This window comes from Phytopseudomonas seleniipraecipitans, from assembly GCF_900102335.1.
In the GTDB taxonomy this organism is placed as follows: Bacteria; Pseudomonadota; Gammaproteobacteria; order Pseudomonadales; family Pseudomonadaceae; genus Aquipseudomonas; species Aquipseudomonas seleniipraecipitans.
Genome location: NZ_FNBM01000002.1, coordinates 221,970 through 278,592, shown reverse-complemented (window position 1 = coordinate 278,592; position 56,623 = coordinate 221,970). Strand labels below are relative to the sequence as shown.

The 56,623-nt window shown below is 61.0% G+C and carries 51 protein-coding genes (1 of these 51 running past the window's edge); 32 read left to right on the top strand and 19 right to left on the bottom strand.

The annotated features are described in order from the left end of the window. Positions 1-149 precede the first annotated feature (149 nt). The 5 genes from lnt to miaB all read right to left on the bottom strand — a co-directional run bounded on the left by lnt (position 150) and on the right by miaB (position 5,527). A complete protein-coding gene (gene lnt / locus BLS60_RS06115; protein ID WP_092365915.1) occupies positions 150-1,667 on the bottom strand; it encodes an apolipoprotein N-acyltransferase in 1,518 nt (505 codons plus the stop codon). A 55-nt stretch (positions 1,668-1,722) separates the two neighbouring features. Next, entirely contained in the window at positions 1,723-2,559 is an 837-nt protein-coding gene (locus BLS60_RS06110) for an HlyC/CorC family transporter (protein ID WP_070882205.1), read from the bottom strand. A gap of 25 nt (positions 2,560-2,584) precedes the next feature. Next, complete coding sequence (ybeY, locus tag BLS60_RS06105) at positions 2,585-3,043, bottom strand: rRNA maturation RNase YbeY (RefSeq protein WP_092365912.1); 459 nt, start codon at positions 3,041-3,043, stop codon at positions 2,585-2,587. Then, positions 3,040-4,059 (bottom strand): PhoH family protein, encoded by a 1,020-nt coding sequence (locus tag BLS60_RS06100; RefSeq protein ID WP_070882207.1) that lies wholly within the window; start codon positions 4,057-4,059, stop codon positions 3,040-3,042. Before BLS60_RS06100 ends, ybeY begins: the two co-directional genes overlap by 4 nt. Before the next feature lie 133 nt (positions 4,060-4,192). Next, on the bottom strand, positions 4,193-5,527 hold the full coding sequence (gene miaB / locus BLS60_RS06095; protein ID WP_070882208.1) for a tRNA (N6-isopentenyl adenosine(37)-C2)-methylthiotransferase MiaB: 1,335 nt from the start codon (positions 5,525-5,527) through the stop codon (positions 4,193-4,195). A 220-nt stretch (positions 5,528-5,747) separates the two neighbouring features. Here miaB and BLS60_RS06090 point away from each other — a divergent pair, with 220 nt between their 5' ends. Beyond that, positions 5,748-6,071, top strand: coding sequence for a DUF1820 family protein (locus BLS60_RS06090; protein ID WP_070882209.1), 324 nt, complete (start codon positions 5,748-5,750; stop codon positions 6,069-6,071). Positions 6,072-6,113: 42 nt separating this feature from the next. On the opposite strand, the gene BLS60_RS06085 is transcribed toward BLS60_RS06090, so the two are convergent. The 4 genes from BLS60_RS06085 to BLS60_RS06070 form a co-directional block, all read right to left on the bottom strand. Next, complete coding sequence (locus BLS60_RS06085) at positions 6,114-6,662, bottom strand: tetratricopeptide repeat protein (RefSeq protein WP_070882210.1); 549 nt, start codon at positions 6,660-6,662, stop codon at positions 6,114-6,116. Between the two features lie 236 nt (positions 6,663-6,898). Further along, positions 6,899-8,188, bottom strand: coding sequence for a glutamate-1-semialdehyde 2,1-aminomutase (hemL, locus tag BLS60_RS06080; RefSeq protein ID WP_092365909.1), 1,290 nt, complete (start codon positions 8,186-8,188; stop codon positions 6,899-6,901). Between the two features lie 26 nt (positions 8,189-8,214). Beyond that, the gene (thiE, locus tag BLS60_RS06075) at positions 8,215-8,856 is read right to left on the bottom strand and encodes a thiamine phosphate synthase (protein ID WP_092365906.1); all 642 of its coding nucleotides are present in this window, start codon (positions 8,854-8,856) and stop codon (positions 8,215-8,217) included. Next, a complete protein-coding gene (locus BLS60_RS06070) occupies positions 8,856-9,689 on the bottom strand; it encodes a bifunctional hydroxymethylpyrimidine kinase/phosphomethylpyrimidine kinase (RefSeq protein WP_092365904.1) in 834 nt (277 codons plus the stop codon). Before BLS60_RS06070 ends, thiE begins: the two co-directional genes overlap by 1 nt. 596 nt (positions 9,690-10,285) lie before the next feature. Here BLS60_RS06070 and BLS60_RS06065 point away from each other — a divergent pair. Beyond that, positions 10,286-11,149 carry an ABC transporter substrate-binding protein gene (locus BLS60_RS06065; protein WP_092365901.1) on the top strand — a complete coding sequence of 288 codons (864 nt, stop codon included), beginning with the start codon at positions 10,286-10,288 and terminating at the stop codon, positions 11,147-11,149. A 152-nt stretch (positions 11,150-11,301) separates the two neighbouring features. Further along, positions 11,302-13,713, top strand: a complete 2,412-nt coding sequence (locus tag BLS60_RS06060) for a hybrid sensor histidine kinase/response regulator (protein WP_092365898.1) — start codon at positions 11,302-11,304, stop codon at positions 13,711-13,713. Positions 13,714-13,732: 19 nt separating this feature from the next. On the opposite strand, the gene BLS60_RS06055 is transcribed toward BLS60_RS06060, so the two are convergent. From BLS60_RS06055 to BLS60_RS06040, 4 genes are all read right to left on the bottom strand, one after another. Further along, the gene (locus tag BLS60_RS06055; protein WP_092366545.1) at positions 13,733-14,551 is read right to left on the bottom strand and encodes an MBL fold metallo-hydrolase; all 819 of its coding nucleotides are present in this window, start codon (positions 14,549-14,551) and stop codon (positions 13,733-13,735) included. 67 nt (positions 14,552-14,618) lie between these two features. Then, a complete protein-coding gene (locus tag BLS60_RS06050) occupies positions 14,619-15,371 on the bottom strand; it encodes an OBAP family protein (protein WP_092365895.1) in 753 nt (250 codons plus the stop codon). A gap of 54 nt (positions 15,372-15,425) precedes the next feature. Then, positions 15,426-15,935: a DUF4142 domain-containing protein gene (locus tag BLS60_RS06045; RefSeq protein ID WP_092365892.1), complete on the bottom strand. Its 510-nt coding sequence runs from the start codon at positions 15,933-15,935 to the stop codon at positions 15,426-15,428. A 269-nt stretch (positions 15,936-16,204) separates the two neighbouring features. Then, positions 16,205-16,375: a con-10 family general stress protein gene (locus BLS60_RS06040; protein WP_070882218.1), complete on the bottom strand. Its 171-nt coding sequence runs from the start codon at positions 16,373-16,375 to the stop codon at positions 16,205-16,207. A gap of 393 nt (positions 16,376-16,768) precedes the next feature. Here BLS60_RS06040 and BLS60_RS06035 point away from each other — a divergent pair, with 393 nt between their 5' ends. Next, positions 16,769-16,981, top strand: a complete 213-nt coding sequence (locus BLS60_RS06035; RefSeq protein WP_092365889.1) for a hypothetical protein — start codon at positions 16,769-16,771, stop codon at positions 16,979-16,981. A 64-nt stretch (positions 16,982-17,045) separates the two neighbouring features. Here the strand turns inward: BLS60_RS06035 and BLS60_RS06030 are convergent, their stop codons facing one another. Continuing rightward, a complete protein-coding gene (locus BLS60_RS06030) occupies positions 17,046-17,555 on the bottom strand; it encodes a ferritin-like domain-containing protein (RefSeq protein WP_092365886.1) in 510 nt (169 codons plus the stop codon). A gap of 297 nt (positions 17,556-17,852) precedes the next feature. Here BLS60_RS06030 and BLS60_RS06025 point away from each other — a divergent pair, with 297 nt between their 5' ends. The 3 genes from BLS60_RS06025 (at position 17,853) to BLS60_RS06015 (ending at position 21,442) form a co-directional block, all read left to right on the top strand. Continuing rightward, positions 17,853-18,734, top strand: coding sequence for a manganese catalase family protein (locus tag BLS60_RS06025; RefSeq protein WP_070882221.1), 882 nt, complete (start codon positions 17,853-17,855; stop codon positions 18,732-18,734). A gap of 357 nt (positions 18,735-19,091) precedes the next feature. Further along, the gene (locus BLS60_RS06020) at positions 19,092-20,465 is read left to right on the top strand and encodes an iron-containing redox enzyme family protein (RefSeq protein WP_092365883.1); all 1,374 of its coding nucleotides are present in this window, start codon (positions 19,092-19,094) and stop codon (positions 20,463-20,465) included. A gap of 14 nt (positions 20,466-20,479) precedes the next feature. Continuing rightward, on the top strand, positions 20,480-21,442 hold the full coding sequence (locus BLS60_RS06015) for a methyltransferase (protein WP_092366542.1): 963 nt from the start codon (positions 20,480-20,482) through the stop codon (positions 21,440-21,442). 51 nt (positions 21,443-21,493) lie between these two features. Here BLS60_RS06015 and dapC read toward each other — a convergent pair whose 3' ends face one another. Then, positions 21,494-22,690 carry a succinyldiaminopimelate transaminase gene (gene dapC, locus BLS60_RS06010; RefSeq protein ID WP_092365880.1) on the bottom strand — a complete coding sequence of 399 codons (1,197 nt, stop codon included), beginning with the start codon at positions 22,688-22,690 and terminating at the stop codon, positions 21,494-21,496. Between the two features lie 200 nt (positions 22,691-22,890). On the opposite strand from dapC, the gene BLS60_RS21970 reads away from it, so the two are divergent. Beyond that, the gene (locus BLS60_RS21970) at positions 22,891-24,783 is read left to right on the top strand and encodes a methyl-accepting chemotaxis protein (protein ID WP_092365877.1); all 1,893 of its coding nucleotides are present in this window, start codon (positions 22,891-22,893) and stop codon (positions 24,781-24,783) included. A 119-nt stretch (positions 24,784-24,902) separates the two neighbouring features. Here the strand turns inward: BLS60_RS21970 and BLS60_RS06000 are convergent, their stop codons facing one another. Together BLS60_RS06000 and map are read right to left on the bottom strand one after the other, a co-directional pair. Next, positions 24,903-27,599, bottom strand: coding sequence for a [protein-PII] uridylyltransferase (locus BLS60_RS06000; RefSeq protein WP_092365874.1), 2,697 nt, complete (start codon positions 27,597-27,599; stop codon positions 24,903-24,905). A gap of 38 nt (positions 27,600-27,637) precedes the next feature. After that, positions 27,638-28,438 (bottom strand): type I methionyl aminopeptidase, encoded by an 801-nt coding sequence (map, locus tag BLS60_RS05995; RefSeq protein ID WP_092365871.1) that lies wholly within the window; start codon positions 28,436-28,438, stop codon positions 27,638-27,640. A 262-nt stretch (positions 28,439-28,700) separates the two neighbouring features. Between map and rpsB the strand changes: the two genes are divergently transcribed. The 23 genes from rpsB to ispD all read left to right on the top strand — a co-directional run bounded on the left by rpsB (position 28,701) and on the right by ispD (position 54,623). Continuing rightward, entirely contained in the window at positions 28,701-29,444 is a 744-nt protein-coding gene (rpsB, locus tag BLS60_RS05990) for a 30S ribosomal protein S2 (RefSeq protein WP_070882227.1), read from the top strand. Between the two features lie 128 nt (positions 29,445-29,572). Continuing rightward, positions 29,573-30,436, top strand: coding sequence for a translation elongation factor Ts (gene tsf / locus BLS60_RS05985; protein ID WP_070882228.1), 864 nt, complete (start codon positions 29,573-29,575; stop codon positions 30,434-30,436). Between the two features lie 191 nt (positions 30,437-30,627). Beyond that, entirely contained in the window at positions 30,628-31,371 is a 744-nt protein-coding gene (pyrH, locus tag BLS60_RS05980) for a UMP kinase (RefSeq protein ID WP_070882229.1), read from the top strand. Beyond that, a complete protein-coding gene (gene frr, locus BLS60_RS05975; protein ID WP_070882230.1) occupies positions 31,368-31,925 on the top strand; it encodes a ribosome recycling factor in 558 nt (185 codons plus the stop codon). Before pyrH ends, frr begins: the two co-directional genes overlap by 4 nt. A gap of 16 nt (positions 31,926-31,941) precedes the next feature. Beyond that, complete coding sequence (uppS, locus tag BLS60_RS05970) at positions 31,942-32,706, top strand: polyprenyl diphosphate synthase (RefSeq protein ID WP_092365868.1); 765 nt, start codon at positions 31,942-31,944, stop codon at positions 32,704-32,706. Further along, entirely contained in the window at positions 32,706-33,521 is an 816-nt protein-coding gene (locus tag BLS60_RS05965; protein WP_092365865.1) for a phosphatidate cytidylyltransferase, read from the top strand. The genes uppS and BLS60_RS05965 overlap by 1 nt, the downstream gene beginning before the upstream one ends. Continuing rightward, positions 33,518-34,711: a 1-deoxy-D-xylulose-5-phosphate reductoisomerase gene (gene ispC / locus BLS60_RS05960; protein WP_092365862.1), complete on the top strand. Its 1,194-nt coding sequence runs from the start codon at positions 33,518-33,520 to the stop codon at positions 34,709-34,711. The genes BLS60_RS05965 and ispC overlap by 4 nt, the downstream gene beginning before the upstream one ends. Beyond that, positions 34,708-36,060 (top strand): RIP metalloprotease RseP, encoded by a 1,353-nt coding sequence (rseP, locus tag BLS60_RS05955; protein ID WP_092365858.1) that lies wholly within the window; start codon positions 34,708-34,710, stop codon positions 36,058-36,060. Before ispC ends, rseP begins: the two co-directional genes overlap by 4 nt. Positions 36,061-36,132: 72 nt before the next feature. After that, a complete protein-coding gene (bamA, locus tag BLS60_RS05950; RefSeq protein ID WP_092365855.1) occupies positions 36,133-38,493 on the top strand; it encodes an outer membrane protein assembly factor BamA in 2,361 nt (786 codons plus the stop codon). A gap of 48 nt (positions 38,494-38,541) precedes the next feature. Then, the gene (locus BLS60_RS05945; RefSeq protein ID WP_070882236.1) at positions 38,542-39,045 is read left to right on the top strand and encodes an OmpH/Skp family outer membrane protein; all 504 of its coding nucleotides are present in this window, start codon (positions 38,542-38,544) and stop codon (positions 39,043-39,045) included. Further along, on the top strand, positions 39,045-40,106 hold the full coding sequence (lpxD, locus tag BLS60_RS05940; RefSeq protein ID WP_092365852.1) for a UDP-3-O-(3-hydroxymyristoyl)glucosamine N-acyltransferase: 1,062 nt from the start codon (positions 39,045-39,047) through the stop codon (positions 40,104-40,106). Before BLS60_RS05945 ends, lpxD begins: the two co-directional genes overlap by 1 nt. Positions 40,107-40,155: 49 nt before the next feature. Continuing rightward, positions 40,156-40,596, top strand: coding sequence for a 3-hydroxyacyl-ACP dehydratase FabZ (gene fabZ, locus BLS60_RS05935; protein ID WP_042555181.1), 441 nt, complete (start codon positions 40,156-40,158; stop codon positions 40,594-40,596). Further along, entirely contained in the window at positions 40,593-41,369 is a 777-nt protein-coding gene (gene lpxA, locus BLS60_RS05930; protein ID WP_070882237.1) for an acyl-ACP--UDP-N-acetylglucosamine O-acyltransferase, read from the top strand. The genes fabZ and lpxA overlap by 4 nt, the downstream gene beginning before the upstream one ends. Before the next feature lie 3 nt (positions 41,370-41,372). Further along, positions 41,373-42,506 (top strand): lipid-A-disaccharide synthase, encoded by a 1,134-nt coding sequence (gene lpxB / locus BLS60_RS05925; RefSeq protein WP_092365849.1) that lies wholly within the window; start codon positions 41,373-41,375, stop codon positions 42,504-42,506. Further along, positions 42,506-43,114, top strand: coding sequence for a ribonuclease HII (gene rnhB / locus BLS60_RS05920; RefSeq protein WP_092365846.1), 609 nt, complete (start codon positions 42,506-42,508; stop codon positions 43,112-43,114). Before lpxB ends, rnhB begins: the two co-directional genes overlap by 1 nt. Positions 43,115-43,190: 76 nt before the next feature. Further along, positions 43,191-46,730, top strand: a complete 3,540-nt coding sequence (gene dnaE / locus BLS60_RS05915; RefSeq protein WP_092365843.1) for a DNA polymerase III subunit alpha — start codon at positions 43,191-43,193, stop codon at positions 46,728-46,730. A gap of 242 nt (positions 46,731-46,972) precedes the next feature. Then, on the top strand, positions 46,973-47,923 hold the full coding sequence (locus BLS60_RS05910) for an acetyl-CoA carboxylase carboxyltransferase subunit alpha (protein ID WP_070882240.1): 951 nt from the start codon (positions 46,973-46,975) through the stop codon (positions 47,921-47,923). A 79-nt stretch (positions 47,924-48,002) separates the two neighbouring features. Further along, positions 48,003-49,298, top strand: a complete 1,296-nt coding sequence (tilS, locus tag BLS60_RS05905) for a tRNA lysidine(34) synthetase TilS (RefSeq protein ID WP_092365840.1) — start codon at positions 48,003-48,005, stop codon at positions 49,296-49,298. 270 nt (positions 49,299-49,568) lie between these two features. Further along, the gene (locus tag BLS60_RS05900) at positions 49,569-51,200 is read left to right on the top strand and encodes a CTP synthase (RefSeq protein ID WP_070882336.1); all 1,632 of its coding nucleotides are present in this window, start codon (positions 49,569-49,571) and stop codon (positions 51,198-51,200) included. Positions 51,201-51,203: 3 nt separating this feature from the next. Further along, positions 51,204-52,049 (top strand): 3-deoxy-8-phosphooctulonate synthase, encoded by an 846-nt coding sequence (kdsA, locus tag BLS60_RS05895; protein ID WP_070882242.1) that lies wholly within the window; start codon positions 51,204-51,206, stop codon positions 52,047-52,049. Between the two features lie 141 nt (positions 52,050-52,190). Next, positions 52,191-53,480, top strand: coding sequence for a phosphopyruvate hydratase (gene eno, locus BLS60_RS05890; protein WP_070882243.1), 1,290 nt, complete (start codon positions 52,191-52,193; stop codon positions 53,478-53,480). Between the two features lie 157 nt (positions 53,481-53,637). Beyond that, positions 53,638-53,916 carry a cell division protein FtsB gene (ftsB, locus tag BLS60_RS05885; protein WP_070882244.1) on the top strand — a complete coding sequence of 93 codons (279 nt, stop codon included), beginning with the start codon at positions 53,638-53,640 and terminating at the stop codon, positions 53,914-53,916. After that, positions 53,913-54,623, top strand: a complete 711-nt coding sequence (gene ispD, locus BLS60_RS05880) for a 2-C-methyl-D-erythritol 4-phosphate cytidylyltransferase (protein WP_092365837.1) — start codon at positions 53,913-53,915, stop codon at positions 54,621-54,623. Before ftsB ends, ispD begins: the two co-directional genes overlap by 4 nt. 126 nt (positions 54,624-54,749) lie before the next feature. Here the strand turns inward: ispD and BLS60_RS05875 are convergent, their stop codons facing one another. Together BLS60_RS05875 and BLS60_RS05870 are read right to left on the bottom strand one after the other, a co-directional pair. Further along, a complete protein-coding gene (locus tag BLS60_RS05875; protein WP_070882246.1) occupies positions 54,750-55,073 on the bottom strand; it encodes an HPF/RaiA family ribosome-associated protein in 324 nt (107 codons plus the stop codon). A 130-nt stretch (positions 55,074-55,203) separates the two neighbouring features. Continuing rightward, positions 55,204-56,091 carry a LysR substrate-binding domain-containing protein gene (locus tag BLS60_RS05870; protein ID WP_092365834.1) on the bottom strand — a complete coding sequence of 296 codons (888 nt, stop codon included), beginning with the start codon at positions 56,089-56,091 and terminating at the stop codon, positions 55,204-55,206. 134 nt (positions 56,092-56,225) lie between these two features. Here BLS60_RS05870 and BLS60_RS05865 point away from each other — a divergent pair, with 134 nt between their 5' ends. Further along, positions 56,226-56,623, top strand: the start of a protein-coding gene (locus BLS60_RS05865) for an S-(hydroxymethyl)glutathione dehydrogenase/class III alcohol dehydrogenase (protein WP_092365831.1). 715 nt of this gene lie beyond the right edge of the window; 398 of the gene's 1,113 nt are visible here — the first part of the coding sequence; its start codon is at positions 56,226-56,228; its stop codon lies off the right edge, out of view.

Genomic DNA, 56,623 nt, shown 5'->3' with positions numbered 1-56,623 from the left:
ATTCGCCGCTGGAGCGCGATTCAAAGGCAAATCGGGCTCGCAGCCATCATTGGCGCAGTTCGCTGCGGGTTGCTTAGACCGCGCCGGTGAGCCATGACCACGCTGCACTGCGTATCCATGTGTTCAGCCAGCGCTCGATTGCCTCGGTGTTACGCCGCGTCTTGGCGACGGCGAATCAGTGCCCAGATTGCCAGCAGGCTGCAGAGGGCGATCAGCGGCCAGGAACGCCATTGCAGGTAGGGCGTCAGGTGCTGCATTGGCTGCACTTCACCGTACAGGGTGCCTTGTTCGAATTGCGGCAGGCGTTCGGTGATCTGGCCGAACGGGTCGATCAGCACGGTCACGCCGTTATTGGTCGCGCGAATCATCCAGCGGCCGGCTTCCAGCGCGCGCATCTGCGCCATTTGCAGGTGTTGCAGCGGCCCGATAGAGGTGCCGAACCACGTGTCGTTGCTCACCGTTAGCAGCAGGTCGCTGCGGGCGGCCATTTCGGCGGCGAATTCCGGATACACCACTTCGTAGCAGATGAACGTGGCGATGCGATGACCCTTGGCTTCCAGCAGGGGTTGGTCGTGGTCGCCGCGGGCGAAGTCAGACATTGGCAAGTCGAAGAAGGCGATCAGACCGCGCAGCACTTCCTGCAGCGGTACGTACTCGCCGAACGGCACCAGGCGCTGTTTTAGGTAATCGCCGCTGCCCTGACCCACCACGCTGACGCCGTTGTAGTAGCGCAGCTCGCCGTGCTCGTTGGGCTGGCGAATCGGTACGCCGGTAATCAGCGCGCTCTGGCGGTCACTGGCGAAGCGGTCCATGACACTGAGATAGCCGATTGCCTGTTCCTTGAGCACCGGCACCGCGGTTTCCGGCCACACCAGGATGTCCACCGGCTTGCTGGCGAAACTCATGTCGCGGTACAGCGCCAGCTGCGCATTGAGCTGCGCCGGGTCCCATTTGAGGTTCTGCTCGACGTTGCCCTGGATCGCGGCGACGCTCAGTGGGTCGCCGGCCGGCGCGGTCCAGGCATGACCTTTGAGCAGGCCGCCGATCAGCCAGGGTGCGATCAGCAGCGCGAGTGCGGCGCCAAATTGCGGCTTGTTGCGGTAGAGGCGCGGCAGATTGACCAACAGCGCGGCGCTGAGTGCCAAGGCGAAAGACAGCAGCCACACGCCGCCGACTGGCGCCAGGCCGGCCATCGGGCCGTCCAGTTGGCTGTAGCCTGCATACAGCCAGGGGAAGCCGGTAAGAAACCAGCCGCGGAACGCTTCTTGGGCCACCCACAACGCAGCGAACGCCAGTGCATCGCTAACCGGTGCTGCATCGCGACGCAGCCACAGCGCCCACAGCCACGCAGTCAGGGCGAAGAACAGGCCAAGTCCGGCGACGAAACCCAGGGTCAGAAAAGCGGCCAGCGGCGGCGAGGCTGCACCGTAATCGTGGATGCTCACATACACCCAGCTGGTACCGGAGGCGAACAGACCGAAGCCGTACCACCAGCCGCGCCACGCAGCCTGGCGCGGCGTCAGCTCGCGCAGGCCCCGGTAGAGCAGGGCAATCGATACCAAGACCAGCGGCCAGATGCCATACGGCGCCAGCGCCAGCGTGGTCAACGCGCCTGCCAGCAGGGCGATCAGGTTGCCGGGCCAGCCGGGGCGGAACAGTCGATTCATCGGGATGCTCGAAAAGAAGGAAAGCAGGCGCCCCAGGTTGCGGGGCGCTGTCACATCAGCGGGCCAGCGGCGTCAGGCGCAGCAGGTGCACGCGGCGGCTGTCGGCGTTGAGCACGCGGAAGCGGAACTCACCGATTACCGTCACTTCGTTGCGCTTGGGCAGATGGCCGAAGGCGCTCATCACCAGGCCGCCGACGGTGTCGAATTCATCGTCGGAGAAGTCGCTGGTAAACGCTTCATTGAAGTGTTCGATAGGGGTCAGCGCCTTGACCAGGAAGTCGCCGCTGGGCAGCGGTTTGATGTAGCTGTCTTCCTCGACATCGTGCTCGTCTTCGATGTCGCCGACGATCTGTTCGAGCACGTCCTCGATGGTCACCAGGCCGGCCACACCGCCGTATTCGTCGATTACCACGGCCATGTGATTGTGGTTGGCGCGGAACTCGCGCAGCAGCACATTGAGGCGCTTGGACTCGGGCACGAAGGTGGCCGGGCGGAGCATGTCGCGGATGTTGAAGTCGGGCTGGTCGGCCAGCAACAGCGGCAGCAGGTCCTTGGCGAGCAGGATGCCGAGCACATCGTCAAGGGTCTCGCCGATCACCGGATAACGCGAGTGCGCGGCCTCGATGATCACCGGGAGGAATTCTTTGGGGGATTGGCTGGCCTTGATCGTCACCACCTGGGAGCGCGGCACCATGATGTCGCGAACTTGCAGGTCGGCGACCTGGATGGCGCCCTCGACGATGGCCAGGGCCTCGCTGTCGAGCAGTTTGTTCTGATGCGCATCGCGCAGGACTTCCAGCAGTTCCTGACGGTTCTTCGGCTCATGAGCAAAAGCCTGGGTCAGCTTGTTCAGCCAGGACTTTTGCTCGTTGCTCGATCGGTCTTCGCTCATGGGGTTTTACTCGGGATCCTTTGCTCTATTCGTCGCCGGCATACGGGTCGGGATGACCCAGCTCGGCGAGCAATAATCGTTCCAGCGCTTCCATCTCCTCGGCTTCCTCATCGTCGATGTGGTCGTAACCGAGCAGGTGCAGACAGCCGTGTATCACCAGATGCGCCCAGTGCGCTTCCAGTGCCTTGCCTTGTTCGATGGCTTCACGCTCGACCACCGGGACGCAAATCACCAGGTCGCCGAGCAGCGGAATATCCAGCAAATCATCAGGCACATCAGCGGGGAAGGACAATACGTTGGTCGCGTAATCCTTGTGGCGCCAGGTGTGGTTGAGTTCGCGGCCTTCGGCCTCGTCGACCAGGCGGATGGTCAGCTCCGAGTCTGCCGTGCGCTGGCGCAGGGCCAGCTCACACCAGGCCTGGAATGCGCCCAGGGCAGGCAGGTGGTCGCCCGTGCTGGCGACCTGCAGATCCAGTTCGATCATTTTTCGGATCTGGCACCAGGGTCGTTATCCGCCGGCTGGCGGTCGAAAGGCTGGCGCTCGGCCTCGAAGCGCTCGTAGGCCTCGACGATGCGCTGCACCAGCGGATGGCGCACCACATCCTTAGGTTTGAAGTGGGTGAAGCTGATGCCGGGTACGCCCTTGAGCACGTCGATCACGTGGGTCAAACCGCTCTTGGTACCGCGCGGCAGGTCGACCTGGGTGATGTCACCGGTAATCACTGCGGTGGAGCCGAAACCGATCCGCGTCAGGAACATCTTCATCTGTTCCATCGTGGTGTTCTGGCTCTCATCGAGAATGATGAAGCTGTTGTTCAGCGTGCGACCGCGCATATAAGCCAGCGGCGCAACCTCGATCACCTGCTTCTCGATCAGCTTGGCCACCTGTTCGAAACCGAGCATTTCGTAGAGCGCGTCATACAGCGGGCGCAGGTACGGGTCGATTTTCTGTGACAGGTCGCCAGGCAGGAAGCCGAGCTTCTCGCCCGCCTCGACCGCCGGGCGCACCAGCAGGATGCGGCGGATCTGCTCGCGCTCCAGGGCATCCACTGCGGCGGCTACCGCGAGGTAGGTCTTGCCGGTACCGGCCGGGCCAATGCCGAAGTTGATGTCGTGGTCGAGAATCGCCTTGACGTACAACTGCTGGTTGGCGCCGCGCGGGCGAATCATGCCCTTGCGAGTACGCAGGGCGATGTTGGCGTGGACGCTGGGCGCGTTGAGTTCCTCGATACCGGACTCCTGCAGGAACAGATGCACCATGTCCGGCGACAGCTCGGTGCTGTCGGTTTCGCGGTACAGGCGTCGCAGCAGGTTTTCACCCGAGGTGGTTTGCCCAGGCTCGCCAAGCAGTTCGAATTGATTGCCGCGATTGCGGATCTCGATGCCCAGGCGTGATTCGATCAAGCGCAGGTGCTCGTCGAACTGCCCGCTGAGGTTGGCGAAGCGCTTGGCTTCAAAGGGCTCGAGGGTGAAGCGATGAGGTGCTAGGGAAGTATTCAAGGTCGTTTTTTGGCCGCCAGTCGGCTGAGTGGAAGGCAGAGAATAGCGCTAGCCGACGCCGGGGGAAAGCGCGGCCGACGACCGCGCTGCGCTTGTGGCCGTTCTCGCACGGTGGTCGGCCTGGCTAAATAGCTTAATGGCGTTCGACCAAGGTGCCTCGCAACGAGTGGGGCATCGCTTCGTCGATGTGCACGTCGACGAACTGGCCGATCAGTCGCGGGTTGTCGCACGGGAAGTTGACGAAGCGGTTGTTCTCGGTCTTGCCCTGCAGCTTGCCGGGGTCCTTTTTCGAGAAGTCGCTGACCAGAATGCGCTGCACGGTGCCGACCATGCGCCGGCTGTTTTCGAAGCCCTGCTGGTTGAGGCGATGCTGCAGAATCTGCAGACGCTGCTTCTTCACCTCTTCCGGGGTGTCGTCGGCCAGGTCGGCCGCTGGCGTACCGGGGCGCGAGCTGTATACGAAGGAGTAGGAGAAGTCGAAACCGACATCCTCGACCAGCTTCATGGTCTGCTCGAAGTCTTTTTCGGTCTCGCCGGGGAAGCCGATGATGAAGTCCGAACTGATGACGATATCCGGCACTGCAGCGCGCAGCTTGCGGATGCGCGACTTGTATTCCAGCGCGGTGTGGTTGCGCTTCATTGCCGCAAGAATGCGATCTGAGCCCGATTGCACCGGCAGGTGGAGAAATTTCACCAGCTCTGGGATTTCGGCGTGAGCCTTGATCAGTGCGTCGGAAAACTCCAGCGGGTGGCTGGTGATGTAGCGGATACGGTCGATACCGTCGATGGCGGCCACCAGATACAGCAGCTCGGCGAAATCGGCGATGCCGCCATCACGCGTTTCACCGCGGTAGCCGTTTACGTTCTGGCCGAGCAGGGTCAGTTCGCGCACGCCGTTTTCGGCCAGGTGAATGATTTCACCCAGCACGTCGTCCAGCGGGCGGCTGACTTCCTCGCCGCGCGTGTAGGGCACCACGCAGAAGGTGCAGTACTTGCTGCAACCTTCCATGACCGAGACCATGGCGCTGGGGCCGTCGACCCGAGGCTCGGGCAGGCGGTCGAACTTCTCGATCTCGGGGAAGGAAATATCCACCTGAGCGATTTTGGTGCTGCGCGCGGCGTCGATCATTTCCGGCAGGCGGTGCAAGGTTTGCGGCCCGAATACCACGTCAACGTAGGGCGCGCGGTCGCGAATTGCCGCGCCTTCCTGGCTGGCCACGCAGCCGCCGACGCCGATCACCAGGTCCGGATTTTCCAATTTCAGTTCACGCCAGCGGCCGAGCTGGGAGAACACCTTGTCCTGCGCCCTTTCACGGATCGAGCAGGTGTTTAGCAGGATGACGTCGGCGTCTTCCGGGCGATCGGTCACTTCCAGAGCCTGATGCTCGCCCAGCAGGTCGACCATGCGCGAGCTGTCGTACTCGTTCATCTGGCAACCGTGGGTTTCGATATAGAGCTTCTTGGTCATGGCACTGCCTGGAATGAGTGAAAGGTTTTTCAGGAAAGCATCAACATCCCATCAGCGAGTGCCCTGCGGGCGCGTGGCGATGGTCGGTCTTGAAAAATGACCGCGCATTATAGGGGGCTTGGCCGAGTGAGGCCACAGGCGATGGACAAGGTGCGGCGTTGCGCTCAACAGGCGTGCTAAGATTCGCGCCCTTTTATTGACTGCCAGCCAATCGTTACCCATGAGCAAGCGTGAACCGATCTACAAGGTGATTTTCCTCAACCAGGGCCAGGTGTACGAGATGTACGCCAAGCAGATCTTCCAGAGCGATCTGTGGGGCTTTCTGGAGATCGAGGAATTCGTCTTTGGCGAGCGTACCCAGGTGGTGGTCGATCCCAGCGAAGAAAAACTCAAGGCCCAGTTCGATGGTGTGGTGCGCAGCTTCGTGCCCATGCATTCGATCGTGCGCATCGACGAGGTCGAGCGCTTGGGCACGCCGAAGATCAGCGAGGCCAAGGGCGGCGGCAATATCATGCCGTTCCCCATGCCGATGCCGGATAAATAAGCTGCTGCGAGCGCGAAGGTGATAGCGCGCCGCTGAACGCGATTACTTCAGGGGAGCGAAGGGCGACAGGCCGTCAGCGGCCTGCAGTTCCTGCAGGTAGTTGCGGAAGATCTGCCCCAGCACCTGGGTGGCGACCTCCAGCTCGGCTCTGGGCATTTGCAGCGACACTTCGTCGGCGCTGTCCATGGCCTCGTCGGAGCCGTTGACGGCGGCCATCTTCAGCACGATATAGGCCTGCACGTTGTTTGCAGCCACACCCTCGCCACGAAAGAACATCATGCCCAGATGATATTGCGCCTGCGCATGGCCTTGCAGCGAGGCGCGTTCGAACCAGCTCAATGCCTGGGGCAGATCGCGCTCGGTGGCTCGCCCTTCGTAATAGAACTCGCCCAGCTCGTATTGCGCCTGCGGATCGCCGCCTTCGGCACCCTGGTGACAGGCCTGCAGGGCGTCGGGGAGGTCTTCGGGGGCGACGTTCAGCGAACAGCTGCCGGTGGCCGGGATCAGCAATGAGTTTCCGTCCGCCAGTGCAAGCAATGGCAGCAGGAGCAACAGGCAGCCCAGAGACAGGGTGCGGCCGGTGCGCTTCATGGAGATCCGAATACCTCGAGGTGCTGACAGGTGGGTGGCGGGCGGAACAAATGCGTCCGCCATCACATTATGAAATAAGCCGCACCGTTCTTACAAAGTGTTTGCCGCTTTTCTGCCCCAACGCGGCGCAACGGCGCCACCATCACGCGTGGCCGCGCCCTGCAAATGCCCCCAACAAGCGGCTCAGGCTACCGTAGCAGCCTGTAAACCATCAGCGGTGCGCCATAGCACCTACCTTATACCCGCTTGAGGGCGGCGAAGGCGCGTTCGGCAGCGTCCAGGGTCAGTTTCAGCTCGGTTTCCCCGTGGGCGATGGAGGTGAAGCCCGCTTCGAACGCGCTTGGTGCCAGGTATACGCCGCCTTCCAGCATCAGGTGGAAGAACCGCTTGAAGCGCTCGGTATCGCTGGCCATCACGTCGTCGAAGGTGACGATGTCATCGGCACCGCTGAAATACAGCCCGAACATGCCGCCCGCCTGGGTGGTGACGAACGGGATGCCGGCGGCATCGGCGCGGTCCTGCAGGCCCTGCAGCAGCTTGCTGGTGTAGTCACTCAACTCGGCATGAAAACCCGGGCGGCTGATCAGCTTCAGGGTGGTCAGACCGGCGGCCATGGCCAGCGGGTTGCCCGACAACGTACCGGCCTGATAGACCGGGCCGAGCGGTGCAATGTGCTGCATGATTGCGCGCTTGCCGCCGAAGCAGCCGACCGGCATGCCGCCGCCGATGATCTTGCCGAAGGTCGACAGGTCCGGCGTCACGCCGTAATGCGCCTGGGCGCCGCCTAGGGAGACGCGAAAGCCAGTCATCACTTCGTCGAAGATCAGCACCACGCCATGCTGGTCGCAGAGGCTACGCAGGCCTTCCAGGAAGCCTGGCGCTGGCGGTACGCAGTTCATGTTGCCGGCCACCGGCTCGACGATAATGCAGGCGACTTCACTGCCGACCTTGCCGAGCATCTCGGCGACCGCTTCGATGTCGTTGAACGGCAGAGTGAGCGTGTGCTTGGCGAAAGCCGCGGGTACCCCAGCGGAGTTCGGCACGCCCTGGGTCAGTGCACCGGAGCCAGCCTTGACCAGCAGGCTGTCGGAGTGGCCGTGGTAGCAGCCCTCGAACTTGATGATGCTGTCGCGACCGGTGAAGCCACGGGCTAGGCGAATGGCACTCATGGTTGCCTCGGTGCCGGAGCTGACCATGCGCACCATTTCCATCGACGGCACCAGCGAGCAGACCAGATCGGCCATCTCGGTTTCCATCGCGGTCGGTGCCCCGTAGGACAACCCGTGATCGAGCTGGCGGCGCACCGCGTCGATTACTTCCGGGTGGCTGTGGCCGAGGATCATCGGGCCCCAGGAGCCGACGTAATCGACATAGCGCTTGTCGTCCTCATCGGTTACGTAGGCACCTTCGGCGTGCTTGAAGAACAAGGGCGTGCCGCCGACGCTCTTGAAGGCGCGAACCGGCGAGTTGACGCCACCAGGGATGTGTTTCTGGGCGTTGGCGAAGAGGGTTTCGGAGCGGGACATGATGAACTCTCTCAAAAAGATACGGGTCAAGCCGATGCGAACAGGGCGCTGAAGGCACGCGCGCGGCGTTCGACTTCGGCGGTGGAATCGGCGGCGAACAAGGCATGGATGACGGCGATCATGCTGGCGCCCCTTTTGATCAAAGGTGCTGCGTTATGCACGTCGATGCCACCGATGGCGACGATCGGTAGCGGCACGCGCGCCTTGGCGGTGGCCAGTAGATCGACCGTAGCCGCGGGCGCGCCGGGTTTGGTGTGCGAATTGAAGAAACGACCGAAGGCCACGTAACTGGCGCCTTCTTTGGCGGCCTGCTCGGCAAGTTCCAGGCGTGCGTGGCAGGTGCCGCCGATGATTGCCTGGCGGCCAAGCAGAGCGCGGGCGATGGCCAGCGAGCCATCTTCCTGGCCAAGGTGCAGACCGACGCCCAGGCGGGCGGCGAGCTCGGCGTCGTCGTTGATGATCAGTGCGGCGTTATATCGCTCGCACAGGCCGCGCAGTGCTTCGGCTTCGCGCAGGCGACGCGCCCCATCAGTGGATTTGTCGCGGTACTGCAGCAGGCGCGCGCCACCGGCCAGAGCCGCTTCGACGTAAGGCAGTAGCTTGCCGCCGGCGAGCAGCTGGCTGTCGGTGATGGCGTAGAGGCCGCGGAGTTTGTCGGGCACGGCCATCAGCTCAGGTCCAGCGGCAGGCGGCGTGGCACGAATTGGCCGCGGCCCGGTTGCTCGGCGTCGCGCAGGGTGCGCCAGGTGTAGTCCAGCGCGCTCTCGACCGCACTGACCAGATCCTGGCCCAGGGCCAGACGGCCGGCCAGGGTGCTGGCCAGGGTGCAGCCCGAGCCGTGGTAACTGCCTGGCAGGCGTGCGCAGGTGAAGGTGTGCTGGCTGCCGTCGCGCAGGTACAGGCGGTTGTGCACGTCGCGTTCGTCGCCGTGGCCGCCGGTGATCAGCAGGTGTCGGATATGCGGCAGCAGTTTTTCCGCGCATTCGTCGGGCGTGCCGTTTGGCAACTCGGCGAGAATGCGCGCTTCCGGCAGGTTCGGTGTGGCGATCGAGGAGGCCGCGAACAGCCGCTCACGCATGGCGAAGCCGACTTCATCCTTGCCCAGTGCACCGCCGCCGCCAGCGCGCAGTACAGGGTCGCAGACCAGCGGCACGCCGGGCAGTTTGTCCATGATCATCAACACGGTCTCGACCATCTCTACCGAGCCGAGCATACCCAGCTTGACCGCGGAGATCGGCATGTCGGCGATCACCGCGTGGGCCTGAGCCAGCACCCAGTCGCGGTCGAGGACGCGGAAATCGATGACGTCAACAGTGTCCTGCACGGTCAGCGCGGTCACTACCGGCGCAGCGTGGCAGCCCTGGGCGAGCAGTGCTTCGATATCGGCCTGCAGGCCGGCGCCGCCGCTGGGGTCATGGCCGGACAGGCACAGCACCACGGGGCGCGAAGGGGCGAGGCGGGCGGTGCTGCGCTCGTATTCAGGAAGGCCGAAGTCGATCATCTGTGTCGCGGGTTCCGGTTTAGCAGGTCGTCGAAGCGCATCAGCGGCAACGCAGATCGTTCTTCGACAGCCTGTTGGGGCACGGCGGCAGTCGTCGTGCCCCGTTGGTCGGGGCTCGCACCAGCGGGTGGCCGGCGGCATTTTCGTGGGGCGCTAGCTTAACATTGATGCGCCGTGGTGAGGCTGGATCGTCTTGCGTTAGGGGCTTGGGCGGGGCCTGTGTTGGTCCGATTGCCTGGCCTCCAGCGTCAGCCAAGCTCCGGCGTCTCGCGCTGTTAGCGGCGCCTAGCTGGGTCGTTCATCATGCGCCGAGGCCGATCTGGGACAGTAGAGGAGCGCTGCGCCGCCGGAGGTGCCTGCAGCTCGCCCAGTTTGGCGGGCAGGGTAGGCTGCCGTTCAGCTCGATGCATTTTCGGGGTTGCTGGCGCCGCACATGGCTGCGATTCTGGATGCGTATACGCTTCGTATGGCAGGGTTTACTGGAGGCGCTCGGCGTTGTACTGATGCCAGTGGCCGGTTCGGCCGTGCGTTGATCGTTCGCTGCACCTGGCCAGATGGTGACTCTTTTGTTTTGTTTGTTCAAAAAGGCGCCTGGCATGAAGGATCTATTGCGCGGTGCCCTGTTGCTGCTATGCCTGGCGGCGAGCCTGACTCAGGCGCAGCCACGGGTGGTGGCGCTAAGTTGGGAAGCAACCGAGCACTTGTTGAAGCTGGACATCATTCCCGTCGCCGTGGCCGATGCGCAGGATTACCGCGCCCGGGTGATACGGCCTCGGCTGCCTGCCGACGTACCTAACGCGGGAGCGCAAACCGCGCCGGACCTGCAACTGCTGGCTCAGCTCAAGCCGGAACTGATCCTTATATCGCCATCGCTCGAAGGGCTCCGCGCCCCGCTCCAGCGCATCGCCCCGGTTGCCGTTTTCGGCAACCTCAACCAGCAAAATGACAACTACTTGAGCGCCCGCGACAACTACCTGGCGCTGGCCCAGCGCTTCGGGCGCGAGGAGCAGGCGCTGCGTGAGCTTGCGGCCATGCAGGCGCGGGTCGATGAGCTGCATCGGCGGCTGGTGGAGCATTTCCGCGGGCGTTTGCCCAAGGTCACGGTGATCCGGTTCTCGTCGCCTGGCGCCGTGCTTATCAACGGTACCAATTCCATGCCCCAACACGCCATGCAGATGCTGCATCTGCAGCCGGCCTATCCGTTACCGCACAGCCCATCGGGCGTCGTGCAGGCACCGTTGAGCACGCTGCAGGAAATTGACGACGGCGTGATCCTGTATATCGAGCCATTCGCTCAACGGGACCAGCTATTCAGCACGCCGCAGTGGAAAGCCATGCCCTTCGTACGCGATGGCCGTTTTGCGGCCATGCAGCCTGCCTGGACCCATGGCGGCGTGTTTTCCATCGAGTACCTGGCGGAGGCAATTGCCGAGGCGCTGCTGCGCCTGCCTGCGCAGTGATCTGGATCGATGTTTGGTTGCCGTAGCGCTTGCGATAAAGCGCTGACAGCACCTAGAGTTGCCGCATTCTTATTTTGAGTCGTACGAGCCGTATCGATGCGGGGGGCGTGGGGCCTTCCGGTACGGCTCGATTCGGCCATCAGCGGGGCTGCATGCGTTTTCTTTTGATGATTCTCATAGTCATTTGCCCTCTGGTGGCGAGTGCGGCAGGGACCGTGGTATTCGATGAAGCCACACGCTCGATACCGCTTGGCCAGCATATGGCCGTGTTCGAAGATGTGCGCGGCGACAAGACCATCGATGACGTGACATCCATCGCCCTGCAAGACAGTTTCCGTGACCACGACAAAGCCGTATTGAACGCAGGTTATTCACGCTCGGCTTTCTGGTTGCGCGTCGACCTGCAGTATTCGCCGCAGACCCAGGCGGCGCAGCGTGGCCGTCATGAGCATTGGTTGCTGGAACTGGCCTACCCGCCGCTCGATCATCTCGAACTCTACGAAACCGGTGACAACGGGCGGTTTCGCCTGACCCAGCGCACTGGCGATGCGCTGCCGTTTTCCAGCCGGGAGATTCGCCAGAACAACTATGTATTCCCCCTCGACTTCAAGCCCGATGAAGTGCGGCGGGTGTACTTGCGCCTGGAAAGCCAGGGCTCCATTCAGGCGCCGTTGAGCCTGTGGTCGCCGACTGCCTATCTGGAAGAGTTGCCCGCGCGTATCTACGTGCTGGGCATCATCTACGGCGTGCTGCTGGTGATGCTCATTTATAACCTGTTCATCTTCATCAGCGTCCGCGATACCAGCTACCTGTATTACATCCTCTATATTGCCTCGTTCGGCCTTTATCAGGTGTCGGTGAATGGGGCCGGGATCGAGTTCTTCTGGCCGGACAATCCGTGGTGGGCGAACGCCTCCACGCCGTTCCTGATCGGTGCGGCGGCGCTGTTCGGTTGTCAGTTCGCGCGCAGTTTCCTGCAGACCCACGAGCACAGCCCGTGGGTCGACCGTTGCCTGTTGTTGCTGATGCTGTGGGGCGGGTTGGTGATGGTGCTGGCGCTGACGGTCAGCTACGCCGTCTCGCTGCGCCTGGCTACCGTGTTGGCACTGGCCTTCACCCTGATGATCTCCCTCTCAGGCGTGCTGGCGTGGCTGCGTGGTATGCGCGTGGCGCGCTACTTCATCATCGCCTGGGCGGCCTTTCTGGTTGGCGGGGTGGTCAACACGCTGATGGTGCTCGGCTACCTGCCCAATGTATTCCTGACCATGTACGCCAGCCAGATCGGTAGCGCGATCGAAGTCGCCCTGCTGTCGTTGGCCTTGGCCGATCGCATCAACGGCATGAAGGAGGAGCGCGCGCGCATCCTGCAGAACGCCTCTGCCAAGCTGGAGGCGCTCAACCACCAGCTGGCCGACAGCAATCGCCTCAAGGATGACTTCCTGGCTACCGTGACCCATGAGTTGCGCACGCCGATGAACGGCGTCATCGGCTCTCTGGAGCTGATGCAGACTCTACGCCTGGACCCCGAGCTCGAGCAGTATCAGAAAACCGCGACGCGCTCGGCGCGCGACATGATGCAGATGGTCAACGACATTCTCACGCTCACCGAACTGCAATCCGGCAGGCTCTATCCACGGCGTGAAACCTTCAGCTTGCGCGGCTTGGTCGATGGCGTGTGCGCGCATTACGAAACCCGTGCCCGCGAAAAAGGCCTGGCGTTCACCCTTGACCTCGACGAGCGCTTGCCCGACACGGTGGAGGGCGATGCGCTCAAGCTCGCGCAGAGCCTCGGCTATCTGCTGGACAACGCCATCAAATTCACGCCCGCGGGTACGGTTAGCCTGCGTGTGCGCGGTGAAGGCGAGGCAATGCCCGGCAATCTGCCGCTGAGCTTCGAGGTGATCGATGCCGGTATCGGCCTGGCCGACGTTCGAGAAACGGATCTGTATCGCCGCTTCCATCAGCTCGACAACTCGATGACCCGCCAGTATGGCGGCCTCGGCATCGGCCTGAGCATCTGCCGCAAGCTGGTCAACCTGCTGGATGGCCACCTGGCCTATGAGCCCAACCGTGCCGGTGCTGGCGGCAGCATTTTTCGTATCAGCCTGACGCTGGCGCTGCCGGTGCTCAAGGGCGGTAGCGAGCCAGTGGTGCGCCGCGCCAGTGGCAGCCCCGTGCGGGCGCCCGAGCAATGCACCGTGCTGGTGGTCGAGGACAACGCCATCAACCAGTTGGTGATCCGCGGCATGCTGCTCAAACTCGGCTACCGGGTGCGCACCGCGGATAACGGCAGCGAGGCGCTGGAGTGCCTACAGCGCGAGTCGGTCGATGCCATGCTGCTTGACTGCCAGATGCCGGTGATGGACGGCTTCGCTACCTGCCGCGCGTTGCGTGTGCTGCCGGGATGCGCTGATTTGCCTGTATTGGCGATCACCGCCCACAGCCAGTCCGGGGACCGCGAGCGTTGCCTGGCCGCCGGGATGAGCGACTATCTGGTCAAACCGGTCAAGTTCGATGAGTTGCGCGTGCTGCTGCATGACTGGGTGCTGTGCCGAACGCCCTGAGCGGCAGAGCGCCTCGCGGTTAGGGCTGGCCGGGCAGGTAACGCGACAGCTCACGGGCATCGTGGCTGCAGAAGATGTCCATCTGCGGATGGGCCAGGGACAGCGCCCTGAGCCGGCGCTGGTTGAGCACGCGTTTATCGTGGTCGGTGTCCATCAGCCGCTGGTAAAAACGCAGCCCTGGTGTGCAGTGGTAAGACGGCTGGCCGATCTCGCCGCGATAGAAGTAAGCGTCCCCGGCATGCAGCATCCAGCCATTTTCGCTCTGGATGGCAACGCCGCTGTGCCCGGCGGTGTGGCCGCGCAGGGGAATTAGCAGGATGTCGTCGAGCACACAGCGGATCGACTGAAAGCCAAACCACTCATCTCCCTCCTCGCGGTAGAACTGCCAGCGACGCACATCGCGCCATTGCGCGGGCACGAAACGCCGGCGCGGCAGGAAACCGCGCAACTGCTGGACCGCCGCGTGCTCATCCTGCAAGACATGCACCGTGGCGTTGGGGAAGTCGTCCAGCCCGCCCGCGTGGTCGAAATCGAGATGGGTGAGCAGGATGTGGCGCACATCGGCGGGTTGAAAGCCCAGACGGCGTATCTGAACAACTGCAGTGAGAGCGGGATCGAACTGAATATTGTTGAGCAGCCTGAACATTCGGCTTAGACGCTGCGGGTTCTGCACGTCCTGCTCACCGAAACCGGTGTCGACCAGCACCAGGCCATCGCCATCGGTTTCGATCAACAAACAGTGGCAACACAGATGAGCGGTGAGGCCTTTGCTGAAGCCGTCATACAGCGCGCCGCCGAATGGACACATGCAGCCGCATTCGAGGTGATGAATTCTGATCATTGCCTGCTCCGCTGGATGGCCAACGTGGCGTGACGCGGATCGCTCACGCTGGCCTCTATCGGCTTCAGTGATGGACGTGGGCGCCAGTTGGGTCTTCTATCTGGAACACCTTGCCTTTCTGCCAGGCGTCGGCGCCCGGCTGCACCGTCGGTGTCTCAATATCGGCGCGATCGCGGCGTTTCTGTGCACTGTCGATACCAAAGCGTTGGTCACGCTCTTCGACCATTCTCGGGTCGGCCTGGCCATCGGCTGTAAAGCCCATCATCAGCTGAGGCACGCCAAGTGGCAGGCTTTTCTGCTGATCCGTGTGCCAGGTGTGCCAAGTCTTGCCGTAGGTGCGTACCAGCTTGCGCATCAAGGCGTGCTCTGCCGTCTGCGGAATGCCGGGCGCTATCAGCTGACCCGATTTCACTTCATGCACATGGCTGTGCCACAGGGACTTTTCAGCGGCAGGCAGCTCGTTGAACAGCCGCTCGCTGATGATGTATTCGACACCCATCAACTTCGCGTCCTCGACGTTGCCGTCGTAAATCACGCACTGGATCAGCTCTTCGCTGAGGACCGAACAGTAATGGTGGGCCTCCATCTGTGCGTTCTGCCGTCCGTTGTAAAAATGAAAACCGTCAAGGTAGGCGTTCAGCGCACTGATTGGCGGATGAGACTGCAGGGCCGCAGCGCCTGCTTCGAGTAATCGGGTATCGGCCTTCTTTTCAGCGCCTTCAACGCCAACATTGGACGGGCTTTGCGTAGCAGCGCAGCCGCTTAGCTGTAGGGTGGCAAGCAGTGGCAACAGCATCATGCCTTTTCGCGCCATCATTATTGTCCTCCTGGCATGTCCGAGCCGGGCGTGTGCCCGGCTCGGGGCTGGCATTTACTTGCGGGTTTTGCTCTGCAGGTCTTTGGCCATTTCCAAGTGATGCTCCAGTTTGGGCAACGTTTTTTCAGCCCAGGCGCTCACCTCGGCATCATCGGATTTGCTCGCTTTGCGGAACAGCTCGATGGTCTGCTCATGGGCGACCACTTGATTGTTCGCATACGCTTCGTCGAAGTTCTCACCGTCACGCACCTGGAGAATCATCGCTTTGGCTTTGTTCATCAGCTCGGCGTCGTCAGAGACCTTCAGGTTCTTCTTCTCGGCCAGCGCCTTGAGCTCATTGTTGGCGCGGGTATGGTCGTCAATCATCGACTGGGCAAACTTCTTCACCTCGGCGTTGGTGCCTTTTTCCAACGCCAACTTGCCAGCTTCGATTTCCGCGATGCCTTTGGCCGACGCTTCTTCAGCGAAATCGGCTGGGCTGACGGTATCGGCTGCCTGAGCCAGGCTGGCCAATCCCATTAGTAGGGCTGCGGTGGCGCTGATCAATACACCTGAACGTTTCATGTAAGACACCTCGTGGTTTCGAAGGAGGGAAGCAAACGGCGATGCTCACTCGTGCACCGCCATGTGGCGACGTGCAACAGCGTGAACCGGCCTGCTGGCTCCAGAAGAATGCGATTAGCGACTGTCGTCGTTCTATTAGAGCGTTTCTTTAACGTTAATAATCAGAAAGCGCTTGAGACGCTCCCGTTTAAACGAAACGGCGAATCAGTAACTCGCCGTTTCGTTCAATATAAAGAAGGGAGGGGTCATTCCCCTCCCGTTCTTCATGCTTAACGTCCGCCATGGCTGTTGGAACCACCTTTGCGGCCAGCTTCGGACGCTTTTTCGCGATCATTGGCAAAGTTGCCGCCAGAATTGTGGCCGCCTTTCTTGCCGGCTTCGCTGGCTTTCTCACGATCGTTAGCGAAGTTGCCTGGGTTGTTGTTTCCGGTATTAGCCATTTCTCTAATCCTCTTGTGTCAACGCCTGCCGTTAGTGGCAGGTAAATTTTTCGAGAGGCGGCTTGAGGAAAATGTTCGACTGAAAAATAAGAGCCGCCGATAAGCGGTAAGTTGCTAGTGTTGTGCAATCATGCTGTCCAATGCGTGTACAACTTAGCTATTTAACTGGAGCGTTGAGCTGCGCTTCGCTTAATTTCGTTGCGCTTGTTGTTTGGCAGTCGATATCCATTTGTCGGCGTGGAAGTTAAAGGGGGTGAACGGAGAATTTCGGGCAGTTGTCAGCACTTCGAGACCGATCTAAAACGCTGTGCTCTAGCGGCAGAAGTTTGAATTGCTGAAACGGCCGCTGTCCGGCAAGCGCGCAGTTGATATCACTACGAATAGGAGTGACCCATGAGCGGGCAGATATTTTTGATCAACTACATTTGCGACAACCAACCCATGCACCTGGAGGTTCCTTCAGATGCTGAAACAATGACCGTCGAGCAGGCGCAGGCGCATGTTCAATCGCAAGGGGCGAGCGGCAAGATTACTGATGTGCAGGTCAGCAAGATCACCCGAACACACGAGCCCGGTACCACGCCTGGCCACTATCTGCAGCCGTAAGCATCGGCCATAAGCTTAGCGGTTTGGCCAGCGGATCCCGATGGAGTCCGCTGGCGCAGGCAGATCAGCGCTTGGCTTCCAGGCCAGGCGTTTCGGAACGATCGAGAAAGGCCTGGCTGAGTTCCGGCAGATGCTCACGCAGCCAGTCGGCCATGGCGATTTCCTGCTCCAGAATACGTTCACAATCCGCTTGTGTCTGCGCATCGCCCACCGATTTTGCGGCTGCAATCAGTACGGTATACGTGGCGATTTCGAGCGTCTCGAATACATAGCCCGACATGGCGCCTTTCACCACTTCGTCACTCATGAGCATGCCGCCCATCGCCTGGCCGAACGCCATTAGTTTGCCGCTGATGTCCTTCATGGTTGACGGCTCGCTTCCCAGCCGAGCCAGGGCCTGCTCCAGCAATTCGCGTTGTCCCACAGTTTCTTCAATATGTTTTTCAATACGGGTGCGCAGTTTCGGATAGTTCACTAAACGCGACTTCTGCGCAGTGAGCATTTGTTCGGCCTGTTGTTCCATTGCATGAGCATCACGTAGCCAGCTCAGTAGGTTTTCAGTCTTGTTGGTCATGATGATGGCCTCGGTTTCAGGGTAAGTAGTGATTCCGAGAGAGTGACTGTTGTGCCGGTTCCATACTTTTCGCCAGCGGCACTCAAGCGAAACGGTTGTCGGTAAATAAGCGAAGCGGTAAGTGAATGGCAAGCGAAGCGGAGTGTTGGCTAAGTTGGGTGCTACGTATCGCTTCGCTTGTGAGAGAAGTTTAATTTTCTTTGAACTGCTAGTTGGTTTTTGTATTCGTTATTACAAGACCCACAGGGGCAGGGAGCAGGGTGTACAGGGAAACAAAACGATGAGGAGATAACTTCAATGTTCGTACATAACAAACGACTGCAGTATACAGTCAGGGTTGCCGGGCCTAACCCAGGGCTGGCGAACCTCTTACTTGAACAGTTTGGCGGGCCGCAGGGCGAATTGGCTGCGGCCATGCGCTATTTCACTCAAGGCCTCGCTGAAGACGATGCGGGCCGCAAAGATCTGTTGTTGGATATCGCCACCGAAGAGCTCAGCCACTTGGAGATCATTGGCTCCATCGTTGGCATGCTGAACAAAGGTGCCAAAGGTGACCTGGCCGAAGCGGTGGAAGAAGAGGCTGCGCTGTATCGCTCCCTGACGGAAGGTGGCAACGACTCCCATATCACCTCGCTGCTCTACGGTGGCGGTCCGGCGCTTACCAACTCGGCCGGCGTACCGTGGACCGCGGCTTACATCGATACCATCGGCGAGCCAACCGCGGATTTGCGTTCCAATATTGCGGCAGAAGCGCGTGCCAAGATCATTTACGAGCGGCTGATCAACGTCACCGATGATCCCGGTGTGAAGGACGCGCTGGCATTCCTGATGACCCGCGAGCTGGCACACCAGAAATCCTTTGAGAAGGCGTTGCACTCGATCCAGCCAAACTTCCCTCAGGGCAAACTGCCGGGTGTGCCGGAGTTCACCAGCGTGTACTTCAACATGTCCCAGGGCGAGGAAGATCGTCGTGGCCCGTGGAACGAGGGCGATCAGTGGGAATTCGTCGCCAACCCGCAACCTGCTGTTGACGGCGGGGACGGCTCGGCAGAAGTCATGCTGCCGCCAAAGCAGGCGGAAGTACTGATGCAGATGGCCAAGCGCACGGCATCGGATCCCACTCTGGACTCGATCACCGGTGCCGATCTCGGCTCCGGGGCGGCGAGAAAACCTGAGTAGCGTGTGCCTGGTGCATGACAGCACCGGGAACCGGTTACCCTTCAGCCAGGCGAATCGCCTGGCTTTTTTTATGCCGACGTCCAGCCCATCCGCGCGCCGTTGAGCCATCCACCTATCTATTCCGCCCCTGCCTCGCTATCGGCTAAGCACGCCACGTTTGCTCGCTCGATGCCGCCGATCTTTCAAGTTGAATCTTTCGCCGCAAACCCGCCTCCCAATTTACGTGGCCGAGATGGTTCGCCAGTCGCGCGAACGGATAGACCAATAAAGATGGCCACCCTGGGAACCGCCCTGAGCGTTGCTTTACGACTCAGGTTGTCGAAAGCACCGTTGAACTGCCCACGCAAGGCTCTGACCATGACTACGTTGACCCCGATCTTCACCAGCTCGAGCGAAAGCTGCAATTTTCTGCAAACCGGCCCGGCACGCATGCTTTACGAGCGGCTGCTGCAGCCACAGTTGGCGGACGGTGCACTGGATGAGGCGCGCAGCTTTCTCGATACGCAGCTGGAAGAAGCGGCAGGGTTGCCGTGTGATATGCCGGCGCAGCCAGAGGCGTTATTGGACTGGATGCGCAACGCTGCGCTGAGCACCACGCAGGCCTACGCGCTGTATCTTGAGGAGCGGCGGCAGGGCGCACCAAGGCGCTACTTCGCCAATCGCGCCCATGCACTGTATTTTTTGCGCCATGTCGCTCCCACCAAACTGGTCGATGGTGCGTGGTTGTACGGGCTGCTCAAACACTGGCAGGAGCTGCGTTTGCGTCCGCTGCTGCGCACCTATCTGGAAGAGCTGGGCGACGGCGTGCCGGCGATGAACCATGTGGTGCTCTACAAGCAGCTGCTCGCTCAACACGGTTGCGACGAGTTGGCGGAGCTGGAAGACGCGCATTTTCTGCAAGGTGCCCAGCAATTGGCGTTGGGACATCTGGCCGACGACTATCTCCCCGAAGTGATCGGCTACAACTTGGGTTATGAGCAGCTGCCGCTGCATTTGCTGATCAGTAGTTATGAACTGACCGAGCTTGATATCGACCCCTATTATTTCCAGCTGCACGTGACCATCGATAACGCCAGCACCGGCCATGCACAGAAAGCGGTACAAGCCGTGTTGGAAAATATGCCACTGGTAGGGGATCGCGATGCGTTCTATCGCCGTGTGATCAATGGCTATCGTCTCAACGACCTCGGCCTGGGCAGCACATCGGTGATCGCCGCGTTCGACCTTGAAGAGGAAGTCTGCGCCATGCTCGAGCGCAAGCGCGACGTCGCCACCCAAGTGCATTCCGATTACTGCCGCATCGAGGGGCGCACGGTCAATGAGTGGCTTAGCCAGCCGGGGCAGGTACGCAGCTTTCTTGATGCGCTGCAGAAGCGAGGCTGGATACGCCGCGATGAAGACCCGCAAAGCAGCCGCTTCTGGCAGCTGGTGCAGGGGGATCGCGCCGCGATGTTCGGCGTTTTCAATGCGTATGAACAGCAGCTACTGCACGACTGGATCGCCGGTGACTGGACGCCACCACGCGCCCGCGGTCGCAGTCGTCGACGTCCTGCCCCGGCTGCTGAGCAGGCGGGCGGCCTGGACGACGACATGCAGGCGCTTCATGCCACCTTGCGTGCGCTACCGGCCAAGCAGCAACCGGCCAAGCTGATCGAACTGATGTCGCCAGCCAGCCACTTCACGCCTGCAGGGCTGCTGGCCACGCGGTTGTTCAATGCTTATCTCCAATGACATTCGGGGCCTCGATGCATAAAGAGCCGTTACAGACCGATCAACAGTGGGCGCTGCTGGGCCTCGGCCAGGCGCTTCACAAACGGGGCTATCGCTTCATCACCGCTACACCGTTGACCCATGAGCGGGTCAACGAGCGTCACGACAACGCGATGGCAAGAGACCTCGCCGGGGTCTTCGGCTGGAGCCGGCCGTTTCTGCCGGAGTTACTGGATGCCGAGCTGCTGGAGTTGATGCGCGCTGCCGACATTCTCATTGAAGAAGGTTCAGGGCAGTTGCGCAGTGCGGTGCGTTTTTCCAGCCTTGGTGAGCAATTGTTCGTGCATTCGCGCTATCCGACGTCGCAGGCCGACTCGGTGTTTTTCGGTCCCGATACCTATCGCTTCGTGCGCGCTATCGACGTCTTCCTCAATGTGCCTTGTTCTTCGGCGATCAATCGTGCCGTGGATATCTGTTGTGGCGCTGGCCCAGGTGCGCAGTGCATCGCCCTGGCACGTCCTCAGGCCGAGGTGCTGGCTGTAGACATCAACCCGCGAGCGCTGGCATTCACGGGCGTAAACGCCGCTTTATCGGGTGCGGACAACCTCAGGGCGCAGCACAGCGACCTGCTCAAGGATGTTGACGGCGATTTCGATTTGATCGTGGCGAATCCGCCCTACATGCTCGATAGCGAGAGCCGGGCTTACCGTGATGGCGGCGGTGAGTTGGGGGCTGGGCTATCCCGGGCTATCGTCGAGGCTGCTATAGCGCGCCTGGCGCCCGGCGGCACGCTGCTGCTGTACACCGGGGTGGCGATGATCGCCAGTGGTGACCCCTTCCTCGCCTATATCCGCGACACATTGGGGGATTCATCGCTGGCGTGGCGCTACGAGGAAATGGACCCCGACGTATTCGGCGAGGAACTGCTGAAGCCAGGGTACGAAGCGGTCGAGCGCATCGCCGCCGTAGTGCTTACGGTCACCCGCCGCACCGATTGACCTTCCTGCTACCGGACGATGGCTAGTGCTCATCGTCCGGCACGCGGTTTGTCAGGCGTTTTCGACAAATTGGCGAATACGCCGCGCGGCCTCCACGCACTCTGCCAATGGCGCGACCAATGCCATGCGCACACGGCCAGCACCTGGGTTGAAACCTTCCACTTCTCTCGACAGATAAGAGCCCGGCACGACGGTGACGTGCTCTTTGGCGAATAGCGCGCGGGTGAATTCGGCATCGTCACCGGGCGTCTTGGCCCAGAGGTAGAAACCGCCGTCCGGGCGCTGAACATCGAGCACGCCGTGCAGAATCTCGAGCACCGCATCGAATTTTTCGCGGTACAGATCACGGTTCTCGCGCACGTGGTTTTCATCTTGCCAGGCGGCAATGCTGGCCAGCTGGGTTTGTACCGGCATGGCGCAACCGTGGTAGGTGCGGTACAGCAGGAAGGCTTTGAGGATCTGCGCGTCACCCGCCACGAAGCCGGAACGCAGCCCTGGGAGGTTGGAGCGTTTGGACAAGCTGTGGAACACCACGCAGCGCTTGAAGTCGCTGCGGCCCAGTTCCGCACAGGCGGTCAGCAGGCCAGCTGGCGGGTTCTGCTCGTCGAAATACAGCTCGCTGTAGCATTCGTCCGCCGCGATGACGAAGTCGTACTGATCAGCCAGGGCGATCAGTTTCTTCAGCGTGTCCAGCGGAATCAGCGCGCCGGTCGGGTTGCCCGGCGAGCAGAGGAAGAGGATCTGGCAGCGCTGCCAGACCTCGGGCGCTACCGCGTCGAAGTCCGGGTTGAAGCCGTGTGCTTCCAGGCAGGGCAGATAGTGCGGCTGGGTACCGGCCAGCAGCGCTGCGCCCTCATAAATTTGATAGAACGGATTGGGGCTGACCACCAGACCATCGACATCACGCTGGGCCACCGTCTGCGTGAAGGCAAATAGCGCCTCGCGGGTACCGTTGACCGGCAGCACGTGTCGCGCCGGGTCGAGCCAACCAGCAGGCACCTTGAAGCGGCGCTCGCACCACTGGGCAATCGCTTCACGCAATGCGGGGATACCCAGTGTGGTCGGGTAGACCGCCAGTTGGTCGAGGTTGTCAGTCAGCGCCTGGGCCACGAACGCTGGCGAGCGGTGCTTGGGCTCGCCGAGTGACAGCGCAATGGGCGAGCGGTCGGCGGCAGGTTGCACGCCGGCGAGCAGGGCGCGGAGTTTCTCGAACGGGTAGGGCTGCAGCTGGGCGAGGGCGTGGTTCATGGCGATCCGACGTGTCCTTTGTAGGGCGGCGACAAAGCTGCCGACACTAGCACGCGAGGCGCTCTCAGGAAAATTGCTAATCCGTCCGATAACCGTCTGTAAGCGTCGCACTCCTGATGCCAAAGCGCTCAAGACGCACCGTTTTGGGCCGATAGCCTGATGGCAAGCCGTTTTCTGTCCTTCTTCAGCGAGACCTCTTTATGCGCACCTTAAAGTTCAGCCACAAAATCATGCTGGCGGCGTCACTGGTGGTCATTGCAGCCTTCGCGTCCTTCGCGCTGTATAACGACTACCTGCAACGCAACGCCATTCGCGACAACCTGGCGAACTACCTGCATGACGTCGGTCAGGTGTCCACCGGCAATATCCAGCATTGGCTGAACGGGCGCATGCAGCTGCTGGACAATCTCGCCGAGTCGGTGCAGGACGACAGCACCGCGCAGCCGCTGGCCAGAAATCTGCAGCACCGCAGCATCGCGGCTGCCTTTCTGTATGCCTACTATGGCCAGGCCGATGGCACTTACACGCAGTTTCCGGCCAGCGAACTGCCCGCCGGTTATGACCCGCGTCAGCGGCCCTGGTACAAGACTGCCGCGAGCAGCACCGGGCCTGGGCTGACCGACCCCTACCTGGCGGCTGACCCACGCGATGGCCTGCTGATTACCATCACCCGACCGGTGAGTGCCGGTGGCAGCCTGCAAGGCGTGGTGGGCGGCGACCTCAAGCTGCAGACCGTTGACGACATTCTCAACTCGTTCGACCTGGGCGGCATGGGCTACGCCTTCCTGGTCGACGACAAGGGCACGGTGCTGGTGCACCCGGACAAGAGCCTGGTGCTGAAGAAACTGCCGGATCTGTTCCCCAGCGGCGCGCCGCGCCTGGAATCCGGCCTGCAGGACGTGGCGGCTGTCGATGGCAGCGCCCGTATCGTCACCTTCCTGCCGGTGCAGGGACTGGCTGGTGTGCGTTGGTATGTCGGGTTGTCGGTGGATGAAGGCAAGGCCTTCGCTGCGCTGCATGAATTCCGTATCTCGGCGCTGATGTCGACGATCATCGGGGTGATCGCCATCCTGCTGCTGCTTGGCGCATTGATCCGTATCCTGTTGCGCCCGTTGCACGTGATGAGCCACGCCATGGGCGGCATCGCCGAGGGCGAGGGCGATCTGACTCAGCGTTTGAAGATCGACTCCGGCGACGAGTTCGGCCAGCTCGCGGGCGCGTTCAACCGCTTCGTCGAGCGTATTCACGAGTCGATCCGCGAAGTGGCCTCGGCGACTCGCGAAGTGCATGCTCGGGTCAGTATGGTGGTTGAAGCGTCCAACGCCTCGATGGGCAACTCCAGCGAGCAGGCGGCGCGCACCGATAGCGTAGCCGCGGCCATCAACGAGCTCGGTGCTGCGGCCCAGGAAATCGCCCGTAATGCCGCCGACGCGTCGGAGCAGGCCAGCGATGCCCGGCGCGATGCCGAAGAAGGGCAGAGCATGGTCGAGCGCACGCTTGGCTCTATGGGTGACCTGTCGGACAAGATTCAGGCGTCCGGCAGCCATATCGAGGTGTTGAGCCAGAAGAGCAACGACATCGGCCAGATCCTTGACGTGATCAAGGGTATTTCCGAGCAGACCAACTTGCTGGCGCTCAACGCCGCCATCGAAGCTGCGCGTGCTGGTGAAGCGGGTCGTGGTTTCGCGGTAGTGGCCGATGAGGTGCGTAACCTGGCGCAGCGCACGCAGACGTCGGCGCAGGAAATCCAGCAGATGATCGAGCAGTTGCAGGCCGGCGCCCGCGATGCCGTCGCGACCATGAGTGAAAGCCGTCGTTTCAGCGATGACAGCGTACGTATTGGCGGCCAAGCCGGCGAAAACCTGCGCGGCGTGACCCGTCGCATCGGCGAAATCGACGGCATGAACCAGTCCGTGGCGACCGCCACCGAGGAGCAGACCTCGGTGATCGAGAGCCTGAACATGGACATTACCGAGATCAATACCCTCAACCAGGACGGCGTGCGCAACCTTCAGTCGAGCCTCAGCGCCTGTACCGAGTTGGATCAGCAGGTCAGCCGCCTCAAGCAGCTGGTGGACAGCTTCCGGATTTGATCAGGGGCCGCGGGCGCGCTTCTCGTCGGAGCCGCGCTTCCGCAGCGAATGGCGTGCGCGCTGCTGGTTTGCGGTGCGGCCGTTATCGATTCACGCCGGGGGCGACGCTCCTGCAAATGTTAGATACTGATTTGCAGCGGACTCGGGCTGCTCGTCGCTGACAGCTTGGTGATGATGGTCTGCTGCAGCCGCGCACAGAGTTCCGGGTCCGACAGCGGCTGATTGTTGGCATCGGTGACGAAGAACACGTCCTCGACGCGCTCGCCCAGGGTGGCAATCTTGGCGTTCTGCAGCGACAGGTCAAAGTCCAGGAAAATGCGCCCGACCTTGGCCAGCAGGCCGGGGCGATCAGGCGCTGTCAGCTCCAGCACGGTAACCGGTCGCTGTGCATCGTTGTGAATGGTCACTTGCGGCGCAAAGGCGAAGTGCTTGAGCTGGCGCGGTACGCGGCGCTGGATGATGTTGGGATATTCATCCGGGTGCTTCAGCGTATCGACCAGGCTCTGGCGTATTTGCTGGATGCGCTGCGGATTGTTGCCAATCGAACCGCCTTCCGCCTCGAGCACGATGTAGGTGTCGAGCGTGAACTGGCTGGTCGAGGTGAGAATCCGCGCATCGTGGATATTCAGGTTCAGCTGGGCCATGGCCGCCACGGTCACGGCGAAGAAGTCGTGCTGGTCCGGCGCGTAGATGAAAATCTGCGTGCCGCCTTCGAACTCGCGTTGGGTGGTTTCCTTCATCAGTACCAGCGGGTCGCCGTCACTCGGCTGCCGGAGGATGGCATCGGTGTGCCAGGCGACGTCATCGGCGGTGTGGCGCAGGAAATAGTCATCGCCCAGCTGCGACCACAGCTGCTCGATGTCATCGGCATCGGTGCCATCGCGCACCAGCATCTCAAGCGCCGCGCTCTGCGTCAGGCGGATCTGCTCTTCACGCTCCACCGGGTTTTCCAGGCCGCGGCGCAGGGCTCGCTTGGTTTCCGTGTAGAGCTGGCGCATCAGCGTGGCGCGCCAGGAGTTCCACAGGCTCGGGTTGGTGGCGTTGATATCGGCCACAGTGAGCACGTAGAGATAATCCAGGTGGGTCTGGTCGCCGACGAACGCCGCGAAGTCGTTGATCACCTGAGGGTCGGACAAGTCCTTGCGCTGTGCGGTGGTCGACATCGCCAGGTGGTTCTGCACCAGCCAGACGATCAGCCCGGTGTCCCAGGCTGGCAAATGGTGACGCTGGCCGAAGGCTTCGGCGTCGATGGCGCCCAGCTCGGAATGGTCGCCGCCACGGCCCTTGCCGATGTCGTGGTACAGGCCCGCCAGGTAGATCAGCTCGGGCTTGGGCAGCTTGTCGATCAGCTCACTGGCGAGGGGGAATTTCTCGGCCAGCTCCGGCCACTTGAATTTGCGCAGGTGTTTGATCAGATTCAGGGTGTGAGCATCGACCGTATAGATATGGAACAGGTCATGCTGCATCTGCCCGACGATGTGGCCAAACTCCGGCAGGTAGCGGCCGAGAATGCCGTAACGGTTCATGCGGCGCAGGTTGCGATGGATGCCCTGTTCGCACTTGAACAGTTCGATGAACAGGCTGGTGTTGCGAATGTCCTGGCGGAAGTCGTCATCGATCAGATGGCGGTGGTCGCGCAACAGGCGGATGGTGTCGGCGCACACGCCGTTGAGATCGGGATGCTGGGCCATCAGCACGAAAATCTCGATGATGGCGAACGGCGTGCGCTTGAACACATTCGGGTGGGTGACTTCAATGTAGCCGTCGCGCACCTGGAAGCGGTTGTTCAGCGCTGTGGCAGGGCTGCTCTCGCTGGCCCGTAAAATCACTTCTTCGAAATGCTGGGTGATCAGGTCACTCAATTCGGCGATGGCCATCACCACCCGGTAGTACTTCTGCATGAAGCGCTCGATGGTGCGCTTGCTGTCACCCTCGTTGTAACCGAGCAGTTCGGCCACCTTGCTTTGATGGTCGAACAGCAGCCGGTCTTCGGCCCGGCCAGCCAGCATGTGCAAGGCGTAGCGCACCTTCCAGAGAAATTCCTGAGAGGAGGCCAGCAGGGTGTATTCGCTTTCCAGCAGGAAGCCCTGGCCGACCATCGCGTGCAGGTTCAGAGTGCCGAAATGACGCCGTGCTATCCACAGAATGGTCTGCACATCGCGCAGCCCGCCCGGTGAGCTTTTGACGTTCGGCTCCAGGTTGTACTCGGTATCGTTGTACTTGGCGTGGCGGTTCTTCTGCTCCTGGCGCTTGGCCATGAAGAATGCCTGGCTTGGCCACATGTGCGCAGTGGCCGTCACCTCCTGCATGCGCACACGCAAGTGCTCGGGACCGGCGATGGTGCGGCTTTCCATCAGGTTGGTGATTACCGTCAGGTCGGCACGCGCTTCTTCGGCGCACTCGGCGACCGAGCGCACGCTCTGACCGACTTCCAGGCCGACGTCCCAGAGCAGGGTGAGGAAACCTTCAATAGATTCGCGGAAGGTTTCCTGATCGTCGCTGCCTAGAAGGATCAGCAGGTCGATGTCCGAATAAGGGTGGAGCTCGCCGCGACCGTAGCCGCCGACAGCCAGCAGGGCGATTTCGGCGTCTTCGCTCCAAGAGAAGCGATTCCAGGCTTCCAGTAGGATCTGGTCGGTGAGCCAGGCGCGGTCCTCGACCAGCCGACGTACGTCGCGAATGCTGCGAAACCGCGCATCGAGCACGTCGTGCGCGCGACGAATGGCTTTCTTGAAGGCGCCGATGGGGCTGGACTTGAGCGCCAGTTCCGCCTGGAACTGGCCGCGATCGAACAACTCGGGATCTACCTGCGGCATGCGGCGGCCTTCCTTCTATCTATAGGCGGGGTTCGAAATCAGCCAGAGACGCGAGCGATGGTGTCGTCGCCGCGCAGGGTGAAAATCTCGTAACCGTCAGCGGTAACCAGCAGGGTGTGTTCCCACTGCGCGGACAATTTGCGGTCCTTGGTGATTGCGGTCCAGCCGTCACCCAGTACACGGGTTTCCGGGCGGCCCTGATTGATCATCGGCTCGATGGTGAACGTCATGCCTTCCTTGAGCTCCATGCCGGTACCGGCGCGACCGTAGTGCAGTACCTGCGGCTCTTCGTGGAATACCGAGCCGATGCCGTGGCCGCAGAACTCGCGCACCACCGAGAAACCATTCTTCTCGGCGTGCTTCTGGATCACTTCGCCGATATCGCCCAGGCGAGCGCCCGGCCGCACCACTTCGATGCCCTTGTACAGACACTCCTGAGTCACCTGCGACAGACGCTCGGCCCACTCTGGCACCTTGCCGACATGGAACATGCGGCTGGTGTCGCCGTAGTAACCGTCCTTGATCACGGTGATGTCGATGTTCATCACATCACCTTCCTTGAGCGGCTTGTCATTGGGGATGCCATGACACACCACATGGTTGAGCGAGGTGCAGATCGACTTCGGGAAGCCAGGGCGGCCCGGCGCAGCGCCGTAATTGAGTGGCGCAGGAATGGCCTTTTGCACGTTGACGATGTGCTCGTGGCAGAGGGTGTTCAGCTCGTCGGTGGTGACGCCCGGTTTGATGTGCTCGGCAATCATTTCCAGCACTTCAGCAGCCAGGCGGCCGGCGATGCGCATCTTCTCGATTTCATCGGGCGTCTTCAGGGTGACGGTCATGGTGATCTCGGTAGCTTTATTTAAAGATGGGCATGGTAACAGTTTGCGGCTGGAAGCTTGAAGCGCCTGGGCTACACTCGACCAGCCAGGCATGTTTGCGCGTATAGCTTGCCTTGACTTTCTGTGGTATAAAACGCGCCGCTTTACGGGGCAGACCCCGAAAGCTTAACCCCACACACGTGTCGACACGATTTCCTGGGTGCCCGCAAGGGTTGGAAATTGGGACGCGTGGAGGCCTAACCCGACTTATCAAGGAACTATCATGTCCCAAGTCAACATGCGCGATATGCTGAAGGCCGGTGTGCACTTCGGTCACCAGACCCGTTACTGGAACCCGAAAATGGGCAAGTACATTTTCGGCGCGCGTAACAAGATTCACATTATCAACCTCGAAAAAACCCTGCCGATGTTCAACGACGCCCTGTCGTTCGTTGAGAAGCTGGCTGCTGGCAAGAACAAGATTCTGTTCGTCGGCACCAAGCGTTCCGCTGGCAAGATCGTTCGCGAAGAAGCTGCTCGTTGCGGCTCGCCGTTCGTCGATCACCGCTGGTTGGGCGGCATGCTCACCAACTTCAAAACCATCCGTGCCTCGATCAAGCGTCTGCGTGATCTGGAAGTGCAGTCCCAGGACGGCACCTTCACCAAGCTGACCAAGAAAGAAGCGCTGATGCGCACCCGTGATCTGGAAAAACTGGATCGCAGCCTGGGTGGTATCAAGGACATGGGCGGTCTGCCGGACGCTCTGTTCGTCATCGACGTTGATCACGAGCGCATCGCGATCACCGAAGCCAACAAGCTGGGCATCCCGGTCATCGGCATTGTCGATACCAACAGCAGCCCAGAAGGCGTTGACTACATCATCCCGGGTAACGACGACGCCATCCGCGCCATCCAGCTGTACATGGGTGCAATGGCCGACGCCGTAGTTCGTGGTCGTAGCAACGTTGGCGGCGCTACCGAAGCGTTCGTTGAAGAAGCACCGGCTGCAGCAGCTGCCGAAGGCTAAGCGGTAACGCAGAGCATTTAGTGTTATGCGCTGCGCAAAAAGGGGGCTAGGCCCCCTTTTTGCCACTCACAGATTTGATCGCCTGTATGACGGGCGATGGTTGAAGACCTACCAAGAGGATTTTCAAAATGGCAGAGATCACTGCAGCCCTGGTTAAAGAACTGCGCGAGCGTACCGGCCAAGGCATGATGGAATGCAAGAAGGCCCTGGTTGCCGCTGGCGGCGACATCGAAAAAGCCATTGATGACATGCGTGCTTCGGGCGCCATCAAGGCTGCCAAGAAAGCCGGTAACATCGCCGCTGAAGGCGCTATCGCCGCTCGCGTCGAAGGTGGCCGCGGCCTGATCATCGAAGTCAACTCGCAGACCGACTTCCTGGCTCTGCAGGACGACTTCAAAGGCTTCGTAAAAGACAGCCTGGATGAAGCCTTCACTCAGAACCTGACCGACGTCGCTCCGCTGATCGCTTCTCGCGAGTCGGCTCGTGAAGCGCTGGTCGCCAAGTGCGGCGAGAACGTCAATATCCGTCGCCTGAGCGCCGTTTCTGGCGAAACCGTTGGTGCCTACCTGCACGGCCACCGTATCGGTGTTCTGGTCGTTCTGAAAGGCGGTAACGACGAGCTGGCCAAGCACGTTGCCATGCACGTTGCTGCCTCCAACCCGGCCGTTGTTTCCCCGGATCAGGTCTCGGAAGAGCTGGTTGCCAAGGAAAAAGAAATCTTCCTGCAGCTGAATGCCGACAAGATCGCTGGCAAGCCGGAAAACATCGTCGAGAACATGATCAAAGGCCGTATCAACAAGTTCCTGGCTGAAGCCAGCCTGGTTGAGCAAGCGTTCATCATGGACCCGGAAGTCAAGGTCGGTGAGCTGGTCAAGAAAGCCGGTGCTGAAATCGTTTCCTTCGTACGTTACGAAGTGGGCGAAGGCATCGAGAAGGCCGAGAACGACTTCGCTGCTGAAGTTGCTGCTCAGGTTGCTGCCAGCAAGCAGTAAGCAGCAGGCGTCTCAGCTAGTGCCCCAGAAGAGGCTGCCCGCTCACGCGCGCGGCCTCTTTTTCAAAGGGGATTTTTTTCAGAGCGGCGGTTGGTGCCCAGGGCACGAACGGTCGTGAGCGCTGTCGAAGCGCTCGATATGGGTGAGCCATCGGGCTCGCACGCTTTCTTACGCCGCAGGAGAGACTGGTAATGGCTCAGCAGGTGAGTGGTCGTCAACCGCGCTACAAGCGCATTCTGCTCAAACTCAGCGGCGAGGCCCTGATGGGGTCTGAAGATTTCGGTATCGATCCCAAGGTGCTGGATCGCATGGCGCTGGAAGTCGGCCAGCTGGTCGGCATTGGTGTGCAGGTTGGCGTAGTGATCGGCGGCGGCAACCTGTTCCGCGGCGCTGCATTGAGCGCTGCTGGCATGGACCGGGTAACCGGTGACCACATGGGCATGCTCGCCACGGTGATGAACGCCCTGGCCATGCGTGATGCGCTGGAACGCTCGAATATCCCCGCGTTGGTCATGTCTGCCATCTCGATGGTTGGTGTCACCGATCACTATGATCGTCGCAAGGCCATGCGCCACCTGAAGACCGGTGAGGTGGTGATTTTCGCTGCTGGCACTGGTAATCCGTTCTTCACCACCGACTCGGCGGCCTGCCTGCGTGGTATCGAGATCGACGCCGATGTGGTGCTGAAGGCAACCAAGGTGGATGGTGTGTACACTGCCGATCCATTCAAGGACCCGCATGCGGAAAAATTCGATCGCCTCACCTATGACGAGGTGCTCGATCGCAAACTGGGCGTTATGGATCTGACGGCTATTTGCCTGTGCCGTGACCATAATATGCCGTTGCGTGTTTTCAATATGAACAAGCCAGGTGCCCTGCTCAATGTCGTGGTGGGCGGCGCCGAAGGTACTTTGGTCGAGGGAAATAAAGAATGATCAACGAAATCAAGAAAGACGCGCAAACGCGCATGCAGAAGAGTCTGGAATCGCTGGCCCACGCATTCAGCCGCATCCGCACTGGTCAGGCCCACCCGAGCATTCTCGGTGGTGTGATGGTGCCTTACTACGGCGCAGATACACCGTTGAATCAGGTTGCCAGTGTCACTGTAAAAGACTCGCGTACCCTTCAGGTTGTCGCGTTCGAGCGCAACATGCTGGCAGCGGTGGACAAAGCGATCCAGAGCTCCGGTCTGGGCTTCAATCCGACCAACCTTGGCGAGCTGCTGCTGATTTCCATGCCGGCACTGACCGAAGAAACCCGTAAGGGCTTCACCAAGCAGGCGCGTGACGCCGCTGAAGATGCCCGCGTAGCTGTGCGCAACATTCGTCGTGATGCGCTGAGTCAGCTCAAGGATCTGGTCAAAGAGAAGGAAATCAGCGAAGACGAAGAGCGTCGCGCAGCGGACGATGTACAGAAGCTGACTGACAAGTTCGTGGGCGAGATCGAGACCGCCGTTAAGCAGAAAGAAGCGGATCTGATGGCCGTCTGACGGCCAGGAAGTCGCCATGGACAATTGTAAAGTCGGTGCCGTGATGGCCGTTCCACGGCACGTGGCGATCATTATGGACGGTAATAACCGCTGGGCGCGCAAGCGCCTGCTGCCCGGCGTGGCCGGTCACAAGGCGGGCGTCGACGCGGTGCGTGCAGTCATTGAGGTGTGCGCCGAGTCCGGGGTCGAGGTATTGACCCTGTTCGCCTTCTCCAGTGAGAACTGGCAGCGGCCTGCCGACGAAGTTGGCGCGCTGATGGAGTTGTTCCTCAGCGCTTTGCGCAGGGAGACCCGCAAGCTCGACGAGAACGGTATCAGTCTGCGTATCATCGGAGACCGTTCGCGCTTCCATCCTGAGCTGCAAGCCGCCATGCGCGAAGCCGAAGCCAGGACGTCGGGCGCTGCTGGCGAAAAGCGCCTTATCCTGCAGATCGCTGCGAATTACGGTGGTCAGTGGGATATTGCGCAGGCCGCTCAGCGCCTGGCTCGCGAGGTTCAGGGCGGTCATTTGCAGCCTGAGGACATCACGCCGGGGTTGCTGCAGAGCTGCCTGGTCACCGGTGATCAGCCCTTGCCTGACCTGTGCATCCGTACGGGCGGCGAGCATCGGGTCAGCAATTTCCTGCTCTGGCAGATGGCCTACAGTGAATTGTATTTCTCCGATCTGTTGTGGCCGGACTTCAAGCACGACGCCATGCGCGCAGCGCTGGTGGACTTCGCCAAGCGTCAGCGGCGTTTTGGTAAAACCAGCGAACAAGTCGAAGCCGAGGCCCGCGCCTGATGCTCAAGCAGCGAATCATTACCGCATTGATCCTGTTGCCGATTGCCCTGGCGGGTTTTTTCCTGCTTGAAGGCGCAGCCTTTGCGCTGTTCATCGGCGCAGTCGTGGTGCTCGGTGCATGGGAGTGGGCGCGCCTGGCTGGCTTCGCCACTCAGTCGTTGCGTGTTACTTACGCAGTGGTGGTCGGGCTGGGGATTTATCTGTTGTATAGCCTGCCGATGCTGGCGCCATGGGTGTTGGCGGTGGGCGTGTTGTGGTGGATATTCGCCACGTTTCTGGTGCTCACCTACCCGCAAAGCAGCCGCTACTGGGGCGGCCTGCCAGGCAGCTTGCTGATTGGCCTGCTGATTCTGCTACCGGCCTGGCAAGGGCTTGTGGTGCTGAAGCAATGGCCGCTGGCCAACTGGCTGATCCTTGCGGTGATGGCGTTGGTCTGGGTCGCGGACATCGGCGCGTATTTCTCGGGCAAGCGCTTTGGCAAGCGCAAGCTGGCTCCACGTGTCAGCCCAGGCAAAAGCTGGGAGGGTCTGATCGGTGGGTTGTTGCTCAGTTTGCTGATGACTTTCGTGGTGGGTATCTACCGTGGCTGGCCGTCTGGTGTGTTCATGCTGGCGTTGCCAGCCGCTGCGCTGGTGGTGCTGATTTCCGTGGTTGGTGACCTGACCGAAAGCATGTTCAAGCGTCAGTCCGGTATCAAGGACAGCAGCAACCTGCTGCCAGGCCACGGCGGCGTACTCGATCGAATCGACAGCTTGACCGCAGCCGTCCCGGTGTTTGCCGTGCTGCTGTTGCTGGCTGGCTGGGGCACATTGTGAGTCAGTTGCAGCGCATTACCGTATTGGGCGCCACAGGCTCCATTGGTCTCAGCACGCTCGACGTCATCGCCCGTCACCCGTCTCGTTACCAGGTTTTCGCCTTGTCGGCATTCAGTCGCGTGGCCGAACTGGAAGCGCTGTGCCTGATCCATCAGCCACGCTTCGCCGTGGTCGCTGACGCCACAGCAGCCCGTGACCTGCAGCAGCGCCTGCAGGCTGGCGGGCAGACGACTCGTGTGTTGTTCGGTGAGCCCGGGCTGTGTGAGGTTTCTGCGCATGCCGAGGTGGACGCCGTGATGGCGGCCATCGTTGGCGCGGCGGGCCTCAAGCCGACATTGGCGGCTGTGGAGGCAGGCAAGAAAGTCTTGCTGGCCAACAAGGAAGCGTTGGTGATGTCCGGTGCGCTGTTTATGCGTGCGGTGCGCCAGAGCGGCGCCGTGCTGTTGCCCATCGACAGTGAACACAACGCGATCTTCCAGTGCCTGCCACACGATTACGCGCGTGGCCTGGCGCCGGTCGGCGTACGTCGCATCCTGCTCACCGCCTCGGGTGGTCCGTTCCGGGAAACGTCCTCCGAAGCCCTGCATGCGGTCACGCCCGAGCAGGCCTGTGCGCATCCCAACTGGTCGATGGGGCGCAAGATCTCGGTGGACTCGGCGAGCATGATGAACAAGGGCCTGGAGTTGATCGAGGCCTGCTGGCTGTTCGATGCGCGTCCCGAGCAGGTCGAGGTGGTGATCCATCCGCAGAGCGTCATTCACTCGCTGGTCGATTATGTCGACGGCTCGATGCTCGCGCAGCTCGGCAATCCCGATATGCGCACGCCCATCGCTCATGCACTGGCCTGGCCGGAGCGGATCGACTCCGGGGTTGCCCCGCTGGATCTGCTCACTGTCGCGCGCCTGGATTTCCAGGCCCCTGACGATGCCCGCTTCCCCTGTCTGCGCTTGGCGCGTGAGGCAGCAGAGGCGGGCGGCAGTGCCCCGGCCATGCTCAATGCCGCAAACGAAGTGGCAGTGGCGGCATTCCTCGAGCGGCGGATTCGCTTTACCGATATCGCGCGTATCATTGACGGCGTGCTCGAGGCCGAGCCGGCAGTTGCCGTGGAATGCCTTGACGCTGTGCTTGAAGCCGACCGCCGTGCGCGGGAGCTGGCTGGGCAATGGTTGAATCGTGGAGAGGTGGCATGAGCGCGCTGTATATGATCGTCGGTACCCTGGTAGCGCTCGGGGTGCTGGTGACTTTTCATGAGTACGGTCATTTCTGGGTAGCCAGGCGCTGCGGCGTCAAGGTGCTGCGTTTTTCGGTGGGTTTCGGCACGCCATTGGTGCGCTGGCATGATCGTCAGGGCACGGAGTTCGTGATCGCCGCGATTCCACTCGGTGGCTACGTCAAGATGCTCGATGAGCGCGAGGGCGACGTTCCCGCCGCGTTGGTTGATCAATCGTTCAATCGCAAAACGGTCGGGCAGCGGATCGCCATCGTTGCAGCCGGTCCGGCTGCCAACTTCGCCTTGGCACTGGTGTTCTTCTGGTTCGTGGCCATGCTCGGCAGCCAGCAGGTGCGCCCGGTCATCGGTGCGGTTGAGTCCGGTAGCCTCGCGCAGATCGCGGGTCTGCAAGCTGGCGAGGAAATCGTTTCGATCAACGGCAAGGCAACGTCGGGCTGGTCTGCAGTCAACCTGCAGCTGGTGCGACGGCTGGGTGAGAGCGGCGAGCTGATGATCACCACCCGCCATCCTGATGGTGGTGCGGACGCGGTTCATCGTGTCGAGCTGGACAACTGGCTGCGCGGCGCCAACGAGCCGGACCCGATTGCGTCGCTGGGCATTCGCCCGTGGCGACCGAGCCTGGAGCCAGTGCTGGCCGAGTTTGACCCCGAAGGCCCAGCGCAAGCCGCAGGCCTGCGCATGGGTGATAGGCTGCTGGCGTTGAACGAGAAACCGCTGGTCGATTGGCAGGATCTGGTCGACCGTGTGCGCGCGCTGCCTGGTCAAGCCGTGTCGATTTCCCTGGAGCGCGATGGTCAGCGCCTGGACGTGCCTGTCACCCTGGCTAGCCGTGGTGAAGGGGAGGCCGTCAGCGGTTACCTGGGCGCTGGCGTCGCCTCCGCGCAGTGGCCGGCGCACATGCTACGCGAAGTCAGCTACGGCCCGCTTGAAGCCGTGGGTGAAGGGGTGTCGCGTACCTGGACGATGAGCGTCCTGACCCTCGATTCGCTGAAGAAAATGCTCTTCGGCGAGCTCTCGGTAAAAAACTTGAGCGGGCCGATAACCATTGCTAAAGTGGCGGGCGCTTCGGCCGAGTCGGGCCTCGGGGACTTCTTGAATTTCCTCGCCTACCTGAGCATCAGTCTGGGCGTTCTCAATTTGCTGCCCATTCCGGTTCTCGATGGGGGGCATCTGCTTTATTACCTGGTCGAGTGGGTGCGGGGTCGTCCGCTCTCCGAACGGGTGCAGGGTTGGGGGATGCAAATCGGCATCAGCCTGGTAATCGGGGTGATGTTGCTGGCTCTGGTCAATGACCTGGGGCGCCTGTGACCTCTGCTGTATTAATATCTTTCGTCTCGAACGACTGATTTCATATCGTTAGTTGGAATAAGAAAGGACTTCATGAAACGTCTGCTGCTACCTGCGGTGCTTGCCGCATTGATGATCGCCGAAGTTCACGCCGAGTCCTTCACCATCTCCGATATTCGCGTTAACGGCCTGCAGCGCGTGTCCGCTGGCAGCCTGTTTGGCGCACTGCCGCTGAATGTGGGCGAGGCCGCCGATGACCGTACCCTGGTCGAGGCGACCCGCGAACTGTTCAAGACCGGCTTCTTCCAAGACATCCAGCTCGGCCGCGACGGCAACGTGCTGGTCATCACTGTGGTCGAGCGTCCGTCGATTTCCAGTATCGAAATCGACGGCAACAAGGCCATCAGCAGTGATGACCTGCTCAAGGGCCTGAATCAGTCCGGTCTCGCCGAGGGCGAGATTTTCCAGCGCGCCACGCTCGAAGGTGTGCGTAACGAACTGCAGCGTCAGTATGTGGCGCAGGGTCGTTATTCCGCAGAAATCGACGCCGAAGTGATCCCGCAGCCACGCAACCGTGTGGCGCTTAAGATCAACATCAATGAGGGCACTGTTGCCGCCATCCAGCACATCAACGTGGTGGGCAACAATGTCTTTTCCGACGAAGACCTTGGCGATCTGTTCGAGCTGAAGACGTCCAACTGGCTGTCGTTCTTCAAGAACGACGACAAGTACGCCCGCGAAAAACTCTCCGGTGACCTGGAGCGCCTGCGTTCCTACTACCTGGACCGCGGCTACATCAACATGGACATCACCTCTACCCAGGTGTCCATCACGCCGGACAAGAAGCACGTCTACATCACCGTCAACATCGATGAAGGTGAGAAGTACACGGTCCGCGACGTGAAATTGTCCGGCGACCTCAAGGTGCCGGAAGAAGAAGTCCGCGCGTTGCTGCTGGTCAAGGAAGGGCAGGTGTTCTCCCGTAAGGTGATGACCACCACCAGCGAGCTGATCACCCGCCGCCTTGGTAACGAGGGTTATACGTTTGCCAACGTCAACGGTGTGCCGGAACCGCACAATGATGACAACTCGGTATCGATCACCTTCGTCGTCGACCCGGGCAAGCGCGCCTATGTCAATCGCGTCAACTTCCGTGGCAACACCAAGACCGAAGATGAAGTGCTGCGTCGCGAGATGCGCCAGATGGAAGGCGGCTGGGCTTCGACCTACCTGATCGATCAATCCAAGGTGCGCCTGGAACGTCTGGGCTTCTTCAAGGAAGTCAACGTCGAGACCCCGCAGGTACCTGGCACTGACGACCAGATTGACGTCAACTACAGCGTCGAAGAGCAAGCCTCTGGCTCGATTACCGCCAGCGTCGGTTTCGCGCAGAACGCCGGTCTGATTCTCGGTGGCTCGATTACCCAGAACAACTTCCTCGGCAGTGGTAACCGCGTCAGCCTCGGCCTGACCCGAAGTGAATACCAGAGCCGCTACAACTTCAGTTTCGTTGATCCTTACTGGACCGAAGATGGTGTGAGCCTGGGCTACAACGCCTTCTACCGCACTACCGACTATGACGAGCTCGATGTCGACGTTTCCAGCTACTCGGTCGACAGCCTGGGCGCCGGTATCAACATCGGCTACCCGATCAGCGAGACAGCTCGCCTGACCTACGGCCTGACCGTACAGCAGGACGAGATCAACACCGGCCGTTACACCGTCGATGAGATCTTCGACTTCACTCGTCAGGAAGGTGAGAAGTACCTCAACTTCAAGGCCTCCGCGGGCTGGTCCGAGTCGACCCTGAACCGTGGCGTGTTGGCCAACCGCGGCCACTCGCAGAGCCTGGTGTTTGAAACTACCGTGCCAGGGAGCGACCTGTCTTTCTACAAGCTCGATTATCGCGGCCAGGTATTCAAGCCGCTGACCGACACCTACACCATGCGCTTCCACACGCAGTTGGGCTACGGTGGCGCATTCGGCTCCACCAGCAAATTGCCGTTCTATGAGAACTACTACGCCGGCGGCTTCAATTCGGTGCGTGGTTTCGAAGACAGCAGTCTGGGCCCACGCAGTACGCCAAGTACCGGGCGTAATGAAGGCACGCTGGCCGACCCGGATCAGGATCCATTGCCGTTCGGTGGTAACGTGTTGATCCAGGGTGGTGCCGAGTTGCTGTTCCCGCTGCCATTCGTCAAGGATCAGCGTTCGCTGCGTACCGCCTTGTTCTGGGACGTGGGTAACGTATTCGATACCGACTGCAGTTCCGGGCAGAAGAGCCGTGGCGATAGCTGCGACATCGATTTCGGTAACCTGGCCAGCTCGGTTGGTGTGGGCGTGACCTGGATCACCGCCCTTGGTCCGCTGAGCTTCAGTCTGGCAATGCCAGTCAAGAAGCCCGACGACGCCGACACCCAAGTATTCCAGTTCTCCCTCGGTCAGACGTTCTAAGCGTCTGCTCATGAATCACGAAGACAGTTTTTCTGCAGGAGTTGCACCGTGCGTAAGTTGACTCAACTGGTTCTGTTAAGCGCTGCTCTGCTGGCCACCCCGGCATTCGCGGAAATGAAGATCGCCGTACTCAATTATCAAATGGCCCTGCTCGAGTCCGATGCGGCCAAGCGCTACGCCGTTGATGCCGAGAAGAAGTTCGGCCCGCAATTGAACAAGCTGAAGACCCTGGAAAGCGACGCCAAGCGTATTCAGGATCGCGTCGTCAAAGACGGTGAGAAAATGCAGACCGCCGAGCGTGAGCGCCTGGAGCTGGATTTCAAACAGAAGGCCCGCGACTTCCAGTTCCAGTCCAAGGAGCTGAATGAAGCCAAAGCTGGCGCTGACCGCGATATGCTCAAGAAGCTCAAGCCGAACCTGGACAAGGCCGTTGAAGAGGTCATCAAAAATGGCAACTTCGACCTGGTGCTTGAGCGTGGCGCAGTGATTGATGTCAAACCGCAGTTCGACATCACTCGCCAGGTCATCGAGCGCATGAATCAGATGCGTTGATGATGTCTACGCCTGTCTTCACGCTCGGCGAGTTGGCCGAGCGGTTGGGCGCTACCTTGCGTGGCGCTGCGGATCAGACGGTCGACGGGCTGGCAACCTTGCAGGATGCCGGCCCTTCTCAGCTGACGTTCCTGTCGAATGCCCAGTACCGCAAACACCTCGGCAGCTGCAAGGCCGCTGCTGTGTTGCTGACCGCGGCGGATGCCGAAGGCTTCACTGGTAATGCGCTGGTTGTCGCCAACCCTTACCTGGCCTATGCGTCATTGTCCCATCTGTTTGATCGCAAGCCCAAGGCGGCTGCGGGTGTTCATCCGACCGCCCTGGTGGCGGATGACGCCCATGTCGATCCGACCGCGGCTATTGGTCCCTTTGTGGTGATCGAGAGTGGCGCCAGGATTGCGGCAAACGTGTCGCTGGGTGCTCACTGTGTGGTTGGCGCTCGCTCCGAGATCGGGGAGGGCGGCTGGCTGGCACCGCGGGTCACGCTCTATCACGATGTGCGCATCGGCAAGCGCGTGGTCATTCAGTCGGGTGCGGTGATCGGCGGCGAGGGCTTTGGCTTCGCCAACGAAAAAGGCGTCTGGCAGAAGATCGCCCAGATCGGTGGCGTGAGCATCGGTGACGATGTCGAAATCGGCGCCAACACAACGCTGGACCGTGGCGCGTTGTCCGACACGCGCATCGGCAACGGTGTGAAGCTGGATAACCAGATAATGATCGCGCACAACGTGCAGGTTGGTGACAACACCGCGATGGCTGCCTGTGTCGGTATTTCCGGTAGCACCTCGATCGGCAAGAACTGCATGATTGCCGGCGGCGTTGGTATGGTCGGGCACATTGATGTGTGTGACGGCGTTTTCGTCACCGGCATGACCATGGTCACGCGCTCGATCACCGAACCGGGTGCCTATTCTTCGGGTACCGCTATGCAACCTGCAGCCGAGTGGAAGAAAAGCGTGGCGCGTATTCGCCAGCTGGACGACATGGCACGGCGTGTGAAGCAGTTGGAAAAACAGCTGAGCGCCGTGACCTCGAGCGGGAATGCCTCATCTGATGCCTGAGCGCGGCTGATGCCGTGCTCTCTTCTTTTTATTACGGGCTTCTCTGGAAATGATGGACATCAACGAAATTCGCGAATACTTGCCGCACCGTTACCCGTTCCTGCTGGTGGACCGGGTCACGGATCTGGATCTTGAAGGCAAGAGCGTGCGGGCCTATAAGAATGTCAGCGTCAATGAGCCATTCTTCAACGGCCACTTTCCCGAGCACCCGATCATGCCCGGCGTTCTGATTATCGAGGCCATGGCACAAGCTGCCGGTATCCTCGGTTTCAAGATGATGGACGTGAAGCCTGCCGACGGCACCCTCTATTATTTCGTCGGCTCCGATAAGCTACGCTTTCGTCAGCCGGTCGTGCCGGGTGACCAGCTGATCCTCGAGGCCAAGTTCCTCAGCAGCAAGCGCAGCATCTGGAAATTCGAATGCAAGGCCACGGTCGACGGCAAAGAAGTGTGCTCGGCCGAAATCATCTGTGCGGAACGCAAGTTATGAGTTTGATTGACCCTCGCGCCATCATCGATCCCAGCGCCAAGCTGGCAGACGACGTCGTCGTCGGCCCTTGGTCGATTATTGGGCCCGACGTAGAAATAGGCGAGGGTACCGTGCTGGGTCCGAATGTGATCCTCAAGGGTCCAACCCGCATCGGGAAGCACAACAAGATTTATCAATTCGCCTCGCTCGGCGAAGACACCCCGGATCGCAAGTACAAGGGTGAGCCCACGCGTCTGGTCATTGGTGATCACAACATCATCCGTGAAGGCGTGACCATGCACCGCGGCACCGTTCAGGATCGTGACGAAACCACTATCGGTGACCACAACCTGATTATGGCTTATGCGCACATCGGTCACGACAGCGTGGTTGGCAACCATTGCATCCTGGTCAATAACGTCGCATTGGCCGGGCACGTGCACATTGGTGACTGGGCGATTCTGTCTGGCTACACCCTGGTGCATCAGTTCTGCCACATCGGTGCACATGCCTTCGCCGGCATGGGCGCAGCGATCGGCAAGGACGTACCCGCTTACGTCACCGTTTCCGGTAACCCTGCCGAGGCGCGCAGCATGAACTTCGAGGGCTTGCGCCGTCGAGGTTTCAGCTCCGAGGCGATGCAGGCGCTGCGTCGTGCCTACAAGATCGTCTACCGCCAGGGTTTCACGATCGAAGAGGCGCTGGTCGAGCTCGAAGACGTGGCCACGCAATTCTCCGAAGTAGCGGTTTTCCGTGATTCAATCCTGACCTCCAGCCGCGGCATCACCCGCTGAGCCATGGCTGAGGTATTGCGTGTCGCGCTGGTCGCCGGCGAGGCGTCCGGCGATATTCTCGGTTCGGGCCTGATGCAGGCGCTGAAAGCCCGCCATCCCAATGTCGAGTTCATCGGTGTCGGCGGCCCGCGTATGCAGGCTGAGGGGCTGGTCAGCGATTTCCCCATGGAGCGCCTCGCGGTCATGGGCTTGGTCGAAGTGCTAGGACGGCTGCCAGAGCTGCTGTCGCGCCGTCGCCGACTGATCGCCAGTTTGATTGCCCGCAAACCCGATGTGTTCATTGGTATCGATGCGCCAGACTTTACCCTGGGCGTCGAACTCAAGCTGCGCCAGGCAGGCATTCGTACCGTGCACTACGTCAGCCCCTCCGTGTGGGCATGGCGACAGAAGCGTGTGCTGAAGATTCGTGATGCCTGCGACTTGATGCTGACCCTGTTCCCGTTCGAGGCGCAGTTCTATGAGGCGCATCAGGTACCCGTCTGTTTCGTCGGCCACCCGCTGGCGGATGCCATTCCGCTGCAAGCGGATCGCACGGCTGCGCGCGAACTGCTGGGCTTGCCTGTCGACGCGCCTGTCGTAGCCTTGTTGCCAGGCAGTCGCGGTGGTGAAGTGGCGCGCCTCGGCAGCCTGTTTCTCGATGCCGCAGAGCGGCTGCGTGCTCTGCGCCCGGGCGTACGCTTTGTGCTGCCATGCGCCAGCCCTGAGCGTCGCCAGCAGCTCGAGCAGATGCTTGGTGGTCGTGATCTGCCACTGCAATTACTCGACGGTCGCTCCCACGATGCCCTGGCTGCCTGCGATGCGGTATTGATTGCGTCGGGCACCGCTACTCTTGAGGCGCTGCTTTACAAGCGGCCGATGGTGGTGGCCTACCGCGTCGCGCCGATGACCTTCCGGATTCTCAAACGCCTGGTGAAGAGCCCCTATATCTCTCTGCCCAATCTGCTCGCCCAGCGGCTGCTGGTGCCCGAGCTGATCCAGGATGCGGCCACTGCCGAGTCGCTGGCCCAGACGGTGTCACCGCTGCTGGTCGATGGCGAAGTACAGACCGAAGGTTTCGACGCCATCCACCGTACGCTGCGCCGCGGCGCTTCCGATCGCGCTGCCGCGGCAGTGCTTGATCTGCTGGGGCGTGGCTGATGCAGCTGGGTCTGGATTTTGTCACTGTCGAAGAGCTGGTCGCCGGTGTCGACGAAGTCGGCCGCGGCCCTTTGTGTGGCGCGGTGGTGACAGCGGCGGTGATCCTCGATCCGGCGCGGCCCATCCTGGGTCTCAATGATTCCAAGAAACTCAGCGAAGCACGCCGCGAAAAACTGTTCGACGAGATTAAAGAAAAGGCCTTGGCCTGGTGCATTGCCCGCGCCGAGGTCGAAGAGATCGACCGCCTGAATATCCTGCATGCCACCATGCTGGCCATGCAGCGCGCTGTTGAAGGCCTCAGCGTGACGCCAAAGCTGGCGCTGATAGACGGCAACCGCTGCCCGAAGTTGTCCGTGCCCAGCGCACCCGTGATCGGTGGCGACGCTCAGGTGCCGGCGATTGCCGCAGCGTCGATTCTTGCCAAGGTCAGCCGGGATCGCGAGATGCGCGAACTCGACCTGCTTTATCCGGGCTACGGTATTGCCCTGCACAAGGGCTACCCCACGCCCGTTCATCTTGAGGCCCTGATTCGTTTGGGCCCGACTCCGATTCACCGGCGCTCCTTCGCACCGGTGCGCCGCCTGCTGGAAGCTGTAGCCGGGTACTGAGCCTATTCAGCCCGCTGTACGCCGCTCCAGTTACGGTACAATCCGCGTTTTGTCGCTTTTCCTGCAGGGCTTCTTCATGGCTGTTTCGTTCGTTCATCTTCGCCTGCACACCGAATACTCCCTGGTCGACGGCCTGGTTCGCGTCAAACCGCTGGTCAAGGCGGTTGCCGGCTTGGCAATGCCTGCCGTGGCGGTCACCGATATGAGCAACATGTGCTCATTGGTGAAGTTCTACAAAGCCGCCATGGGCGCCGGTATCAAGCCGATCTGCGGCGCCGATATCTGGCTCGCCAGCGCTTACGAAGATGGCCCGCTGAGCCGCATGACCCTGCTGGCGATGAACCCCAAGGGCTATCGCAACCTCACCGAGCTGGTTTCCCGCGGCTGGAGTGAAGGGCAGAGCAATGATCTGGTGATCATCCAGCGCGACTGGGTGAAGGCTGCCAGCGAAGGCTTGATCGCCCTGTCCGGCGCCAAGGAAGGTGAGATCGGGCACGCGCTGCTCGATGGCGAGCAGGCCAAGGCCGAAGCGCTGCTGCGGGAATGGCAGGCGGTATTCCCGGAGCGTTTCTATCTGGAAGTGCAGCGCACCAGTCGCGTCAACGATGAAGAACATGTGCACGCCGCCGTGGCCCTGGCCGACAAGCTGGGCGCGCCGCTGGTCGCCACCAACGATGTGCGTTTCTTGAAGCAGGGCGACTTCGAAGCCCACGAAACCCGTGTCTGCATCGGCGAAAGCCGCATTCTCGACGACCCGCGCCGGCCACGCATCTATTCCGACCAGCAGTACCTGAAGTCGCCGGAAGAAATGGCCGAGCTATTCAGCGACCTGCCCGACGCGCTGCAAAACACCGTCGAGATCGCCAAGCGTTGCAATATCGAGGTAACGCTGGGCAAGTACTTCCTGCCGGACTTCCCGGTGCCGGAAGGCATGACCATCGATGAGTATTTCCGCAAGGTCTCGTTCGACGGCCTGGATGAGCGCCTCGAGGTTCTGCTGCCCAAGGATACGCCGGACTACGAGGCGAAGAAGCAGGTCTACATCGACCGTCTGAATTTCGAGCTCGATATCATCATCCAGATGGGCTTCCCCGGTTACTTCCTGATCGTCATGGACTTCATCCAGTGGGCCAAGAGCAACGGCGTGCCTGTCGGCCCAGGTCGTGGTTCAGGTGCCGGCTCGCTGGTGGCCTACGTGCAGAAGATCACCGACCTCGATCCCTTGGCCTACGATCTGCTGTTCGAACGTTTCCTCAACCCCGAACGTGTATCCATGCCCGACTTCGACGTCGACTTCTGCATGGATGGCCGTGACCGGGTGATCGATTACGTAGCCGAGAAGTACGGCCGTAATGCGGTAAGCCAGATCATCACCTTCGGCTCGATGGCGGCCAAGGCGGTGGTGCGCGACGTCGCGCGGGTGCAGGGCAAGTCCTACGGCCTGGCCGATCGCCTGTCGAAGATGATTCCGTTCGAAGTCGGCATGACCCTCGAAAAAGCCTTCGAAATGGAGGAGCCGCTGCGCGACTTCCTCAAGAACGACGAAGAGGCCGCCGAGATCTGGGACATGTCCCTCAAGCTCGAAGGCATCGTCCGCGGTACCGGCAAGCACGCCGGGGGCGTGGTGATCGCGCCGACCAAGCTCACCGACTTCTCGCCGATCGCCTGTGACGAAGAGGGCGCCGGCCTGGTGACCCAGTTCGACAAGGACGACGTCGAGTCGGCCGGCCTGGTGAAGTTCGACTTCCTTGGCCTGCGTACACTGACCATCATCAAATGGGCGCTGGAGACCATCCACCGCGACCAACGTGCAGCTGGCGAGCCGGAAGAAAATCTGGTCAACATCGACTTCATTCCGCTGGATGACAAACCGACCTACCAGATGTTGCAGAAAGCCGAGACGACCGCGGTCTTCCAGCTTGAGTCGCGCGGCATGAAAGAGCTGATCAAGAAGCTCAAGCCCGACTGCCTGGAAGACATGATCGCCCTCGTGGCGCTGTTCCGCCCCGGCCCGCTGCAGTCCGGCATGGTGGACGACTTCATCAACCGTAAGCACGGCCGTGCCGAGCTGTCGTACCCGCACCCGGATTATCAGTACGCAGGCCTGGAGCCGGTACTCAAGCCGACCTACGGGATCATCCTTTATCAGGAACAGGTGATGCAGATCGCCCAGGTCATGGGCGGTTATACCCTCGGCCAGGCGGACATGTTGCGCCGTGCCATGGGTAAGAAAAAGCCCGAGGAAATGGCCAAGCAGCGCGGCGGTTTCATCGAAGGCTGTGCGAGCAACAATATCAGTGCAGACCTGGCGGGCAACATCTTCGACCTGGTGGAGAAATTCGCCGGTTACGGCTTCAACAAGTCTCACTCGGCTGCCTATGGTCTGGTTTCCTACCAGACAGCCTGGCTGAAGGCGCATTACCCCGCGCCTTTCATGGCAGCCGTGCTGTCGGCAGATATGCACAATACCGACAAGGTGGTGATCCTCATCGAGGAATGCCGCAACATGAAGTTGCGCATCGATCCGCCGGATGTGAACGCCTCCGAGTACAAGTTCACGGTCAGTCATGACGCGAACAATGTGCCGCGGATTCTTTATGGCTTGGGCGCGGTCAAGGGCGTCGGTGAAGGTCCTGTCGAGGCCATTGTCGAGGCACGTCAGGACGGCCCGTTCAAGGATCTGTTCGACTTCTGCTCGCGTGTCGACCTCAAACGCATCAACAAGCGCACCATGGACGCATTGATCCGCAGTGGTGCACTGGATCGCCTGGGGCCGCATTTTCACGATGAGATCAAGGCCTACCAAGCCAATATCGACCGCAACCGCGCCGTGCTGCTGGCAGCGATGGAAGAGGCCGTGCAGGCGGCCGAGCAGACCGCGCGCAGCCATGACAGCGGCCATATGGATCTGTTTGGCGGTGTGTTCGCCAGCCCCGAAGCAGATGTTTATGCCAACCATCACCGCGCCAAGGAGCTGTCGCTCAAGGAACGGCTCAAGGGCGAGAAGGACACCCTGGGCCTGTATCTGACCGGTCACCCGATTGACGAATACGAAAGCGAGGTGCGGCGCTTCGCCCGTCAACGCATCGTTGACCTCAAGCCGGCGCGTGATACGCAAACAGTGGCCGGCTTGATCGTCAACCTGCGGGTGATGAAGAACAAGAAGGGCGACAAGATGGGCTTTATCACCCTCGACGACCGCTCTGGGCGCATCGAGGCCTCGCTGTTCGCCGAAGCCTTCTCCAGCAACCAGGCGCTGCTGCAGAGCGATGCCCTGGTGGTGGTGGAAGGGGAGGTCAGCAACGATGATTTCTCCGGTGGTATGCGCTTGCGTGCCAAGCGGGTCATGAGCCTGGAAGAGGCGCGCACCGGCCTGGCCGAAAGCTTGCGGGTGCGCGTGCAGGCCACCGCGTTGAAAGGCGATCGTCTACGCTGGCTGGGTGAGCTGTGCCGCCGTCATCGCGGCGCCTGCCCGATTACCGTGGATTACACCGGTGCCGATGCCAAGGCCTTGCTGCAGTTTGGTGATGACTGGCGGATTGATCCGGCCGACAGCTTGATTCAAGCTTTGCGTGACCAGTTCGGGCGAGAAAACGTCTTCCTGCAATACCGCTAGAATTGCGGTGCTGAAATGCAGGGCCAAGCCCTGCACGAAGCCCGTGACACTGCATCATCGCCGCTGGCGCGACTGAGCCCCCAGGGTTCGGCTGCCGAGTGAGTGCCAACGTGCATTTACTGGCATATTCGCTGCCGGAAGTGCTTTGTGGTGTCGACCTGAATGCGCCTGTTCCTATAAGGTAGGCGCCAAATGGATACACGCTCCCCGGCCCTGTGGCCGTCGACGCATGACGGATGCCTATGAACCCGAATTATCTCGATTTCGAACAGCCGATTGCCGACCTGCAAGCCAAGATCGAAGAGCTTCGTCTGGTTGGTAACGACAACTCCCTGAACATCGGCGACGAAATTGCCCGCCTGCAGGACAAAAGCAGCACGCTGACCGAGAGCATCTTCGGCAATCTGACCAGTTGGCAGATCGCCCGGCTCGCCCGTCATCCGCAGCGCCCGTATACGCTGGACTACCTGCAGCACATTTTCACCGAGTTCGACGAGCTGCACGGTGATCGTCACTTCTCCGATGACGCCGCCATCGTCGGTGGCGTGGCCCGCCTGAACGGCGAGCCGGCCATGGTCATTGGTCACCAGAAGGGCCGTGAAGTCCGCGAGAAGGTACGTCGCAACTTCGGCATGCCGCGTCCGGAAGGTTACCGCAAGGCCTGCCGCCTGATGGAGATGGCCGAGCGCTTCAAAATGCCGATCCTGACCTTCATCGATACGCCGGGTGCCTATCCGGGTATCGATGCCGAGGAGCGCGGTCAGAGCGAAGCGATCGCCTGGAACCTGCGCGTCATGGCGCGTCTGAAGACGCCGATCATCGCGACCGTGATCGGCGAGGGCGGTTCTGGCGGTGCACTGGCCATCGGCGTGTGCGACAGCCTGAACATGCTGCAGTACTCCACCTACGCAGTGATCTCGCCGGAAGGCTGCGCGTCGATCCTTTGGAAAACTGCTGAGAAGGCCCCGGATGCCGCTGAAGCGATGGGCATCACTGCCGAGCGTCTGAAGGGGCTGGGCATCGTCGATAAAGTGATCGGCGAACCGTTGGGCGGCGCACATCGTGATCCGGCCGCTGCTGCTGAATCGATCCGCCAGACCTTGAGCGCTCAGCTCGACGACCTGCGCAAGCTCGACACCGATGCGCTGCTGGCGCGTCGTTACGAGCGTCTGATGAGCTACGGTATCGCCTGATGCCGGCTTGCCCTGCAGGCATGCGGATTGCCCTTCGGGTAATGCGTGTGCTTGCGGGGCTGCTCCGCTAATCCGCTAGATGCCTCTTCAAGCAATCCTGCTTGCGCGCCTCGATACCTGGCGTGGGGCGCCCGCGTGGCAGGTCGCTTTCTCTGGCGGGCTCGATTCGACCGTGCTGCTGCATGCGCTGGTGCAGGCCTCTCGGCATACGGTACTGCCGCCGATCTCCGCCATTTATGTCGATCACGGCCTGCAGGCTGCGGCTGCCGAGTGGCCCGCGCATTGCCAGCGTGTGTGTGATGAGCTGGGTGTGCCGTTGCGTATTCAGTCTGTTCAGGTCGCGGCGGGTGCCAGTCTGGAGCGTGCCGCCCGCGAGGCGCGCTACGTGGCATTTGCTGCCTCGCTGGGGGCGGGTGATGTGCTGCTGCTGGCTCAGCACCAGGATGATCAGGCCGAGACCATTCTCTACCGCTTGTTGCGTGGCGCGGGCGTGCGCGGTTTGGCCGCCATGGCCGCTCATCGTCCGCTGGCAGCCGGCCACGCGGTAAGGCCGCTGCTGGATGTGTCGCGCCGTGAGCTGGAGGCTTACGCCGCCATTCATGGGTTGCGTTGGGTGGAAGACCCCTCGAATAGTGACACCGGGTTCGCGCGCAATTTTCTGCGTCAGGAGATCCTGCCTCGCCTGCAAGCGCATTGGCCGAAGGCGCCGCAGGTGCTCGCCCGTGCGGCGCAGCATCAGGCCGAAGCGCAGGAGCTGCTGGAAGAGTTGGCAGGTCACGATCTGCGGGGCGCGCAGGGCCAGCTGGATCTCGACTGGCTGAGCATTCCCTGTCTCGACCTGCGTCCTTTGCGGCAATTGTCCGATGCGCGGCAGCGCAATCTGCTTCGCCACTGGCTGGCTGGCCTCACCCGTCTGCCAGACAGTCGCCACTGGCAGGGATGGGTCGACCTGCGAGACGCCGGCGCTGATGCCAGTCCCCTTTGGCGCCTGGAGAGCGGCGCGCTGCATCGTCATGGTCATCATCTGCTGTGGCTGGATGCACGATGGAGCGAGCCATGGTCGAATCAGCCCAGGCCGTGGTCGCTGGCTGATGAGCCGCTGATGTTGCCCGGCAACGGTCAGGTCTGGCTGGAGGGTGCCGTGCCGTCAGGACAGTTGAGCATCGGCTATCGTGAGGGGGGCGAGATAATCGAAGTGCCGGGTCGTGGTCGGCGTGATCTCAAGCGCCTGCTGCAGGAAGCCCGCGTACCGGAATTCATCCGTGGCCGTATGCCGATATTGCTTTGCGACGGGCGGCCGCTGGCGGTGGCCAATCTGTTTGCCAGCCCGGGGTGCGGCACGCTTCGCTGGCTGCCTCCGGTAGTTGAATCGTAACTGCAAAAGCCGCAGATCGTCGTTACCTGAACACCCGCTCGCGCCTGTTTTTCAGCAGCTTTTACCTCGCGCGCGGCTTCACGTTCTTCCCCAGTCGGGACGTTTCCGGTAGACTGCCCTCCCGTCTCTATTCAGGTATTTGCTGCTTCTCTCGGAAGCGGTGGATGTTTGCTATTGGGCAGCATGGTTCGCCATGTTTGCTAGAGTGAACCAAGGCCTTCTCTGCTCCCCGGCGGCTTGACCGCCTATGCTGACTTCTTAGGGTTTTTCATGACGCGCTTCATATTCGTCACGGGTGGTGTTGTTTCTTCATTGGGGAAAGGCATCGCCTCGGCATCCTTGGCGGCCATCCTGGAGGCGCGGGGCCTGAAGGTCACGATGCTCAAACTGGATCCCTACATCAACGTCGATCCGGGCACCATGAGTCCGTTCCAGCACGGTGAAGTGTTTGTCACCCATGACGGCGCCGAGACCGATCTGGATCTGGGTCACTACGAGCGGTTCATCCGCACCACGATGACCCAGAACAACAACTTCACCACCGGTCGCGTCTATGAGGACGTGCTGCGCAGAGAGCGCCGTGGTGACTACCTGGGCGCGACCATTCAGGTCATCCCGCACATCACCGACGAGATCAAGCGCCGCATCATCAAAGGTGCCGGAGATGCTGACGTGGCCATGGTCGAAATCGGCGGTACGGTCGGTGACATCGAGTCCCAGCCGTTCCTAGAAGCGATTCGCCAGCTGCGTTTCGAAGTGGGCGCCAAGCGCGCCATGCTGATGCACCTGACGCTGGTGCCGTATATCGCCACCGCTGGCGAGACCAAGACCAAGCCGACCCAGCATTCGGTCAAGGAGCTGCGCTCCATCGGTCTGCAGCCGGATGTGCTGGTGTGCCGTTCCGATCACCCCATCGACCTGTCGTCGCGTCGCAAGATCGCTCAGTTCACCAACGTTGAAGAGCGCGCAGTGATCGGCCTCGAAGATGCCGACACCATCTACAAGATCCCGGGAATCCTGCACGCGCAGGGCCTGGATGATTTTGTCGTCGAGCGTTTCGGTCTGGAGTGCCGCGGTGCCGACCTGTCGGAATGGGAGCGCGTGGTCGACGCCAAGCTGAACCCGGAAAAAGAAGTCAACATCGCCATGGTCGGCAAGTACATGGAGCTGCTGGACGCCTACAAGTCGCTGATCGAAGCGATGAGCCATGCCGGCATCAGCAACCGTACCAAGGTCAATCTGCGCTACATCGATTCCGAAGACATCGAGAATCAGGGCACCGATCTGCTGCAGGGCGTCGACGCGATTCTGGTACCGGGCGGCTTTGGTCTGCGCGGTGTGGAAGGCAAGATCAAGACCGTCCAGTACGCTCGCGAAAACAAGATTCCTTACCTGGGCATCTGCCTCGGCATGCAGGTCGCGGTCATCGAGTTCGCCCGTAACGTACTGGGCTGGAGCGACGCCAACTCCACCGAGTTCGACATTGCCAGCCAGCATCCGGTGGTCGGTCTGATCACCGAATGGCAGGACGCGACCGGCGCGACCGAGCAGCGTACCGAAGCATCCGATCTCGGCGGCACCATGCGCCTCGGCGCTCAGGATTGCCAACTGCAGGCCGGCTCCAAGGTGCACGACTGCTACGGCAAGGACGTGATCGTCGAGCGCCATCGCCATCGCTACGAAGTGAACAACAACCTGCTGCCGCAGCTGATCGACGCTGGCCTGAAGGTCACTGGTCGTTCCGGCGACGGCGCGCTGGTTGAAGTGGTCGAGAGCGCAGACCATCCGTGGTTCGTCGCTTGCCAGTTCCACCCCGAGTTCACCTCCACGCCGCGTGACGGCCACCCGCTGTTCAGTGGCTTCGTCAACGCCGCTCTGGCGCACCAAGCGAAGAAGGCCTGACCCATGGCTCAGAAGACTATCCGCGTTGGCGCGATCGATATCGCCAATGACAAGCCGTTCGTGCTGTTTGGCGGCATCAACGTGCTGGAGTCGCGCGACCTGGCGCTGCGTACCTGTGAAGAATATGTGCGAGTTACCGAGAAGCTCGGCATCCCGTATGTATTCAAGGCAAGTTTCGACAAGGCCAACCGTTCGTCGGTGAGCTCCTTCCGTGGCCCCGGCCTGGAAGAGGGCATGAAGATCTTCGAAGACGTAAAGAAGACCTTCGGCGTGCCGGTGATCACTGATGTGCACGAACCCCATCAGGCGCAGCCGGTGGCGGACGTGTGCGACATCATCCAGCTGCCGGCTTTCCTCTCGCGGCAGACCGATCTGGTCGTGGCGATGGCCAAGACCGGTGCGGTGATCAACATCAAGAAAGCGCAGTTCCTGGCGCCGCAAGAGATGAAACATATTCTCGCCAAGTGTGTCGAAGCCGGGAACGATCAGCTCATCCTGTGTGAGCGCGGCTCCTCCTTCGGGTACAACAACCTGGTGGTGGACATGCTCGGTTTCGGCATCATGAAGGCCTTCGAGTATCCGGTGTTCTTCGACGTGACCCACGCCCTGCAGATGCCGGGTGGCCGTTCGGACTCTGCCGGCGGGCGCCGTGCTCAGGTTACCGAGCTGGCCAAGGCTGGCATGAGTCAAGGGCTGGCAGGCTTGTTCCTTGAAGCGCACCCGGACCCGGAAAATGCCAAGTGCGATGGCCCGTGTGCCTTGCGTCTGGACAAGCTCGAGCCGTTCCTCGCGCAGCTCAAGCAACTGGATGACCTGATCAAGAGTCAGGATCCGATCGAAACCGCCTGATCGGCGTTGTCTCGGTCGTATCATCTGTTTTACCGCCCGGCCCTTTGGCCGGGTTTGTCTGTCAGCACGGCGGGTAATTGATCGCCGGCGCGAGCAGCCGACTGCAGTGCGTTTTCGACAATTTCTGGAGAGCTTACAAGAATGGCAAAGATCGTCGACATCAAGGGTCGTGAGGTTCTCGACTCCCGTGGCAACCCCACCGTGGAAGCGGACGTAATCCTCGACAATGGCATCGTTGGCAGCGCCTGCGCGCCATCCGGTGCTTCCACCGGTTCGCGCGAAGCGCTGGAACTGCGTGATGGCGACAAGAGCCGTTACTTGGGCAAAGGCGTTCTCAAGGCCGTCAGCAACATCAACGGCCCGATCCGTGACGCTCTGTTGGGCAAAGACCCAGTCGACCAGAAGGCGCTGGATAAGATCATGATCGATCTGGACGGCACCGAGAACAAAGCCACCCTGGGCGCCAACGCCATCCTCGCGGTGTCCCTGGCTGCCGCCAAGGCCGCTGCCCAGGACCAGGATCTGCCGCTGTACGCGCACATCGCCAACCTCAACGGCACGCCGGGCCAGTACTCCATGCCTGTGCCGATGATGAACATCATCAACGGCGGCGAGCATGCCGACAACAACGTCGACATCCAGGAGTTCATGGTGCAGCCGGTTGGCGCCAAGAACTTCGCCGATGGCCTGCGCATTGGTGCTGAGATATTCCACCACCTCAAAGCGGTGCTGAAGGCCCGTGGTCTGAGCACTGCCGTCGGTGACGAGGGTGGTTTCGCACCAAACCTGGCCTCCAACGAAGACGCACTGTCGGCCATTGCCGAAGCCGTTGCCAACGCCGGTTACAAGCTGGGCACCGACGTGACCCTGGCGCTGGATTGTGCAGCCAGTGAGTTCTTTGAGGACGGCAAGTACAACCTGTCTGGCGAAGGCAAGTCGTTCGATGCTGAAGGGTTCGCCGAGTACCTGAAAGGCCTGACCGAGCGTTTCCCGATCATCTCCATCGAAGACGGCCTGGACGAGTCTGACTGGGCGGGCTGGAAGATCCTCACCGATAAGATCGGCAGCAAGGTGCAGCTGGTGGGTGACGACCTGTTCGTGACCAACACCAAGATCCTCAAGGAAGGCATCGACAAGGGCATCGGTAACTCGATCCTGATCAAGTTCAACCAGATCGGCACCTTGACCGAAACCCTGGAAGCCATCCAGATGGCCAAGGCAGCTGGTTATACCGCGGTCATCTCGCACCGTTCGGGCGAAACCGAAGACAGCACCATCGCCGATCTGGCTGTGGGTACTGCCGCTGGTCAGATCAAGACCGGTTCGCTGTGCCGCTCCGATCGCGTCTCCAAGTACAACCAGCTGCTGCGTATCGAAGAGCAGCTGGGTGCCAAGGCGCCGTATCGCGGTCGCGGCGAGTTCCGCGGCTAAGATAGGTTCGCTCGGCGAGGTGGCAATCACCTCGCCATGCGGGCTCTATCGAGCGCTGTCGAGTCGACTTCACGGTCTTGTCGGATGCCGATGACGCAGGGAGAATCGACCCATGTCCGCAGCAGCGACCCTTTCTTATCCGAGTGCCTCACCCGCCATGCGTAGTCCCTACTGGCTGTTTCTTGTTCTGGTTCTGATCCTTGCAGGGCTGCAATATCGCCTGTGGGTCGGCGAAGGCAGCCTTGCACAGGTGACCGATCTGCAGCAGCAAATCGCTGATCAGGAAGGCGAGAACGAGCGTCTGCTCGAGCGCAATCGCATTCTTGAAGCGGAAGTCATGGAGCTGAAGAAAGGCATGGAGACCGTTGAAGAGCGCGCCCGACATGAGCTGGGCATGGTCAAGGATGGCGAAACTCTTTATCAGTTGGCTGAATGAATATCCCTGATCTGCCGTCCTTCTGGGCGGTGATTCCGGCCGCCGGCATCGGCAGCCGCATGCGTGCCGACAAGCCCAAGCAGTATCTGCAGCTGGCCGGCAAGAGCATTCTCGAACACACCCTTAACTGTTTTCTCGATCACCCGTGCCTGCTGGGCGTGGTGGTCAGCCTGGCCGAGGACGATCCGTTCTGGCCAAACCTCGGTTGCGCCCGTGACGCGCGCATTTACATTGCTGGCGGCGGCGCCGAGCGAGCCGAGTCGGTGCTCAATGCATTACTGCGTCTCGGTGAGTTAGGCGCCGATGAGCAGGATTGGGTGCTGGTGCACGACGCCGCACGGCCCAACCTTGATCAATCCGACCTTGACCTGCTCCTGGCGGAGCTGGCGGACGATGCCGTTGGCGGGTTGCTCGCGGTTCCTGCGCGCGACACCCTCAAGCGTGTCGGCAGTGACGGCCGCGTACGAGAAACCATTGACCGTTCGGTGATCTGGCAGGCCTATACACCGCAAATGTTTCGCCTCGGCGCCTTACACCGTGCACTGGCCGAAGCGCTGGTGTCGGACGTTGCGGTGACTGACGAGGCTTCAGCCATCGAATGGGCTGGCCAGGCCCCGCGCCTGGTGGAAGGCCGGGCGGACAACCTCAAGGTCACCCGCCCGGAAGATCTGCATTACCTGGAGCGTCTATGGCGCGGCCGCAGTTAACGGCTCATCAATATCGCTGTGCAGGCGCCGCATGCGCTGGATTGGCGCAATTGCCTTCAGTCATCCACTAAAGCGGCTATCGATTCGCGCCGTGGCAAGCGCTTCCACGCAGTCAGTGGCAGCTGCTTAGTGAATCCATTTATCGGCATTCTTGCCGAGGTTGCGATCCAGCACACTGGTCAGTTTGTTCATCGCTCCGTCGATGGCCTGCTGCATCTCGCTGGCATCCGAGGAAACGGTGACGGGATCGCGGCCTTTCATGCGGGCTTCCATCTTGCAACGTTTGTCCTGTGCGCCGCTCTTGAGCGCGTTTTCGTCAGAAAGATGAATTTCTATGCGCGTGAGGTGCTCCTCATAGCGCTGTAATTTATCGTGGACTCGGCCTCGAATGTCGGTCTTGAACTCCATTGAGGTGTCGACGTGCTTTCCGCTGTTGACCATGACCTGCATAACGGTTTCCTCGTGCCGGTGGGTTTGCAACGGCCCAGACAAGGGCCTCAGAAATTACGACGAGTTGACGGCGGCAGAGGTTCGCGGGCGGTTGTCACATTCTGTGAGCGCTGCGCTGCACCGAAACGGCTCAGACATATTCACTGCGCTGGCTCAGGCCGTCGCGCAATGCGTCGATCAACTGCCTGACTTTGGGCGACAAGTGTCGTTGCTGCGGATAGAGCGCCCACACCGCGGTGTTCGGCGGTTGATGGTTGTCTAGCAGCGACACCAGAGCGCCGCTTCGCAAGTGTTCGAGCACGTAGTAATCCGGCAACTGACACAGGCCAAGCCCGCCCAGCGCTGCGTCGAGCACGGCCTGGCCGCTGTTGCAGCGCCAGTTGCCCTGAATGCGCTGCGAGGCTTCGCGGCCATCGAGCTGAAACGTCCAGGTATCGCTGCTGCCAACCAGGCAGTTGTGCCGTGCCAGTTCCGACAGACTGTGCGGGCGGCCGTAACGCTGCAGGTAGTCGGGTGACGCGCACAGGTACATGCGCCGCGGCGCCAGGCGTGTCGCCAGCATGCGTGAATCCTGCAGGCGGCCGAGGCGAATGGCGATGTCAAAACCATCCTGCACCAAATCCAGCGTTCGGTTGCTCAGCTCGATATCGACGGAAAGCCGCGGATGCCGGGCTGCAAACGCAGTGACCAGCGGCACGATAAAACGCTCGCCGTAGGCAACTGCACAGGTCATGCGCAGTAGCCCTTTGGGCTCGCTGGCGAGATCGCCGATTGCATTGAGCGCTTCTTCGCGAGCGTCCTGCAGGCGCTGGCAATGTTGCAGGAATGTCTGGCCCGCTTCGGTCAGTGCGACCTTGCGCGTGGTGCGGTAGAACAGGCGCGTGTGCAGACGTTCTTCCAAGCGCGCAATCTGCCGGCTGACCTGCGACGAGGACAGACCCAGACGTTCGGCGGCGGCCGTGAATTGACCGCACTCGGCGACAGCGACGAACTCATCCAGCCCTTCCCAGCGGTTCATGTCGTTTCCCCGGCGCGTTGGTAAAGCGGTGATTGTCCCGCTTGAGCAATAATGTTTTGCATTCTGCCTGATTATTTCCCTGAATGGCTCTACTACACTTTCTGCCCATTGCTATCCGTCAGAGGAATCAGGACATGATCAAATCTCGCGCTGCCGTCGCTTTTGCACCCAATGAGCCGCTGAAAATCGTCGAGGTCGACGTCGAACCACCGAAGGCGGGCGAAGTGCTGGTACGCATCGTCGCCACCGGCGTCTGCCACACGGATGCTTACACCCTGTCCGGCGCTGATTCCGAGGGTGTCTTCCCGGCGATTCTCGGTCACGAGGGTGGCGGTATCGTCGAAGCCATCGGCGAAGGTGTGACGTCTGTGGCTGTGGGCGATCATGTGATTCCGCTGTACACCGCGGAATGCCGCGCATGCAAATTCTGCCTGTCCGGCAAGACCAACCTGTGCAGCTCGGTGCGTGCCACCCAGGGCAAGGGCCTGATGCCCGATGGCACCTCGCGCTTCAGCTACAACGGCGAGCCGAT

Bases quoted from the DNA above. Each gene is read 5' to 3' on its own strand.
- BLS60_RS05875 (WP_070882246.1), bottom strand. From the start codon at position 55,073: ATGCAGGTCATGGTCAACAGCGGAAAGCACGTCGACACCTCAATGGAG.
- BLS60_RS05870 (WP_092365834.1), bottom strand. From the start codon at position 56,091: ATGAACCGCTGGGAAGGGCTGGATGAGTTCGTCGCTGTCGCCGAGTGC.
- BLS60_RS06070 (WP_092365904.1), bottom strand. From the start codon at position 9,689: ATGATCGACTTCGGCCTTCCTGAATACGAGCGCAGCACCGCCCGCCTC.
- tilS (WP_092365840.1), top strand. From the start codon at position 48,003: ATGCCTCTTCAAGCAATCCTGCTTGCGCGCCTCGATACCTGGCGTGGG.
- BLS60_RS06060 (WP_092365898.1), top strand. From the start codon at position 11,302: ATGCGTTTTCTTTTGATGATTCTCATAGTCATTTGCCCTCTGGTGGCG.
- dapC (WP_092365880.1), bottom strand. From the start codon at position 22,690: ATGAACCACGCCCTCGCCCAGCTGCAGCCCTACCCGTTCGAGAAACTC.
- BLS60_RS05965 (WP_092365865.1), top strand. From the start codon at position 32,706: ATGCTCAAGCAGCGAATCATTACCGCATTGATCCTGTTGCCGATTGCC.
- lpxD (WP_092365852.1), top strand. From the start codon at position 39,045: ATGATGTCTACGCCTGTCTTCACGCTCGGCGAGTTGGCCGAGCGGTTG.
- map (WP_092365871.1), bottom strand. From the start codon at position 28,438: ATGACCGTCACCCTGAAGACGCCCGATGAAATCGAGAAGATGCGCATC.
- frr (WP_070882230.1), top strand. From the start codon at position 31,368: ATGATCAACGAAATCAAGAAAGACGCGCAAACGCGCATGCAGAAGAGT.
- lnt (WP_092365915.1), bottom strand. From the start codon at position 1,667: ATGAATCGACTGTTCCGCCCCGGCTGGCCCGGCAACCTGATCGCCCTG.
- pyrH (WP_070882229.1), top strand. From the start codon at position 30,628: ATGGCTCAGCAGGTGAGTGGTCGTCAACCGCGCTACAAGCGCATTCTG.
- hemL (WP_092365909.1), bottom strand. From the start codon at position 8,188: ATGTCCCGCTCCGAAACCCTCTTCGCCAACGCCCAGAAACACATCCCT.
- ybeY (WP_092365912.1), bottom strand. From the start codon at position 3,043: ATGATCGAACTGGATCTGCAGGTCGCCAGCACGGGCGACCACCTGCCT.
- BLS60_RS06000 (WP_092365874.1), bottom strand. From the start codon at position 27,599: ATGCCGCAGGTAGATCCCGAGTTGTTCGATCGCGGCCAGTTCCAGGCG.
- ispD (WP_092365837.1), top strand. From the start codon at position 53,913: ATGAATATCCCTGATCTGCCGTCCTTCTGGGCGGTGATTCCGGCCGCC.
- BLS60_RS05900 (WP_070882336.1), top strand. From the start codon at position 49,569: ATGACGCGCTTCATATTCGTCACGGGTGGTGTTGTTTCTTCATTGGGG.
- tsf (WP_070882228.1), top strand. From the start codon at position 29,573: ATGGCAGAGATCACTGCAGCCCTGGTTAAAGAACTGCGCGAGCGTACC.
- rseP (WP_092365858.1), top strand. From the start codon at position 34,708: ATGAGCGCGCTGTATATGATCGTCGGTACCCTGGTAGCGCTCGGGGTG.
- BLS60_RS06065 (WP_092365901.1), top strand. From the start codon at position 10,286: ATGAAGGATCTATTGCGCGGTGCCCTGTTGCTGCTATGCCTGGCGGCG.
- miaB (WP_070882208.1), bottom strand. From the start codon at position 5,527: ATGACCAAGAAGCTCTATATCGAAACCCACGGTTGCCAGATGAACGAG.
- lpxA (WP_070882237.1), top strand. From the start codon at position 40,593: ATGAGTTTGATTGACCCTCGCGCCATCATCGATCCCAGCGCCAAGCTG.
- BLS60_RS06025 (WP_070882221.1), top strand. From the start codon at position 17,853: ATGTTCGTACATAACAAACGACTGCAGTATACAGTCAGGGTTGCCGGG.
- BLS60_RS06090 (WP_070882209.1), top strand. From the start codon at position 5,748: ATGAGCAAGCGTGAACCGATCTACAAGGTGATTTTCCTCAACCAGGGC.
- fabZ (WP_042555181.1), top strand. From the start codon at position 40,156: ATGATGGACATCAACGAAATTCGCGAATACTTGCCGCACCGTTACCCG.
- BLS60_RS06030 (WP_092365886.1), bottom strand. From the start codon at position 17,555: ATGACCAACAAGACTGAAAACCTACTGAGCTGGCTACGTGATGCTCAT.
- bamA (WP_092365855.1), top strand. From the start codon at position 36,133: ATGAAACGTCTGCTGCTACCTGCGGTGCTTGCCGCATTGATGATCGCC.
- rpsB (WP_070882227.1), top strand. From the start codon at position 28,701: ATGTCCCAAGTCAACATGCGCGATATGCTGAAGGCCGGTGTGCACTTC.
- eno (WP_070882243.1), top strand. From the start codon at position 52,191: ATGGCAAAGATCGTCGACATCAAGGGTCGTGAGGTTCTCGACTCCCGT.
- dnaE (WP_092365843.1), top strand. From the start codon at position 43,191: ATGGCTGTTTCGTTCGTTCATCTTCGCCTGCACACCGAATACTCCCTG.
- uppS (WP_092365868.1), top strand. From the start codon at position 31,942: ATGGACAATTGTAAAGTCGGTGCCGTGATGGCCGTTCCACGGCACGTG.
- lpxB (WP_092365849.1), top strand. From the start codon at position 41,373: ATGGCTGAGGTATTGCGTGTCGCGCTGGTCGCCGGCGAGGCGTCCGGC.
- BLS60_RS06085 (WP_070882210.1), bottom strand. From the start codon at position 6,662: ATGAAGCGCACCGGCCGCACCCTGTCTCTGGGCTGCCTGTTGCTCCTG.
- BLS60_RS05910 (WP_070882240.1), top strand. From the start codon at position 46,973: ATGAACCCGAATTATCTCGATTTCGAACAGCCGATTGCCGACCTGCAA.
- BLS60_RS06035 (WP_092365889.1), top strand. From the start codon at position 16,769: ATGAGCGGGCAGATATTTTTGATCAACTACATTTGCGACAACCAACCC.
- ftsB (WP_070882244.1), top strand. From the start codon at position 53,638: ATGCGTAGTCCCTACTGGCTGTTTCTTGTTCTGGTTCTGATCCTTGCA.
- thiE (WP_092365906.1), bottom strand. From the start codon at position 8,856: ATGGCCGTGCCCGACAAACTCCGCGGCCTCTACGCCATCACCGACAGC.
- BLS60_RS06015 (WP_092366542.1), top strand. From the start codon at position 20,480: ATGCATAAAGAGCCGTTACAGACCGATCAACAGTGGGCGCTGCTGGGC.
- rnhB (WP_092365846.1), top strand. From the start codon at position 42,506: ATGCAGCTGGGTCTGGATTTTGTCACTGTCGAAGAGCTGGTCGCCGGT.
- BLS60_RS06045 (WP_092365892.1), bottom strand. From the start codon at position 15,935: ATGAAACGTTCAGGTGTATTGATCAGCGCCACCGCAGCCCTACTAATG.
- kdsA (WP_070882242.1), top strand. From the start codon at position 51,204: ATGGCTCAGAAGACTATCCGCGTTGGCGCGATCGATATCGCCAATGAC.
- BLS60_RS21970 (WP_092365877.1), top strand. From the start codon at position 22,891: ATGCGCACCTTAAAGTTCAGCCACAAAATCATGCTGGCGGCGTCACTG.
- BLS60_RS06050 (WP_092365895.1), bottom strand. From the start codon at position 15,371: ATGATGGCGCGAAAAGGCATGATGCTGTTGCCACTGCTTGCCACCCTA.
- BLS60_RS06110 (WP_070882205.1), bottom strand. From the start codon at position 2,559: ATGAGCGAAGACCGATCGAGCAACGAGCAAAAGTCCTGGCTGAACAAG.
- BLS60_RS06020 (WP_092365883.1), top strand. From the start codon at position 19,092: ATGACTACGTTGACCCCGATCTTCACCAGCTCGAGCGAAAGCTGCAAT.
- BLS60_RS06040 (WP_070882218.1), bottom strand. From the start codon at position 16,375: ATGGCTAATACCGGAAACAACAACCCAGGCAACTTCGCTAACGATCGT.